The organism is Acidimicrobiales bacterium, assembly GCA_030747595.1.
Classification (GTDB): Bacteria; Actinomycetota; Acidimicrobiia; order Acidimicrobiales; family MedAcidi-G1; genus UBA9410.
The window spans coordinates 1-56852 of the sequence record JASLKK010000005.1 but is presented as its reverse complement, the minus strand read 5'-3'; the positions used below and the strand labels follow the sequence as shown (position 1 = coordinate 56852).

Genomic DNA, 56852 nt, shown 5'->3' with positions numbered 1-56852 from the left:
GGGAGACGGGCCTGCCGGACGACGTGGCCATCCTGGCCGATGAACTAAGCGACGTCCCCCGCCACCTCGGTATCCATTCGGGGGGCATGGTGGTCTGCGACCGCCCCATGGCCGAGGTGTGCCCGGTGGAGTGGGGGCGCATGGTGGACCGCAGCGTGCTCCAGTGGGACAAGGACGACTGTGCGGCGGTTGGTCTTGTCAAGTTCGACCTCCTGGGGCTGGGGATGCTCAGCGCCCTGCACCACACGGTGGACCTGGTGGCCGCCCACCAGGGGATCGAGGTCGACCTGGCCCGCCTGCCTCAGGACGGCGATGTCTACGACATGATCTGTGCCGCGGACACCATTGGCGTGTTCCAGATCGAGAGCCGGGCCCAGATGGCCACCCTGCCCCGGTTGCGTCCCCGTCACTTCTACGACCTGGTGGTGGAGATCGCCCTGATTCGGCCGGGCCCGATCCAGGGAGGGTCGGTGCACCCCTACATCCGGCGACGGAATGGCCGTGAGCCGGTCACCTACCTGCATCCCCTGTGCGAGAACGCCCTCTCCAAGACCCTGGGCATCCCGCTGTTCCAAGAGCAGCTCATGCAGCTGGCCATCGACGTGGCCGGCTTCACGGCTACCGAGGCTGACCGCCTCCGCCAGGCCATGGGATCCAAGCGAAGCCACGATCGGATGGAGGCCCTCCACCATCGGTTCCTGGCCGGGGCGGGTGGCCGGGGGGTGGTGGCCGACGTGGCCGAACAGGTCTGGCAGAAGTTGGCTGCCTTCGCCGACTACGGGTTCCCAGAGAGTCACGCCGTGTCGTTCGCCCACCTGGTCTATGCCAGTTGCTGGTTGAAGTACCACCACCCGGCGGCTTTCTGCGCCGGGCTCCTGAACGCCCAGCCCATGGGCTTCTACTCGCCGCACTCCCTGGTCCAGGACGCCCGCCGCCACGGGGTCCAGGTCCGGACCCCCGACCTAAACCGGTCCGGAGCACGTGCCCTACTGGAAGGGGCATCGTTGGAGGGCTCCGGGTCGGAGGAGGCCGGGGGTCCGGCGCTGCGGATGGGGTTCGGGTCGGTTCGTGCTATCGGAAGGGACCTGGCCGAGGCCATCGCCGCGGGTCAGCCCTATGACTCGATCGAGGATCTCCAGCGGCGGATCGACCCAGGGCGACCGGCTATGGAGGCACTGGCCACCGCCGGTGCTTTCGCCTGTTTCGATGCGGGACGACGAGAGGCTCTGTGGACGGCAGGCGCCCTGGCGGCCACAGGGCCGGACCGCCTGGCCGGGGTGGTCACCGGCACCGTGCCTCCACCTCTCCCCGCTATGGCCGAGCCGGAACAGGCCCGGGCCGACCTGTGGGCGACCGGGGTCTCACCGGACGGGCATCCCACGCGCTTTATGCGCGATGAGTTGTCGGCCGATGGGGTGATCACCGCGGTGGACCTCCGGGCTGTGGCCGACGGGGCCCGGGTCCGGGTGGCTGGGGTGGTGACCCATCGGCAACGCCCCCACACAGCTGGTGGGGTGACCTTCGTGAACCTGGAGGACGAAACCGGTCTGATCAACGTGATCGTCTCGCCAGGCTGCTGGGTGCGGTACCGCGACGTGGTGACCGCCTCGGCACTCGTCGTCCGGGGGAGGGTGGAGGCCGTCGAAGGGGTGGTCAACGTGGTAGCTGAGCGGATCGAGACCCTAGGGGTGCGACTCCCGGCCCGGTCCCGTGACTTCCGCTGACCGCTCTCTGGAGCAGGTCATATAAAGGAAACAGACGGTTGTGCGCATCTACACCTTGGGGTTCTGATGTCGCCCTCATCCCACCCTCGGGGGTTCAATCCTTGAGGGGGTCTAGCGTGCCCCGCTTCAGAGGCGGACCGTCCGACCAGCCAGAACGCCGGTGTGCTGGCCGCTCTGCAGGAAGACCTCGCCGTTGACCAGCGTCTGTCGGTAGCCGTTGGCGCCTTGGATCCAACGGGGAGCACCGCCTGGGAAGTCGTGGGCCATCTCTGGGTAGCCGAGGGCCAGGCCTTCGAGGTCGATCACGTTGATGTCGGCAAAACCTCCGGCGACAAGCCGGCCCCGATCGGAGACGCCGAATAGGTCGGCTGGTTCGGAGGTCAGGCGCCGGACAGCATCCTCCAGGGTGAAGCGTCCCTCGTCGCGCATCCAGTGGGTGAGGAAGAAGGTGGGCTGGCTGGCATCCATGATGAGGGTGGCGTGGGCGCCCGCATCGGCCAAACCGAGGGTCACATGGGGATGGGACAGCATGTCCAGCACCTCGTCGAGGTCCTGATTCAGGATCGGCCATGTGAGGACCCGTCGTCCGTCCATCTCGACGAGAAGATCCAGGATCGCTTCGGCCACCGACATCTGGCGTTGAGAGGCGATGGCTGCGACGCTGTCCTCGGGGGTGAAGACGTGACGGACCGGCCGGTCGCTCAGCGGGTAGATGCGGTTCCAGTCGATTCGGTTGTCGGACACCGACCGCTCAGCATCGGCCAGCAGGGTGGCCCGGGAAACTGGGTCGCGCAGGCGAGCCACCCGCTCCCCTAAGGGGAGGTCGGCCAGGCTCTGCCAGGAACCCCAACGGTCGAACGGGGTTCGGCCATCCAACCCGAACAGGATCCCTATCTGGCGAGACGTGGTCTGGGGTCGGAGGCGGGCTCCAGCGGCGTTCTCGCGGTCTACGGCGGCCAGGACATTCCGGTGGAGGTCTGGGGCGGCATCAACTTGGGTCAGGGCCATTGAGACGTCGCAGTCTCCCGCTCGGCTGATGTCGGCATACAGCCCGACCTCGTCCTGTACCGGGTCCTCCGACCCGTTGCCAATGTCCACGTAGGCGGGAGCTACCTCAAAGATCCCACCCCGGTGACGCAGCACGTCGGCAAAGGCCATCAACTCGTCGGCCGAGGCCTTGGTACCCGGGACGTATCGCCCGTCGGGCACCGTATGTAACAGGGTCCGCGAGGTAGAAAACCCCAGGGCACCGGAAGCCAGCGCCTGGTCGACCATGGTGGCCATGACCTCGATGTCCTCGGCGGCCGCTGGCGTCTCGTCCATGGCTCGCTCTCCCATGGCCGCTAGCCGAACCGCACAGTGGCCGACCATCCCCCCGACGTTCAGGCCCTTGGGGAGACGGTCCAACTCGTCGAGGTAATCGCCGTACGTTTCCCAGTTCCAGGACAACCCCTCCAGGATGCTTGAGGCCGGGATGTCCTCGACTGACTCCATCATCTCGGCCAGCATCTCTTTGCCACCGGGGGCCACGGGGGCGAACGTCACCCCGCAGTTGCCGAGTACGACCGAGGTGACCCCGTGCCACGAGGCCGAGGTGCCCAGCGGATCCCAAGCCATCTGGGCGTCAAGGTGGGTGTGGATGTCCACGAATCCTGGGGTGACCACCAACCCGTCGGCATCGATCTCACGACGGGCTCGACCTTCCACCCGACCTACCTCGGCGATGCGATCACCGTCGACGGCTACGTCCGCGGTGACCGGCGGGGTGCCCGTGCCGTCCACCACGGTCCCACCGCGGATGATGAGGTCGTATGCCATTGCCTGCCTTTCCGGTGAGCGGCGCCCAGACGTCAGGGGCGTCCGCCGACAGTAGCCGTGAGCCTGGTGGCCAAGCCCGTCGGACGAACGCGTCGTGCTGGAGGCAAAGGTCTAGTCGTTCAGGTCGTCGAAGTCGGGTTCGATTTCGTCCGCAGGGTCGTAGTCCGGGGGCCTGTGGGATGCTCTGTCCATGGTCGGTGATAACCCCTATCTGGAGGGCGCCCTGGCACCGGTGCTCGACGAGGTCCTAGCGCTGGACCTACCAGTGACCGGGACTTTGCCCGAGGAGTTGGAGGGCCGGTGGCTCCGTAACGGTCCGAATCCCCTGGGGCCAACTGATCCGGCCACCCACCATTGGTTCTTAGGTGACGGGATGGTTCACGGTGTGAGGTTGTGCGGCGGCCGAGCCGAGTGGTACCGCAACCGTTGGGTCCGTGGCCCGAGGGTGGCTGAGGCGCTAGGGGAGCCCCGCCCCGCCGGGACCTCCTTCGGCGATCGAGACTTCGGGCCTAACACTTCCGTGGGCGGGTTTGCCGGCAAGACGTGGGCCATGGTCGAGGCAGGAACAACACCGATGACCCTTACCTACGAACTGGACACCATCGACTACGACGACTTCGAAGGCTCACTCCCTGCCGGCTTCACCGCCCACCCGAAGTTCGACCCGACGACCGGTGAGTTACACGGCGTCTGCTACGCGTACCCCGACCTTCCAGACCGGGTACAGCATGTGGTCGTCGGTCCAGAAGGAACGGTGTCCTCGGTGACCGACGTTCCCGTCGACGGAATGCCCATGGTCCACGACATGTCGCTGACCGAGACAAACGTCCTCATCTACGACCTTCCGGTATGCCTCGACCTTGATATGGCCGTCGGTGGTTCACCCTTCCCGTTCTCCTGGAACCCAAATCACCCGGCTCGGGTCGGCGTCCTGCCTCGTGCTGGTACGGCCGACGAGGTGGTGTGGTGCGAAGCCCCACAGGCTTATGTATTCCACCCTGTCAACGCTTACGACACCGGAGATGGTGGCGTGGTGGTCGACGTATGCCGGTACGACTCGATGTTTGATCAGGATCGACGAGGCCCGATAGGTGACAGCGCCCCGACACTGGCTCGGTGGACGGTGGATTCGACGACCCGGCGGGTAACCGAGAAGCCTCTCGTTGACGGCCACCACGAGTTTCCAGCCCACGACCCACGGGTCGTCACCAGGCCCTACCGGTATGCGTACACAGCGGACGGCCTGACGCTGGGACCGACCACCCGGATCGACGTGGAGACCGGCACTTCGGTCATTCACGATCACGGCAAGGGACGTTACGGAGCCGAACCAGTGGTCATCCCCAAGGATGGCTCGACCACCGAGGACGACGTCTGGGTGCTGGTATGCGTCAACGACCGGGCCGGTGGCCCCGCAGAACTAGTGGTCCTCGACGGAGGTGATCTAGCAAGTCCGCCGGTGGCCCGGGTACACCTCCCCCGCAGGGTCCCGGACGGATTCCATGGTTCATGGATACCCGACTCCTCAGTGCCACCACCGTGAGTGCCAAGGCTGCGTCAACCATCACTGAGAGAAACCTTGGGGCGCTGGTGACGCCCGCCCCCTCAGGGGAGGGATGACAGAGTCAAGTCCCTATCTCGGCGAACGGGACCACTTCGGCGCCCAGGGGGTCGATGTCGCCCTCTGCCAGAAAGAAGCGGAAGAACAGGGTCCCAGAAGCCCGACCCTCGGTGTCGATCCAGTTGGGGATGCCGGGGTCGGCGTGGGCCACGACCATACGGAACGAGCCGTCGGCTTCGAGGGCAGTAGTGGCCCTGTTCCTACTCACCGGCCGATTCACGTAGTCAAGGGTCTGTTGGAACCGGTTCCAGGCGCAGACGCTGGCATAACGACACACGGGCCACCGGCCGGTGATAACCAGCGCTTCATCTGGCCCAAGGAGCCAGCGACTAAGCGAGTAGTGCGCGTCAGCGGCCGATAGAGCGACATCGCCGGGTTCCTGAGGCACCGGAAATTCATTGGGGATTTGGCCCACCCAGTCGGGTGGCGCGGCTCGTCCGGCCCGCTGGGGACCGTCGATGGTCTTACTTCTTACATGGTTGGCTACCCGTCTGATGGCAGCAGCCACTAGGTCGTCGTCCCAGGGTGGCGGCGGTTCGTCGGGTGGGTTGAGGTTTGCGATAGTCAGCGGTAGGTGGAGATCGGCGCCGGCGGCCGAGGACTCCCACTCGAAGTAGTGGCGGCTGGTGAGGCGGCCGGCATCGGCCGACAGCCTCAACCAATTCCGGTCTTGGGGCTCACCTCCGAGGGTGATTTCGTAGGAGCCGTCGGCGGCAACGTCAAACTGTGTGTCGTTGAGCATCCCGTCGGTGCGGTCCGGGTACGAGCCGTCGTTGGCGCCGGCCTCCACTGTGAACGCCGTGTACACCGCTTGGGTCAAGTTGCCAGTGATCCGGTAGGTGCAGTCGCCCCGGATCGGGGCCTCAAAGTAGATGGCATCGGCATTGTCGCCACTGAACTTGCGGGTCGGCGTCACGATACGGCGCCACACCGGTCGTTCCGGATCGAACTCGGCGTGGCTTACCAGTCCCGACTGGAGAATGTGGGCGATAGTGCGGTGGCCCTCGGCGACATCGCGGTCGTCGACCACCATCCACTCCTTGCCGGCAAACCGTTCACCGGCCTCGGCCAACACCTCGAGCAACTCAGCCCATGCAGCACGTGTCTCGGACATCTGCTTTCCTCCTGGATCTCAACCAATCATTGCGGCAAACGGCCCAAGTGTTGGGGCGCCGATGGTTCAGCTGGGGAGTTACAGGAGGGCCGCGTGGGCAGCCATCAGGATCCGGCCAGCCCGACCGTCGCCGAGCGTATTGGGTGACATTTGGTTCATCGCATAGGCCACTGACATGCGGGCCTCCACGTCGATGACGGCCAACGATCCGCCCCACCCACCCCAGAAGCAGGCCCGGTCGTTCGGACTGATCGGTGTGGTGTCATTTCGTAGTCCGAAGCCGAGGCCGTACCGGATCGGCCCGCCGAGGATCGGGTCATAACCATCAGTTTGAACTTCGAAAATCTTTTCTACTGTCGCCGGCGAGAGCAAGGTCACCCCTTGGGCCGTGCCGTCGCAGGCAATAACACTGTGGATCTCAGCCACTGAGCGGGCGTTCCCGTGACCGTTAGCGGCCGCGAACTCGGCACGACGCCAACGATCTGTGTTTCCGACAGCGGCGCCCATCCGGCCGTGCTTATCGACCCGGTCAAGAATCTCCGACTGGCCCTGCCGGTCTAACCTGGGAGCTCCGACCCCACTGACGTCGAGCTCGGCCACTCGACCGAAGTGCTCGTCTGCGAGGCCGATATGGAAGTCGGTGCCAGTCGGACCGGCCACCTCCTCGGCAAAGAACGTCCCAAGCGTGCGGCCGTCGACCCTGCGGAGAACCTCGCCGAGCAGCCAACCTTGGGTTATTGAGTGATAGCCAGACATTGTCCCGGGCTCCCACCACGGAGCCTGGGAGGCCAACCGCTCACACACGTACTCCCAATCGAAGAGTTGATCTTCGCTGATCGGAGCGTCGAACCCGGGAAGCCCGGCCGAGTGGGATAGCAGGTGACGAACCAAAACTGCTTCCTTGCCGTTGGCCGCGAACTCAGGCCAGTAGTTGGCCACCGGCTGGTCGACGTCGAGGGCATTTCGGTCTTGGAGCATGAGAACACAGAGGGCAGCCATGGTCTTTGTCGTCGACCAGACATTGACGATGGTGTCTCTCTCCCACGGATGTTCGCCTGCCACATCAGAGGTCCCACCCCACAGGTCGACGACCGTCTCACCATCAACCGTTACGGCACAAGATGCCCCGAGATCGCCCACGGTAAAGTTTTTCTCGAACGCCGCACGGACCATCTCGAAAGTCTCATGACAGGTCCCATGGATGTCTGCCATGCCGGCAAGCCTGACCGGGGAAGCTTCGGACCACAAACCCGCTCCCGCTCATCCACACCGAGGGGCTCGGATGTCGCTCCCACCCCCGCTCAAGGTGTGGAAGAACTTGGGCAGCAGCCAGACCGATGGTTCGGATTTATTGGTTTAGTTCTGCACGCCCCCAGGGAAAGAGCCCGGCCGGCCGTTGGGAATCCAGCACACTGGTAGGCATGCGTTACGCGACCCGCGCTCCACTGGCTGTCCGGACGGCCGACACCCGCCAACGGTTGGTCGCGCTCGTCATCGGCGTGGTGGCCGCCTCGGCCGGTGGCCTGGTGCTGGCGTCCGCCGAGGGGATGCTGACCGACCTCCCCGGCCTGCTCCTACTCGTCCCGGGCGCCATCGCTCTGCGGGGCAACGTCTTCGGCGCCGTGGGCAGCCGGCTGGGCACCGCGGTGCACACTGGAACCTTCCGCCTGTCGGCCCGGGCCGACGGAGTGGTGGGCCAGAACATGCTGGGTGCGGCGGCCCTTTCGCTGGTGCTCAGCGCGGCGCTCGGGGTTCTGGCCCGGGGCACAGCTGTGGTATTCGGCATCGCACCCACCATGACGCTGGCCGATTTTGTGGTCGTCTCGACCCTCGGAGGACTGCTGGCCTCGGTAGCGGTCGGAGTGGTCACCGTCGGACTGGCTGCCGGTTCGGTCCGCTTCGGGTGGGACCTCGACAACGTGATGGCGCCGCTGGTGTCCACGTTGGGTGACCTGGCCACCGTGCCCGCCCTCGTGGTGGCCGCCATGTTGGCCGACCGGGCCGGCCTTACCGACACCGTCGGACTGGGTGTGCTTGCCGCAGCGCTGGCGGTGCTGGTCGTGGCGTGGCGAACACCGCTCGACGAGGTTCGTCGGATCGTCCGCCAGTCGGTCCCCGTGTTGGCCGTGGCCGGCATGCTGGACCTGGCGGCCGGAGTGACCGTCGAGAAGCGTCTCGATGACCTGTTGGCCGCCGAGGCGCTTCTCGTGCTGCTTCCAGCATTCCTAGGGACGGCCGGGGCCCTCGGCGGGATCCTGTCCAGCCGTCTGTCCACCCACTTCCACCTGGGCCTCGACGACGCCAAGCCGCTTCCCAGCCGATCCAGCCTCCGTGAGGCTCGCTCGGTCGGCCTAATCGCCGTGCCGGTCTTCGTACTCTGTGCTGCTCTCGCCCAGGGGGCGTCAGTGATCACCGGACAAACCACACCGGGGCTCGGCAACCTGCTGCTGGTCGTGCTTATGGCCGGAGCGGTGGCCACCGTGCTGGTCGTCCTCGTGGCCTACTACACGACAATGGCCGCCTTCCGGTTCGGCCTAGACCCCGACACCTACGGCATCCCGATGGTGCTCTCGGTGCTCGACCTGATCGGTGCGTTCACCCTCGTCCTGGCAATGCTCGCCGTGGGGGTGGCATGAATCGACATGATCTCTCCCGGCCCAGAAGGAAACGAAATTACAATGACCCCGGACATCGAGTGAGGAACTGATGGACGACAGACCACGAACCCTGCGGGCCATGTTGGCCGAGGCCAAGGACATGTCGGAGTTGATGGTCGACCTGGCCTATGCCGCGGTCTACTTCGGCGACCCTGACATGGCCGAAGAGGTCGACGAGCTCGAAGAGCAGATGAGCGAGCTGGTACACGACATGCGCGCGGTGTGCGTACTGGCCGGCCGCAGCCCCCGTGACGCCGAGGGGATGTCATCGGTGCTCCAGGTGGTCTCGGCTATCGAGCGGATGGCCAACGACGCGGTCGACATCGCCCGGATCGTCACCCACCGTCTGGGCATTCCCCACCAACTGGTGGCCGATCTATCCGACGCCGAGGAGGTATCCCACCGGGTACTGGTCAGCGACGGCTCGCACATGGCCTACCGGCCCCTGTCGGCCCTCGAGTTGACCGTGCAGGCCGGAATGAGGGTTATGGCGGTTCGCCGGGGTCGCCAGTGGATCACCGACGTGGACGGCGACACCGTGTTGGTTCCCGGCGACGCGTTGTTCCTCCATGGCTCGAGCGATGGGATCACCCGTCTACGCGAACTAGCCGCCGCGCCGGTCTGGGAACCGTTACGCCCCGAGGACGGCGAGGCCCTGACCGATCTGGATCGTGCCGTTGACGTGCTGGTCGAGATGAAGAACCTTTCCGAAGCAGCCGTCGGACTGGCCTACAGCGCGCTGGTGCTCGGCGACCGTGGGCTGGCCGCCGAGGTGGGCCACCTCGAGGAACGGCTTGACGAGATGAAGGACCACCTCGAATTGTGGGTACTAGGTGCGGCTGCCGAGGGGCTGAACCCGTCGTCGCTACGCGGTCTCCTACACCTAGCCGAGGCCGCCGAGGACCTAGGCGATCAGGCCCGAGCCATGGTCTGGCTAGTCGAGGAGGGTGAGGAACTGCCCCCGATCCTGGGGATCGCCTTGGGCGAGGCCGACGAGGTGGTGGTTCGATTCCCGGTGGCTACCGACAGCGCCGTGGACGGGGCCACCCTCAAGGTCCTGCAACTCAACATCGAACCCGGCTTCACCGTGTTGGCCGTCCGTCGAGGCGGTGGTTACGTCTACCGGCCCCGAGGTCAGGTTCGCCTGTCAGCGGGCGACGAGATCATCGCCAGTGGCCCCGACGAAGGTCAGGCCCTCCTGGCTGCCATGTGCGGCTGGCAGCTTGTCGAGGATGACGAGGGCGAAGACGAGTTGTTGCCCGTCGGCTGATCGGGATCCAGTTCGGCCTGCGGGTCGGCCGGGCCGAAAAGGTCAGTCAGCGGATTCCTCGCCGGTGTCCTCTACAGGCGCTTCGGGAACAGATACAGCTCCTGGCGCCATCCCGTCGCCGTCGCCGTTGAACAACTCGGCGATCGCTCCGATCGACCCGAGCGTCGCTCCGAGATCGGTGGGCAGGAAGATCTTGGTGGCCCGACCGTCGGCGATCACCCCGAGGGCCTCGAGGTACTTGATGGCCAGAAGATCCGGTGTCGGGCCACCGTCGTGGATGGCTTGGTAGACGCTGCGGACCGCCTCAGCCTCACCCTCGGCCACCGTGAGCTCCCGGTAGCGCTCGGCGTCGGCCACCGCCCGGATGGCGTTGGCCTCACCCTCGGCTTGGAGAATGGCCTGCTGACGGTCGCCCTCGGCGGCCAGGATCACCGACTGCTTGTCGCCCTCGGCCCGGGTAATGGCCGCCTCGCGGGTGCCGTCGGCCTCAAGTACCACGGCTCGGCGGTTGCGTTCGGCCTTCATCTGCTCGTGCATCGCGTTCATGACGTCGGTCGGCGGGTCGATCCGTTGGATCTCGACGCGCACGACCTTCACGCCCCATTTGTCGGTGGCGTCGTCGAGCACCTCGCGAAGCGCCACGTTGACGTTGTCGCGTGACGTCAACGCGTTGTCCAACGACATGTCGCCGATCACGTTCCGCAGGTTGGTCTGGGCCAACTTGGTGACGGCCAGCATGAAGTTGGCCACGTTGTAGATGAGGCGCTGGGCATCGGTGGGCTCGTAGTAGATGACGGCGTCCACAGTGACCGTCACGTTGTCCTTGGTGATGACCTCCTGCGGGGGTACGTCGATGACCTGCTCGCGCATGTCAACTCGGACAAGCGACTGGATGACCGGGATGATGAGCTTGAGACCTGGGTCCACGGTGGCCTTGTAGCGACCCAACTGTTCGACAATGCCCTTCTGATACGGGCGGACGACCTTGATGCCAGCCGCGGCGAAGGCAAACAGCACCACGGCGACGACGGCGAGCACGACGACGGATATAGCCATGGGGGATCCTTTCGATTGTCGGGTTTGGTCAGCTGATGGGTCGCACCACGGCTCGGGTGCCTTCGATGCGGACGACTTCGATGGCGGTGCCGGTAGGTAACGGCGTACCGTCGTCGGACTCTACGTGCCAGTCTTCACGGCCGATTCGTACCGTGCCCAGACGGGTCCCAGCCTCGTCGGGTTCGCTGGTCACCATGCCGGTCTCGCCCACCAGTCGGCCGGCACCCACTCCCACCGGGTTGCCGCCCTGGGCCATGCGTCGGGCCATGGGGCGGAGTCCGGCGAAGCTGGCCGCCGAGACGGAGACGAAGGACAGCCACGACCAGGGTTCGCTGGCGCCAGCGAAGGCCACGATGGTGGCCGCTGTGGCCCCCACGCCGAACGGGAGGAGGAAGAATGCACCGGTCATGGCGATCTCGCCCATGACGAATAGCGCGGCGGCGCCAAGCCAGATCCAGCGCCAGACCTCAGGATCCATCGGGTCGCTCCTGTCACTCTTCGTGGGGATCGTGGTTCGTTGACCAACGTACCGGACCTCGATACCGGATCCGGCGAAGTATCGCCGGGGGTTGGGAAGCGGGCGCTACCGTCATGCGCCGTGCCCACCTTCGTTTCAGTCCCCGCCGACGCGCCGTTGCGTCTATTGACCGTCCACGCCCATCCCGACGACGAGGCATCGAAGGGGGCCGCGACGGTTGCCGCCTTGCACGCCGGGGGAGTGCACTGCGTCCTGGTGTGCTGCACCGGTGGAGAGGCGGGCGACGTCTTGAACCCGGCCATGGATGTGCCCGAGGTTCATGCCGACCTCCCTGCGGTACGCGACGCCGAGTTGGCTCGGGCCGCCGAGATCATCGGCTACGACGAGGTGATCATGCTGGGCTACCGGGATTCGGGCATGAAGGACTCGGATCACAACGCCCGCCCCGAGGCCTTCGCCAACGCCGACCACGACGAGGCGGTAGGTCGTCTGGTGGCCATCATCCGTCGGGTCCGACCCCAGGTCATCGTCACCTATCCGGATGCCCGTGGGGAGTACGACCACCCCGACCATGTCCAGGTGCATGACATCTCCGTGCCGGCGTTCCACGCGGCGGGCGACCCCGAGCGCTACCCGGAAGCCGGCCCGGCCTGGCAGCCGTCGAAGCTCTATTACACGATGTGGTCCCGGGCACGGATCGCCGGCCTACACGCGAAGTTTCTGGAACTGGGGATCGAGTCGCCCTACGACGACGGGTGGTTCGAACGTCCGTCTAGCGACCACCTCATCACCACACAGGTGCCCATCTCCGACCACTGGGACGTACGTGGTGAAGCCCTGCGTGCCCACGCCACCCAGATCGACCCGACCTCGAAGTTCTGGTTTGGCCTGCCCGACGAGGCGGCCCGCACCGTCCATCCATTCGACGACTACCGCCTAGAGGCCTGCTGCGTGGACGGCCAGCCCGTGGAGCCCGCCGAGTTTCTGACCGATGGGCCGATCGAAGACGACCTATTTGCCGGGGTCCGGGCCGAGGTGGATGCTTGATGGCTGAGCTCTCGTTCCTGTCCGAGGAGTGGATCGCCGCGCTGGCCGAGGGTGGCGCCGCGCTACCCGAGCAGCCCGGCGTGGACGGTGTGGTGCGGTTCGTGATGACCAGCACCCCCCACGGAAAGGTGCAGTTCCGCCTGGTGGTGGCCGACGGCCGGATCTCGGAGGTACTGGTGGGTCGTGAGGGCGAGGCCGAGGCCATGGTCACCTGGAAGTACGCCGACGCAGTGGCCCAGTTCTCCGGCGATCTGGATGCTGATGTGGCGTTCATGACCGGCCGTTGCAAGGTCGAGAACGCCTACGCCCGGTACGTGTTCGACCTGCGTCCGGTCTTCGGTTCGCTCGAGTGGAACGGTCTGTTGTCCGATCTGGCTAGACGGACCGAGTTCTGAGTCGGGGCCCGCACGGGGATCTGCTTCTACGCCCGCGGAGCGTCGCGTAGGTCCGGCCAGCTGATGAGCGCTGCGTGGCCCCGATCCAGGTCAGCCCGCAACTCGCTGTTGCCGCACGCTAGGGAGCCGAAGAGCAAGCTGGTCCACATGGTGGGTCAGGCTGCCGCCGGCAACTCACTCTCCGCGTTGTCGGCGAGCTCCTCCAGTGGAAGAGCGAGCGGCGGGCGGGTTCGACCCGAGACGCCGGCACCCCCTTCGAGGATCGTCGGCGCACATGAGGCGAGGACGGCCCGCGCGCTAGCCACCCCGGCCCTGCCGATCTGGCGGGTGTGTTCGTCGAGGTGTCGTAGGACGGACCGGGATCGGGCGTCAGTGGAACCAGCGGGGAATCGGAGCTGCTTTGTCATGACTCCATCATGTAGATGGGGTGTGACAGCGATTTCAGAAATGGCTCTGACCTGTGGTTTCACGCCGGGTGTGCGGGTTGTGGCCCAACGACGGCATCATCCGTGCATGTCACCGAGGTCGTATCTCAGCGAGGAACTGGTCCGCGGCGACCGTCCGGGCACCTGGGTCCTGCCGTTGACCGAAGACGAGTGCTCCAGTGCGGGGCGCCTGTTCGGCGGGACCGGCCTCGGTGCGGCCGTCCGAGCCCTCGAACTGGACGCCGGTCGACCGCTGGTGTGGGCCACCGGTCAGTTCATCTCCCACGCCCTACCCGGTGAGCTACTCACCTTCGAGGTCGAGATGCTGGCCGAGGGGCGGGCCACCACACAGGCCAGGGCCCGTGGGCACGTCGACGGCCGTGAGGTAATCGCCGTGGTGGCCACCCTCGGGCGGCGTGACGTCGAACGTTCTGGCGTGTGGGTCGTACCGCCAGATGCGCTACCTCCCATGGACTGTCCGGCGTTTCCCAGTCGGAGTGCCACCCGGTCGGTGTCGGCCAACCTTGAACGTCGCCTCGTCCGCGGTCGGACCGAGGCCAACGAACCGGCAATGGATGACGGCCAGGTAGCCATGTGGGTGCGGGTGCCCGACCACCTGGTGGTCGACCCGGCGTTCCTCGCCGTACTCGGGGACTACGTGCCGTGGGGCGGCCGGGACGCGGTAGGCGGCGGCCTCGGGGGCGGTCAGAGCCTGGACAACACCCTCCGGGTCGTGGACCCGGTCGACACCGACTGGATCCTCGTCGACGTACGGATCAGCAGCCTCGTGCACGGCTATGCCCATGGGACCGTCCACCTTTGGTCCGAGGACGGCCATCTGCTGGCCACTGCCAGCCAGACCTGCCAGTTCCGGAATCCTCGATCCTCGAGGGAGAAGTCATGACCGGTGGATCCCGATACGGAATGACGGTGCCGTTCGCCGGTCCCCTGGCCGGCCAGGCCGACCGGTTCCGGGCACTGGTCGAACAGGGCTACACCGATGCCTGGACGGCCGAAGCCGACGGCCACGACGGACTGGCCCCGCTGGCCCTCGCTTCCATCTGGGCGCCCGAGTTGCGGCTTGGAACGGCGATCCTCCCCGCGTTCACCAGGGGGCCGGCACTGCTAGCCCAGAGCGCGGCGTCGATGGCGTCCGCGGCGCCCGGTCGCTTCGTCCTCGGTCTGGGCACCTCCTCCAACGTGATCGTTGAACGTTGGAACGGCATCGGATTCGAGGCGCCGTACGCCCGGGTACGAGACACGGTTCGGTTCCTACGAGCGGCCTTTACCGGCGAGAAGGTCACGGAGTCCTATGAGAGTTTTGACATTGCCGGATTTCGGCTGGGCAACGTTCCGGACGAGGCGCCACCCATCGTGGTGGCCGCTCTGCGCGAGGGGATGCTCAGACTGGCGGGTCGGGAGGCCGACGGGGCCGTGGTGAACTGGCTGTCAGTCGACGATACGACCACGGTGACCACCATTGTCCGCGACGCCGCGGCAGCGGCCGGCCGCCCCGAGCCCGAGGTAGCAGCCCGGTTGTTCGTTTGCCCGTCGCCCGATCGAGACGCCGTAGTGGTCCAGGCCAAGCGGTTGATCGCCGCCTACGTGAACGTGCCCGTCTACCGGGCGTTCCACGAGTGGATGGGCCGGAGCGACGTGCTAGGCGAGCACTGGGAGCGGTGGGATGCCGGTGATCGTTCCGCGTCGCTGGACGCGATGCCCGACTCAGTGGTCGATGACCTGTTGGTGCACGGAAGCCCTGATCAATGTCGGACACACATCGACCGCTACGTAGCCGCGGGCATCACCACGCCGGTATTGAGCATCGTGCCACTTGCCGGGGTCGACGTGGACGACGCGATCAGAGATCTGGCGCCCGGTCGAAACCGGTGACGGGATACACGCCGACTCGCGTCTAGGGTTGGGATCATCAGCGAACGACGAGAGGATGTGGCCGTGACCGAGACGCTCGACAACACGACGATCGACGAGATCCGCGCCATCATTGATCGGGGCCTGGGAACCACCCAGAGCCGTGAGTTGATGGCCGCTTCTGAGGTTGCTGATCTCCTGTTGGATCTTCGCCTGCTGCTCGCCACGAGCGACGCAGAACTCGAGGCAGCGCCCACCAACTGATCCGTCGGTCCGGCGTTGACGCCGGTCCGCCTCCACGGTTCAACGCAGCGGAAAGACTTTCTGGATCACGCGCCCCAGACCCAGCCCGATGCCGGCGCCGACCACCACGTCGCTCGCATGGTGGATGCGTACGTGGATCCGCGAGGCGGCCACGATGGCGGCCAGTCCGTACCAGGCAGGCTTCACTCGGGACCGTTCCGAGAGGAGGGTGGCGGCCATGAAGGCAGCCGATGCGTGACCCGACGGAAAGCTGCTGGTGATCGGCTGCCGGAGTCCATGGGGGCGTTCGCCGTCGTGGGCCGGGCGTTCCCGCCGAAAGGCTGACTTGATGGCCCCGTTGACCAGCGCCGACTCGGCGCCCAGAGCTAGGGCCAGTCGGGTGGCCTCGCGGCTGCCCCGGCGGCTTGTCACTCCCCGGGCCGTGCCCAGGAGGTGCCAGATGAGGCTGAAGTCGCCCAGTTCGCTAGCCGTGTAGAAGACCCGGTCCAACGTGGGGTTGCCGCGAAGGCGATTCCAGGCCTTGTCGACTGCGTGGTCGAGGGACGCGCCGAGCGGCCCGAGCGGGTGCTGGTCGGCGGGTTCCGACGGGTTGTCGGTCAGGTCGTCGGTCAGGCCATCGAGTTCGTCGACGGACCCGACGTCGGCGGGTTCCACGGAGTCAAGCCTACGGGGGTTGTTTCGGGGAAGGGCTCGCCGACTCAGTGGCCTGCGTAGGCCCCTGACGTGGACAGGACACCACGACCCCATCGCCGGGGCGTGGCCAACAGGGCCCGCGGGTAGTCCTCGAACATCCAGCGGGAGAAGTTCCGTCGGGTCCACGGTGTCAGGTCGGCTAGACGGACGGCGGTCCTCGCGCCGACCCGATGGGCCAGCACCCGTTGCAGGGCCATCGACATCCGATGGTCGGCTACCAGATTGCGGCGTACGGCCCGGCGGTACGTGGCGGCCACTTCCATGGTCGATCCGCCGGCTGAGGAGGCCTCAGCGGCCAGGATGCCGGTGAGCAGGGCTTGACCGATGCCCTCGCCGGTTAGGGCGTCAGTGGCTGCCGCTGCATCGCCTACGAACAGCACTGGTCCGTGGACGAGCACGGCCCGGTCCACCCGGGCCGGAATCGGCCAAGCCGTGCGGCGGCCCTCGGGCTGGGCATGGTCGCCCAGCACAGCCCGGATCGGTGGCCGGTCCATGAGACCGCCCCAGATCTGTCCGGTGTCTCCCACGGCCACCGGACCGCCACGGAGGATGCCGAAGCCCACGTTGGCCCGACCACCTGGCAGGGGGAAGGACCACGCGTACCCGGGCAACAGATCAGACTCGAACCACACGTGCAGATCGGCGGCCGCTGGGCCCACGTCGGACACGTACTGGCGGAAGGCATGCCACTGGCCACGGTCGTCGCCGGTGGACAACCCGAGGAATCGGCGGATGGGCGACCACATGCCGTCGGCGGCCACCACCGTGGTAGCCCGTACCGACCCCAGACCGTCGACGTGCACCGTCGCTCCGGTCCGGTTCCCCAGGCCGTTCCCGGCGTCCAGGCTGAGGCCGGTGACCGCATGTCCTTCGAGCACCTCGGTGCCCGCTGTCCTTGCCAGGTCCAGGAGCGCCGCGTCGTACTCCCGGCGGGGGACGACCGCTGCGTACCGTCCGTCGTCCCGAGGCAGCGGGAAGCGGACCGAACGGCCCGACGGCGAGTGGATCACAGCGTCATCCACCGGCTGCCAGCCACCGATCGGGTTGGGATCCAGGCCGAGCTGCTCGCCGAGACGCAGGGCCAGCGTGGTCAGGCCGTCGCCGCAGCACTTGTCCCTAGGGAAGGACGCCTTGTCGACCAGCAGCACCATCTGGCCGGCCCGGGCCGCCGTGATGGCTGCCGCGCTCCCGGCCGGTCCGCCGCCCACCACCAGCACGTCGACCGTCCGGGTCGGAGCGTCCGTCATCAGTTCCACTGGCGCGTCCTCAGAACAGCTTCATCTCGTCGGATTCAATGCCCCGGAGTTCGTCGTAGTCGACAACCACGCAACCAATGCCCCGGTCGGTTGACAGCACCCGGGCCTGAGGCTTGATCTCCTGGGCTACGAACACGCCTCGGACCGGGCGCAGCATCGGATCGCGATTCAAGAAGTCGAGATAGCGGGTGAGTTGTTCCACCCCGTCGATGTCGCCCCGCCGTTTGACCTCGATGGCCACCGCCCCACCATCGGTGTCCCGGCACAGCAGGTCGACCGGTCCGATATCGGTGGGGAACTCTCGGCGGACGAGGCGTAGTCCTTTGTAAATCGACGTGGGGTCGGCAGCGAGCAGCTCCTGGAGGTGGGCCTCCACGCCGTCCTTCACTAGGCCCGGGTCGATACCCATCTCGTGGTCCATTTCGGCCAGCACCTCGTGGACGGTGATTGTCAGGTGCTCGCCTTTGGGGCTTCGGACATGCCAGATCTGTGCGGTCGCGTGCTGATCGGCCGCCGCGTTACCGGCCTTGCCGCCCGCTTCGTCGATGGTGAGCGTGTTCGGGGCATTCATCCAGTTCAAGGGCTTGTAGGCCCCGCCGTCAGCATGGACGGCTACGCAGCCGTCGGCCTTGACCATGAGGAGCCGGACTGCCTCGGGAAGGTGGGCGGTGAGGCGACCGTCGTAGTCGACGGTGCAGCGGGCGATGACGACGTGCACGGACTGGGACTCAGGCTTCTGGTGCCGGCGGGGTGGCCAGCGCGGCCAGCACGGCGTCGGCTAGTTCGGTCCGGCAGATCACCAGATCCGGTAGGTAAGGGTCGGGATGGTCGTAGGTGAGTGGCGATCCGTCAATTCGTGAGGCATGTAGGCCAGCGGCCAGTGCCACCGCGGTCGGCGCGCAGTTGTCCCATTCGAACTGTCCGCCGGCGTGGACGTAGCAGTCGACCTCGCCCCGCACCACGGCCATGGCCTTGGCGCCCGCCGAGCCCATCTCCACCAGGACGCCACCCAGCGCGTTACACACGGCGAGCGCCTCGTCGGGCGGCCGGGAGCGGCTCACCACCATCCGGGGCCGTGCGGAAATCGGGGGGAGGTCGGTGGCCGCCGGCGGCTGGCCCGTGGCCAGGGTGCATCCCAAGGCGGGGAGAGCCACCGCCCCGACCACGGGCTGTCCGTCGACGGCCAGTGCGACGTGCACGGCCCAGTCGGTGCGTGGCGGTTCGGAGTACTCGCGGGTGCCGTCGACCGGATCGATGATCCAGGTCCGAGACGTCGTCCCCCGTCTGGGGTGGCAGTCGTGCGCCGTGCCCTCCTCGGACAGCACGGCATCGTCGGGACGGACCTCGGCCAGCGCCTCCATCAGGAACTCGTGGGACCGCTGGTCGCCCTCGTGCTTCAGGACGGCTGCCGGCGCGCCGTCGGCAACCATTCGGGCCCGGATGTCGAGCAGCACCTCTCCGGCCCGGGTGGCCAGGTCAGCTGCCAGTTGGTGATCCTCGGGCGTGACCATGGGTCAGTCGCCCGCCGATCGTCGGCCCAACTCCACGGCGGCTCGCACGGTGGCTCGCAGGTCGCCCTCGTCTGCACCGGCGGCCATTAGGCGTTGCACTGAGGCTTCCACCTCGGCGGCCCGCTGTTCGTCCAGCGAGGTCGCCGCTTCCACGACGGGGACCAGCACGCCGACCAGTAGGAGGGTTAGGGCTCCGACTGCGCCCACGAATCCGAAGGTCAGGGCGGCGTCGATCCTGTCGGCAATGGACGTCACGATCATCCCGGCGATACCGATGACGCACAGCACCAGGGCTGCGGCGCGGACCGTGTCCGGGGCGAGCAACCGGGTGCGGGCATCGGCCCTGCTCACTGGCTCGGCCTCATCGAACGAGGGGCTTGTACTTCATGCGGTGGGGCTGGTCGTCGAGCCCCAGCTCCTTCTTCCGGTACGACTCGTATTCGGTGAAGTTGCCTTCGAACCACCGGACCTGCGAGTCGCCTTCGAAAGCCAGGACGTGGGTGGCCACCCGGTCCAGGAACCATCGGTCGTGGCTGATGACCACGGCGCAGCCCGCGTAGGCGTCCAGTCCTGACTCGAGTGCACGCAGGGTGTCCACGTCGAGGTCGTTGGTGGGCTCGTCGAGCAGGAGCACGTTGGCACCGCTCCGAAGCACCTTGGCCAGGTGTACCCGGTTGCGCTCACCGCCCGAAAGGTCGCCGACCTTCTTCTGCTGGTCCGAGCCCTTGAAGTTGAACGACGACACGTAGGCCCGACCGTTGACCTCCCGACGACCCAACTCGATGAATTCTCGGTCGTCGGTGATCTCCTGGTAGACGGTGCGCTCTGCATCGAGGCTGTCGCGTGACTGGTCCACGTAGCCGATCTCGACCGTGGGGCCGATTCGGATCGCGCCTCCGTCGGGCGCCGTGGCCCCTTCGGCGTTCCCGTCAGCTGCCGCGGTGAGCATCCGGAAGAGGGTTGTCTTGCCGGCGCCATTGCCGCCGATCACGCCGACGATGCCAGCAGGCGGAAGCGAGAATGACAGGTCGTCTATGAGGAGGCGGTCGTCGAATCCCTTCGATAGGTGGTCGACCTCGATGACCTGATCACCGAGTCGCTGGTTGGCCGGGATGTCGATCTGGAGCTCGCGTGCCCGGGTCTCTGTCTCGGCGGCCTCGGCCACCAGCCGGTCATAGGCCGAGAGGCGGGCCTTACCCTTGGACTGGCGAGCCTTGGGGGCCATCCGGACCCACTCCAGTTCCCGCTCGATGGTCCTCTTGCGGGCCGAGTCGACCTTCTCCTCAGACGACAGGCGGGCCTGCTTCTGTTCGAGCCAGCCCGAGTAGTTGCCTTCGTACGGTATGCCCCGGCCCCGATCCAGTTCGAGGATCCAGCCGGCAACGTTGTCGAGGAAGTACCGGTCGTGGGTGATGGCCACGACGGTGCCCTGGTAGTCGCGCAGGGTGCGTTCCAGCCAGGCCACCGACTCGGCGTCAAGGTGGTTGGTGGGCTCGTCCAGCAACAGCAGGTCGGGGCGGGACAGCAGGAGGCGACACAGGGCGACACGCCGACGCTCGCCGCCCGACAGGGAGTCGATGGCCGCGTCACCGGGCGGAAGCCGGAGGGCGTCCATGGCGATCTCGATGGTGCGTTGCAGGTCCCAGGCGCCAGCTGCTTCGATCTTCTTCTCGAGTTCGGCCTGGTCGGCGCCCAACTTGTCGTAGTCGGCATCGGCGTCGGCCCAGCCGGCCAGCACCTCCTCATAGCGGGTGAGGAGGTCGGCTACCGCGCCCACGCCGTCCATGACGTTCCCCTGCACGTCCTGGGACGCGTCGAGCATCGGCTCCTGCTCGAGAAGCCCGACGGTAAAGCCATCGGTCAGGCGGGCCTCGCCGGTGAAGCCGTCGTCGATTCCAGCCATGATCCGCAGCAGTGATGACTTGCCAGCACCGTTGGCGCCCAAGACGCCGATCTTGGCCCCCGGGTAGAACGACAACGAGATGTCCTTGAGGACATCCCGGTCCGGCGGGTGGAACCGGCCGACACGATGCATGGTGAAAATGAACTGGGCACTCATGGGCGCCGAGGCTATCTGTGGTCCCGGCATGGCCCCGTGGCCAGTCGGTCCCTACGCTCGCTCGATGCCCCCATCCCTGTCGACCGGCATCGAGGTCGTGCTATTTGACTTCGGTGGTGTCATCCTCACCAGTCCATTCGACGCGTTCGCCGCCTACGAGGCTGAAGTGGATCTCCCACCGGGGACCGTACGACGCATCAACTCGACCAACCCGGACGACAATGCCTGGGCCCGATTCGAGCGCCGCCAGGTCGACGCCGCCGAGTTCGGCCGACTGTTTGAGGCCGAGGCCGCAGCGCAGGGTTACACCGTGGACGCCGCCCGAATCATGGAAGGGCTCCACGGGGCGTTGCGTCCGACCATGGTGGAGGCCCTCCGGCGTTGCTCCAACCAGTTCAGAACCGGGATGCTGACCAACAACATCACCCCGATCAGCTCTCAACCGGTTTCCGGCGACGTCTTGGAGGTTGTAGGCCTGTTCGACGAGCTCATCGAGTCGAGCGTCGAAGGCTGTCGCAAACCCGAGCCGCGGATCTACGAGATCGCCTGCGAACGGCTGGGAGTGGAACCCGCCGCATGCGTCTTCCTTGACGACCTCGGTATAAACCTCAAGCCAGCCCGGGCCATGGGGATGACCACGATCAAGGTGGTGCACCCGGACGAGGCCATCGCCGACCTCGAATCCGTGCTCGGCATCCCGCTCTCCTAGGGTCGGGCCCATGCGGATCGTCACCTGGAACGTCAACTCCCTGAAGGCCCGGATCGAGCGGGTTGAGGCGTGGATCACCGCGGTGGCCCCTGACGTTCTTTGTCTCCAGGAGACGAAGATGACCGACGAGGCGTTTCCCCACGACCGCTTCACAGCGCTCGGCTACCAGTCCGCCCACCACGGAGAGGGTCGGTGGAACGGGGTGGCCGTCATCTCCCGGGTGGGCCTCGACGACGTTCGTCCGGGGTTCGCCGACGGCCGTGACGACCCGGATCCCGACGCCCGGATCCTGTGGGCCACGTGCGCCGGGGTGAGGGTGGCCTCGTGCTATGTGCCCAACGGCCGCGAGGTCGACCACGACCACTACCGCTACAAGCTGGACTGGCTGGGTCGCCTGCACGACGACCTGACGGCCAACACCGACCCGGCGACCGACCCCGTGGTGGTGGTCGGGGACTTCAACGTGGCCCCCGACGACCGCGACGTCTGGAAGCCGGCAGCCTTCGAGGGGATGACCCACGTGACGAAGCCCGAGCGCGAGGCCCTCCAGCGACTCGAGTCGCTCGGCTTCACCGACGTCTTCCGGGAGCAGTTCGACGAAGCGGGCCTGCATTCGTGGTGGGACTACCGGGGCGGCGCGTTCTACAAGCGAATGGGTATGCGGATCGACCTCGTATACGCCTCGCCGGTGGCCGCCTCGGCGCTCGACTTCGTGGTGGTGGACCGCAACGAACGCAAGGGTGAGAAGCCCAGTGATCACGCACCGGTGGTGGCCGACTTCTCTCTCATCTGACCCCGGACGACCGCCGGGCCCGAAGGGGTGGTCCGGTGCCGAGGGAGCGGTTCAGTCGGCGTTGATCATGGCCAGCAGGGCCGGGCCGTAGGCCTCGAGGGTCTTGGGGCCGATACCGGGGACGGCCAACAGGCCGTCGACGTCGATGGGTCGGAGATCGACCAGAGCGTCAATGGCCGCATTGGTCAGCACCCGGTAGAGCGGTACATCACGTTCGGCGGCCGTCTCCCTTCGCCAGTCGCAGAGCTGGTCGCGCAGCAACCCTGAGCTGGGGACCACCGGGCGGCCGGGGGTTTGAGCGGCCGGTGTGGAGGAGGGCACGGCGGCCGAGGCCGGTGAAGTCGGTGGCTCCAGCCCCTCGGGGCGATCGTGTTTGGCCAGCACGGCGAGGATGGCAACGCCGTGCCGTTCGGCCTTGGTCGGACCGATCCCGTGCACCGCCAGGAGCTCGTTGGGGGTGGTGGGCCATGAGGCGATCAGGTCAGCCACCGTGGCGTCGTTGAACACGACGTAGGGCGGTACCGATGCGGCCCGGGCGGCGGTGGACCGGTAGTCCCGCAGGGCGGCCACCACGGGGTGGTCGGGGAGCGAGGGGCGGCGAGTCCGGGCGCCCAGTTCAGCAACTCGGCGCGCTCCCTCGGATCGACCCACCGGATGATCCAGGCCTGCGATGGCGGCCTCGAGGTCGGCCAGCCACGGTGATGGACGTCGCTTGGCGGAGCGTGTGCCAAAGGTCCGTTGCTCGGCCCAGGTCATCGAGAGGTGTTCCTCGGCTCGGCTGAGCGCGACGTAAAGGAGTCGACGCTCCTCGGCAACGGCCGCGGCCTCACGAGCGTGGCTGATCGGAACGAGGCCGTGCTCCAGCCCGGCCAGGTGGACCGACGGCCACTCCAGACCCTTGGCCGAGTGGAAGGTGGCCACCTCGACGGCGTCGGTCGACTCGTCGGCTGCCGCCATGGCCTGGGACTTGACTGAGGCGACGAACCCCCGACCGGTACCGGTCGGTTCCAAGGCCAGGAACTCGTCGGCCATGCGTCCCAACTCCGCAAAGGCCGCAGCCCGTCCGGTCTCGTCGCCACTGCCGACGGTCGTTTCGTCGGTGGCCACGTCGTCACCTGCGTCAAAGGACTCGTCGAACTCCAGCGGTACGGCCATCGCTGCCCGGAGGTCGCCCAGATGGTCTGTGAGTGGTCCGTTAACACGACCGAGGGTGTTCATCTGGGCCTTCACGTCGGCCCGGTCCAGAAGGCCGCTCCCGCTCCGGGTGCGAACGGGAATCCCGGCATCGTGCAGGGCTTTGACCACCGGCTCGGTCTGGGCATTGGTGCGGACCAGCACCGCCTGGTCACGCCACCGACCGTCAGGGCCGCGTCGATCGCGGATGTTTTGGGCGATGGCCGTCGCCTCGGAACGCTCGTCGGCGTAACCGGCAATGGTCGGATCCGGCCCGCTGTCCTTGTTGGCGGCCATCGGTTCCCGACCTACCAGCGCCCGGGCTGCCACCCGCAGAACCTGCGGTGTGCTCCGGTAGTTCTGGCGCAGCTCAAGCACCGTGGCTCCCGGAAAGTGGGCGTCGAATCGATTCAGGTGGTCGGCATCGGCACCGTTCCAACCGTAGATGGCCTGATCGGGGTCTCCCACCGCGCACAGGTCAGTCCGGCCACCCAACCATGCGGCCAGCAAGTCGAACTGGAGAGGGTTCACATCCTGGAACTCGTCGACGTAGAGGTGTCGGAAGCGCCACCGCTGGGCATCGGCAAATCGACGATCAGTGGTCAGGGCGTGACGGCACTGGTCCAGCAGGTCGTCGAAGTCGACCAGATGACGATCGGTCTTTTGCTGTTCGTACTCGCCGTAGATCCGGGACACGGTGGGGGCAGGCAGAGGTGGCGTCCGTCCGGCCGCCTCAGCCGAAGTGGTGTAGGCCTCGGGCCGGATGCGACGGGCCTTGGCCCATTCGATCTCAGCCACCACGTCAAGGGCAGCGGTGGCCCGGTGGTCGCGCGGAAGGAGCGCCCGGATCATTCCCATTTTGCGGTCGAGCAACTCGGGCTCGCGGCGGTCGTTCTCGCGCCACCAGGTTCGAAGCTGGGCGAGGGCCACCGAGTGGAAGGTTCCGGCGGCCACCTGGTCGCGCATCCCCAGCAACCGGAGCCTGCTGCGGAGTTCTGAGGCGGCCTTCCTGGTGAAGGTCAAGGCCAGCACCCGCCTGGGGTCGTCCCGGCCGGTAAGGGCGCGCCAGGCGATCCGGTGGGTCAACACCCGGGTCTTGCCCGAGCCGGCACCCGCGTGAATGGCCAGGGGTAGGGCGTCGGTGGTCACCGCTGCCCGTTGTTCGTCGTTCAACCCGCCGAGCAGTGCCTCGGCGTCGGCGTCGCCGTAGGCGTCGCCCTGCAGGCCGTCGGGGGCTGGGTCAAAGCCCGGGAAGCCGTCCACCGTGTTCATCGACCGAACCCTAGCGAGGGGGTCGTGACAGCCCTAGAGAGCCGTGTCGTACCCTCGTGTCGTGGAGCCCATCGAACCCGAGGCCTTCGACCGTCTCGTCGCTGAGGCCCTCGACGGCCTACCGGATGACTTGGCCCACCTCATGGACAACGTGGTGGTCCTCACCGCTAACCGGGGTGACCCTCCGGATCTCCTCGGCCTGTATGACGGTATTCCCCTCACGGAACGTGACGACTACGGGGGGGTCTGGGGTGGTGGTCCGGACGGGGGAGGGCTGGTGATGCCCGATCGGATCCACCTCTATCGCCTGGCCCTGTGCGACCTAGCCACCGACGTCGACGAGCTTCGCCGCGAAGTCACGGTCACCGTCATCCACGAGGTGGCCCACCACTTCGGGATCGATGACGAGTTTCTGGACGGGACCGACTTCGCTTGAGATTTAGGGTCCGCGCCGGGCCATGGGAACGTGGGCGATGCCGTCCTCCAGGAATTCGTCGCCGGTGGATTCGTAGCCCAACGAGGTGTACCAAGGGACCAGGTGTGTCTGAGCGTCGAGCACGATCCGTCCGGGCGTGGTGTCGTGCACGTGGGTCAGTAGCACGCCGGCCAAGCCGGAGCCCCGGGCATCGGCTCGGGTGGTGACCCGGCCCACCCGGTGGGTTCCGTCGGGTTCAACCAGCACCCGGGCCATGGCGGCCGGCCGACCATCTGGTCCGTCCAGCCAGACGTGGCGGGTATCGGGCTCCGGATCCCGTCCGTCCAACTCGGGGTAGGCGCAGTCCTGCTCGACCACGAACACGTCGACCCGGAGCTGCAGAAGGTCGTGAAGGGTCCCGACGTCCAACTCTGAAAATCGACGATCGTTTATGGATGGGCGGTCGGGTTTGTTCACCGGGGTGACGGTAGTGCCGGCACCCGGGTTGGACCGGCGGCCTCGGGGATCGGACAATGGGCCCGTGCCCGTCGCCGCCCTCCCTACCGGAATCGACATCTGCCACGAGTCGTTCGGTGACCCCGCCGCTCCGACCGTGCTGCTCATGCATGGCCTGGGCAGCCAGCTGCTGGTCTGGGAGGAGGGCCTCTGCCGTCTCCTGGCCGATACCGGGTTGCACGTTGTCCGCTACGACCACCGAGATAGTGGTCTGTCGACCATCTTCGGCGCCGACGGTCCTCCCTGCGGCAAGCCGTATGACCTGGGCGACATGGCGGACGACGCGGTGGGCCTGCTCGATCACCTGGGCCTGGCCGACGCCCACATGGTCGGGTTTTCGCTAGGCGGAATGGTTGCCCAGACCGTGGCCGCCGAGCATCCCGACCGGTGCCGGAGCCTCATCTCCATGGGCTCGTCCACCGGCAATCGGGAGTTCGGACGCCCCGCCGAAGCCACGCTGGCTGCCATGCTCGTGCCGTCGCCGGCCGATCCAGCTGAAGCGATTGAAAAGCAGTTGGCCGACCGTCGACTGTGGGCCAGCGTGTGGCACGACGATGACCACGCCCGGTCGGTGTTCGCCGACTACCAGCAGCGCTCGCCCCAACCGCAGCACGCCCATGACCGACAGCGCGGCGCTGCGATGCTCTCGGGTGACCGGGAGCGGCAGTTGGCTGGAATTACCGTGCCCACCCGGGTGGTCCACGGGTCGGCCGACACCCTCATCCCCGCTGCAGCCGGTGAGCGCACCGCCGAGGTCATCCCCGGTGCGGCGTTCGTGCTGCTCGAAGGTTGGGGACATGACATGGCGCCCGGTGCCTGGCCGATCATCGTCACGGCCATTGCCGACCACTGCCACGTCGTGGACCGGACCTGAGCCACTGCCGCGCACAGGATCTGAACCGCAGCGACGAACCAGCAACTCGAATCAGACAATCGAACCAGAAACGGGAGTACGACATGGGCGCACTGGACGGAGTCCGGGTCATCGAACTGGCCGGCATCGGGCCCGGACCGTTCTGCGGAATGATGTTGGCCGACATGGGAGCCGACGTCGTCCGCATCGACCGGGCCGGTTCGGTCCGTGGCGGCGATCCGGCGAAGCCGCCGGCCAACGTCAACGCCCGCGGTCGCCGGAGTATCGGTGTCGACCTCAAGTCCGATGAGGGCCGCGAGTTGGTGTTGCGGATGGTGGCCGACGCCGACGTGGTGTTCGAGGGCTTTCGCCCCGGGGTGGCCGAACGCCTGGGCCTGGGTCCCGACGACTGTCTGACCCGCAACCCGGCCATCGTCTACGGGCGAATGACCGGCTGGGGCCAGGACGGCCCGTACGCCCAGACCGCCGGGCACGACATCAACTACATCGCCCTGGCTGGAGCGCTGGCCCACATGGGCCGTGACGATTCAGGGCCGGTGCCACCGCTCAACCTGGTCGGCGACTTCGGCGGTGGCGGCATGTACCTGGCCTTCGGCATCGTGTGCGCCCTCCTTTCGGCCCGGTCCACCGGCGAGGGGCAGGTTGTCGACGCCGCCATGGTCGATGGGGTAGCCAGCCTCATGGGTTTCTTCTACGGGATGCTCCACACCGGCTTTGCCACCGAAAACCGGGGCGAGAACATGCTCGACACCGGGGCCCACTTCTACGACGTGTACGAGTGCGCCGACGGGGAGTACATCTCCGTCGGCTCGATCGAACCGCAGTTCTATGCCGAACTGATCGACAAGCTGGGCCTTGACGCCGAGGACTTCGCCAACCAGCACGACCGGTCGCGGTGGCCGGAGCTAAAGGCCAAGGTGGCCGCCGTGGTGGCCACCCGCACCCGTGACGAGTGGGACGCCGTGCTGGAGGGCAGCGACGTCTGCTACGCCCCGGTGCTGACGGTGTCCGAAGCCATTGGTCATCCCCACCACCTGGCCCGGGGAACCTTCGTGGAGTCGGGTGGGCTCATGCAGCCCGGCCCCGCCCCGCGCCTCAGCGGCACCCCCGGTTCGATCCGGCGCCCACCGCCCCACGAGGGCCAGCACACCGAGGAACTCCTGGTCGAGCTTGGCTTAGGTGCCGACGAGGTGGCCGCCCTGCGGGCCGCGGGCGCCATTGCCTGAACGGAAGGGATTCTGAATCATGTCGACCGTCGTCTTCTTCCATGCCCATCCTGACGACGAGGCGTTGGCCTCGGGCGGGACCATGGCCCGTATGGCCGACGAGGGCCACCGAGTGGTCCTCGTGGTGGCCACCCGTGGCGAAGAGGGCGAGCCGGTGCCCGGTGTGCTGGCCGAAGGCGAGGCGCTGGGGGATCGCCGAACATCGGAGGTCCACGAGGCGGCGTCGATTCTGGGCGTGGCCCGGGTCTCCTTCCTCGACTACCGGGACAGCGGTATGGCCGACCATCCAGCCAACGACCACCCCGAGTGCTTCTGGCAGGCCGACACCGAGTCGGCTGTAGATCGGCTCGAAGAGGTGCTTGCCGACGAAGAGGTCGACGTCTTGGTCGTCTACGACTCCCAGGGCGGGTACGGCCACCCCGACCACATCCAGGTCCACAGGGTGGGAACCCGCTGGGTCGAGCGGGAGGGCACCGGCGGTCGAACAGTACGACTCCGCTGGGTGACCATGAACCGGGACGTCATCCGGTCGTCGATCGACGCCGCGGTAGCGGCGGCTGCAACCGCAGAGGCAGCCGGCGAGGAGATCTGGTCCGACGAGGCAATGCTGGAACTCCGTCGCGAGCGGGCCGAGTCCGACACCTTCGGTATGCCCGATGCCGAGATCACCCACGGCGTCGACGTCACCTCGGTTCTGGATCGCAAGCGTGCCGCCATGCGGGCCCACGCCAGTCAGATCGCCGACGACTCGTTCTTCTTGGCCATGCCCGACGAGGCGTTTGCCATGAGCTTCGGAGCCGAGTGGTACGTCGATCCGGGCCGCCCTCGTGATGGCGGTTCGCAGAGCGATGACCTGTTGCTCAAATGACGGCTGCTGGCATGATTAGCCGATGAACACGATCACGGTGCTGGGTTCCCTGCGAGACCTCCACGAGGGATTCGCCTGGGTGATGGTGATCGGCAACGGCCTGGCTGGAGCGTGGGCGCTGTCGGCCCACCGGGTAGAGGCACTACGAGGCCGATCGCTCTGGTGGTTCACCGCGCTGGTGCAGGTGGCCATTGCCGTGCAGGTGACCATCGGGGTGGGATTGGTGGCCGGTCAGGACATCGACCCGCCACAGTTCCACCTCTTCTACGGATTCGTGGCCCTCATCGTCGTGGGCATCGTCTACAGCTACCGCCAGAGCATGCGGCCGCACCGGCACCTGCTCTACGGGTTTGCCGGCCTGTTTCTCATGGGGCTGGGCATCCGCGCCATGCTGGTTGCCGCCTGACGGCAGATCGAACCCGTCACTAGCGGGCGGCGTCGAGGCGGCTACGGAGGTCGTCCAGTTCAGCCTCGAGACGCTTGGGGAGCCGGTCGCCGATCATCGAGTAGTGCTCGTCGATGAGGGCCACCTCGTGGCTCCATGACGACGGATTCACGGTCAGCAGACCGGCCATCGTTTCGTCGTCCAGATCTAGGCCGGTTCGGTCGATGGCGTCAACCGTGGGCACCAGACCGATGGGGGTCTCGACGGCTTCGGCTCGGCCCGACACCCGGTCGACGATCCACTCGAGCACCCGACTGTTCTCACCAAAGCCGGGCCACAGGAAGCGACCGTCGGCGTCTTTGCGGAACCAGTTCACCCAGAACATCTTCGGGAGGAGCGACGGTTCGGCCTGATCACCGACCGACAGCCAGTGGGCGAAGTAGTCGCCGACGTTGTAGCCGATGAACGGGAGCATGGCGAAGGGGTCGAACCGGACCTGACCGATGGTGCCGGCAGCCGCAGCGGTCTTCTCCGAACTCATGATCGAGCCGAGGAAGACGCCGTGGTCCCAGTCGCGAGCCTCGGTCACCAACGGCACGTTGGTGGCCCGCCGTCCACCGAACAGGATGGCCGAGATGGGCACGCCGGCCGGGTCCTCCCACTCGGGGGCGATCGACGGGCACTGCGAGGCGGGGGTGGTGAACCGGGCATTCGGGTGGGCGGCCGGCCCATCTGACTCGGGCGTCCAGGGCTGGCCCTGCCAATCGGTCAACTGGCCCGGCACCTCGTCGGTCATCTTCTCCCACCAGACGTCGCCGTCAGGCGTGAGGGCCACGTTGGTGAACACCGAGTTGCCCCACAGGGTGGCCATGGCGTTGGCGTTGGTGGCATCTGAGGTGCCGGGGGCCACGCCGAAGAAGCCGGCCTCCGGGTTGATGGCGTACAGGCGTCCATCGTCGCCGAACTTCATCCACGCGATGTCGTCGCCGATGGTCTCGACGGTCCAGCCGGGCTGCGTAGGAACCAGCATGGCCATGTTGGTCTTGCCGCACGCTGAAGGGAACGCTGCGGCCACGTAGGTCTTCTCGCCAGCGGGCGACGTCAGGCCCAGGATCAGCATGTGCTCGGCCAGCCAGCCGTCGTTGCGGGCCATGGTCGAGGCAATCCGAAGGGCGAAGCACTTCTTGCCCAGCAGGGCGTTACCGCCGTAGCCGGACCCGTAGGACCAGATCTCCCGGGTCTCGGGGAAGTGTGAGATGTACTTGTTGTCGGCATTGCACGGCCACGGCACGTCGGCTTGTCCGGCCTCGAGCGGGGCGCCCACCGAGTGCACGCAGGGAACGAAGTCGTCGTCGCCCAGCACGTCGAGGACGGCTGATCCCATGCGGGTCATGGTTCGCATGCTGACCACTACGTAGGGCGAGTCGGTGAGCTGCACCCCGATGTGGGCGATGGGCGATCCCAGCGGACCCATCGAGAACGGGATGACGTAGAGGGTCCGCCCCCGCATGCATCCCCGGTAGAGCTCGCTCATCTCGGTCTTGAGCGTCGACGGGTCCCGCCAGTTGTTGGTCGGTCCGGCGTCGACCGGGTTGACTGTCGAGATGTAGGTGCGGTCCTCGACCCGGGCCACATCGCCGGGATCGGAAAGCGCCAGGTAGGAGTTCGGGCGGAGGTCGTCGTTCAGTCGACGGAAGGTGCCTGTCTCGACGAGCTCGCCACAGAGACGGTCGGCTTCGTCGGTCGAACCGTCACACCAGTGGACGGCGTCGGGAGCCAGCAGCTGGACCCAGTCCTCGACCCATGCAATGAGGGCACGGTTTCTGGTGGGGGGCTCGTCTGCTGTCGCCATCTGTTCCCTTACTTGTGGGCGTGCCATGACGATGCCACACGGGAGGGGTGAGATCCGCGCTCTAGAGGGTGTGACTCCGGTCTATGGAACCGGTCACCGGTCACCGGTTCCGCGGACTGGTCGGAAGTCAGCCGATGTCGGGGGTGCCCATGTCGACCTCGGAACCGAGCGAGAGCGAGGTAGCCCGCTTGTCGCCGTCGAGGACGAACAGGACGCGTTGCCCCTGTCGGAGCATGCGAAACACCGAGCCGTCGAGTGCACCGTCAGCCAGATCGAACTCGGCCAGGTCGGTCTCGCGGATCACGACACCGTCGCCCGTTCCCGGGTCGTACGACTTGACCACACCCTGCATGTCAGATCTCGGCGCTCGTCGACCGGCTCAGCTACCGGCCTTGACGACCTTGCCGGCCTTGATGCAACTGGTACAGACGTTCATGCGCTTGGTGGATTTGCCCACCACAGCCCGCACACGCTGGATGTTCGGGTTCCAGCGACGATTGGTCCGCCGGTGGGAGTGGCTCAGGGACTTGCCGAACCAGGGCTTCTTGCCGCAGATTTCACAGACGGACGCCATCACAACACCTCGATAGGGGAACCGGTCGGTTTTGGACCGATCTCGACAACGTCACAAGGCTAGGGCGGCCCATGGGGGGTCTCCAACCGCGGGTGACCGAGATCCACCCGAGGCGCTGCGTTGTCGGTCACGCCGGCGTACCTGGCTTGTCGGCTCGCCGAGTCCCGTTCCGGGGGCAGTGGGTCGGCGATGGCTACGCTCGTCCACCGTGACCGTCTCCTCGTTGGACGCCGCCGGCTTGCGCGCCCTCATGGGCACCTTTCGTGATGCCCTGGTCGGCCACCGGGCGACCCTCAACCTCCTGAACGTCTATCCGGTGCCGGACGGCGACACGGGTTCGAACATGACGATGACCGTCGATTCAGTGTGCGCCGACCTCGACGCCCTCGACGGCGACGCCGACATGGACGCGGTGGCCTCCGCCATTGCCCACGGCTCGTTAATGGGGGCCCGCGGAAACTCCGGTGTGATCCTTTCCCAGGTGCTCCGTGGACTGTCGGCGGTCTTCTCGCCGGCAGGGGCTCAAGATCCCCAGTCCGGGGCCATCGATGGACGCCTGTTGGCCGACGGCCTGGCCGCCGCGTCGGCCGCGGCTTACAGGGCAGTCATGACACCGGTCGAGGGAACGATCCTGACGGTGGTTCGTGAGTCTTCCGAAGCGGCCCTGGTCGCCGCCGATGCCGGAGCGGACCTCCTGGGTACTGCCGAAGCGGCTCGTGTCGCTGGGGGCGAGAGCCTGGCCCGGACGCCTGAACTACTTCCGGTGCTGGCCGAAGCGGGCGTGGTCGACGCCGGGGGAAGCGGGTTCCTGCTCCTGCTGGATGCAGCGCTTACGACCATTGACGGACGACCGCTGCCGGAACCGGCTGAGGTCAAGGCGCCGTTGCTGGCTGGCGACCGTCCCGATGCCCACCAGAGCGGGGCCGGCGCCGATCTCGGAACGCAGTACGAGGTCATGTACTTCCTGGATGCACCGGACGACTCAGTGGACGGTTTCAAGGCGGCGTGGGCCGCGCTCGGCGACTCCATTGTCGTGGTGGGTGGCGACGGCGTCTGGAACTGCCACGTCCACACCGACGACATCGGTGGGGCGATCGAGGCGGGTATCGCCGCCGGCCGCCCTTACCGCATCCGAGTCACCGACCTGTTCGACGAGGTCCGCGAACAGGTTGAAGAGCAGGCCTGGGTGCGGGACTCGATGGCCGCTGACAGCGGAGACGTCGGCGAACCTGTTCCCTGCGCCGTAGTCGCGGTGGCCAACGGCCCGGGCATCCGCGACATCTTCCGGTCTCTCGGGGTGCGTCGGGTGGTCCTCGGCGGACAGTCCATGAACCCGTCTACCGCCGACCTGCTGGCCGCTGTGGAGGCCGTGCCAGCCGACGCGGTGGTACTGCTCCCCAATAACGGAAACATCATCGCGGTGGCCGCCCAGGTCGACGCCCAGACCGACAAGTCGGTCCGCGTGGTGCCGACCCGGGGGATCACCGAGGGCTTCGCCTCGTTGCTGGAGTACGACCCGCAGGGGACGGCGGACGACAATCTGACTTCGATGGCCGCGGCGGCCGACGCCGTGGTGGCCGGCGAGGTGACCGTGGCGGTGCGTGACTCGGGCAGCGACGTGGGCGACATCGCTGAGGGCGACCACCTCGGATTGACCGACGGGAAGGTCCGAGTGGTCGCCGATACGTCGTTCGGCGTCACCACCGGCCTGCTCGAGGCGATGATCTCCGACGAGCACGAGATCGTGACAATCATCGCCGGTGAGGATGCCGACGAAGCCACGACGGCGGCCGTGGTCGCCTGGCTGAGTGACGAGCATCCCGACGTTGACGTCGAGGTACATGACGGCGGCCAGCCGCTGTACCCGTACTACCTGGGCGTCGAGTAGCCCGGGGGACCGTGGCCGACCCAACTCCCATGGACGGGGGCATCACCCTCCGGGAACTGGCCAACCGGTCGGTCACCGACCTGAACGGTGTAGGTGAGGTGAAGGCGAAGGCCCTGGCGGACGTCGGGGTCGGATCGATCCTCGACCTGCTCGGCTTCTATCCACGTCGGTACCTGGACCGCAGCCGCGAGGCGACCGTGGCCCAACTCGAGCCGGGGTCCGAAGGCATGGTGCTGGTTCGTATCGACCGGGTCGTCGCACGGCGGACCCGGAAGGGTCGGTCCCTCGTCGAAGTACGGGCGTCGGACGAGACGGGTCGTCTCCGGCTGACCTTCTTCAACCAGCCCTGGCGGGAACGCCAGCTGCAGGAGGGGATGCAGGCCGTGGTGTTCGGCAAGGCCGACGACTACCAGGGCACCCTGCAGATGGTGGGCCCGGTCGTCGACCTGATCGGTGACCGGACGGGCCGGATCGTCGCCGTCTACCCGCAGTCCGAGACCGCCGGCCTCCACAGTTGGGACGTCGACTCCTTCGTAGGCGAGGCTCTGCGTCGGACCATGGCCGTCCGCGGCTTGTCGGACCCGGTTCCCCGAAGGGTGCGTGACAGCTTCCGATTCATGGACCGGTCCGATGCCTACCGGGCCATTCATCGCCCCGAGTCGATGGCGGAGATGGCCGAGGCCCGCCGCCGTCTGGTGTTCGACGAGCTGCTGCGAATCCAGATGGCCCTGGTCCGCCGCAAGCTGGAGCTGGAGCGGACGTCGGTGGGTATTGCCCACCCCGCCGGCCCAGTGGATGGTGGCACCGACGTGGTGGCCGAGTTTCATGACCGCCTGGGCTTCGAACTGACCGGGGCGCAGCACCGCACGATCGATGAGATCGCCGGCGACCTATCCCGCCCGGTGCCCATGCATCGTCTCCTGCAGGGTGACGTGGGGTCAGGCAAGACAGTGGTGGCGGTGACCGCCCTGTTGACCGCGGTGCGAGGTGGCCGCCAGGGCGCGTTCATGGCACCCACTGAGGTGCTGGCCGAGCAGCACCACCTTGGGGTGGCCGAACTGCTGGACGGCATGACCGTTCCCGATCCGGCGACCTTGTTGGGACACCGACCGTTGAAGGTCGACCTCCTCACCAATCGGACCACCGCCGCCGAACGGCGCCGGATCGCCTCCCAGTTGGTGGCAGGTGGTGTTGACGTCCTGATCGGCACCCACGCCCTGATCCAGGAGGGGGTGGAGTTCGGCTCGCTCGGCGTGGTGGTGATCGACGAGCAGCACCGGTTCGGTGTGGAGCAGCGGGCGGCCCTCCGGGAGAAGAACCGAGACGGCACGGCTCCCGACGTCCTGGTGATGACGGCTACCCCCATTCCGCGCACCGCGGCCATGACCGTCTACGGAGATCTCGACGTCTCGGTACTCGATGAGATGCCGCCGGGACGGACCCCGATCGACACCGCGTGGGTGGTCGAGGAGGAGGAGGTCTGGCAGGCCGTCCGCGACGAGGTGGCCGCCGGCCGTCAGGCCTACGTCGTGTGTCCGCTCATCGACGAGTCCGATGCCCTCCAGGTGCGGTCGGCCGAGGAGGCGTTCGCCGAGCTGTCGACCGAGGTCCTGTCCGACCTGCGGATCGGGTTGCTCCATGGGCGGGTGACCCGAGCCGACAAGGAGGAGACGATGCGTCTCTTCCGGTTTGGGGAACTCGACGTGCTGGTGGCCACCACGGTCATCGAGGTGGGTGTCGACGTTCCCAACGCCACGGTCATGGTGGTGCTCGACGCGGCCCGATTCGGCATTGCCCAACTCCACCAACTCCGAGGTCGGGTAGGTCGAGGCGCACATATCAGCCGTTGCTTCCTGGTTGGCGAAGCACCCACGCCGGACGCCGAGGAGCGGCTGAAGGCCATTGTCCGCACCACCGACGGGTTCGAGCTGGCCGAAGTCGACCTGGATCTCCGGGGCGAGGGCACGATCATGGGGGAGCGTCAGAAGGGCCGCAACGACCTTCGCTTGGCCTCGCTCCGGCGGGACCGCGAGTGGGTGGAAGCGGCCCGCGAGGTGGCGCTTTCCCTGGTGGCCGACGGCTCGGGGCCGGAGGCCCACCCCGAACTGGCCGACGAGGTCGACCTATTCCTCGGGGCCGACGAGTCGGCATTCCTCCTGAAGTCATGACCTGGGGTCGCTGGTGGGGCAGGATCGGACATGCCTGAAGGTCGCCGACCGCCCATCGCTACACGAGTCGGGGGAGACGACGACGTCCCCGTGGTGGTGGCCACCCTGGCCGAGGCCTTTGCTTCTGACCCGGTGCTGTCGTTCCTTCTCGACGAGGGGCCGGACCACGAACCGGGTCGACACATGGCGCTGGTCACCGCGCTGTTCGCCAACCGACTGCTAGGCGGCCGGGGAGTCGACGAGATCGTGGTACCCGGCGATCCGGCCGACGCACGGGAGGCGGCCGCCGTGTGGGTGCCGCCCCGCGGCCCCGACGACCCGGGGCCCGACTATTCGGCGGTCGGCATGGTGAACCAGATGGCTCTGGGCGAGGAGGAGATGGCCCGGCGTCTGGAGGCCATGATGCCGATGCTGGGCGCCTCGCCGGCTACGCCTCACTGGTATCTGGCCTTCGTGGGCACCCGAGCGGCGTCACGTGGGCGTGGCCTGGCCTCAGCGCTGATCTCGGCGGTCACCCGGCGCTGCGATGCCGACGGGGTGGGCGCCTACCTCGAGTCGTCCAATCCGGCCAACGTGCCCCTGTATAGGCACCACGGATTCGTGGTGACCGGTGAGGCGGTCATCGCCGGCGGCCCCACCGTCCCGCTCATGTGGAGGGATCCACTGCACTGAACACCCCGGAACTGTTCGGCGGGTGGCATGACGTGAGGGCCGGCGTGTGGCCCACCGAAGGAATCGGTCAGATGGTTGGCGGTTCGTCGCCTCGGCCCTCGTCGCCGTCATCCGGTGTCACCAGGTCCCAACGGTCCATACAGTCGGCACATCGGTAGGCAACCGGGTCGCCCGGCTCGAACTCGGTCTCCGGGTGGGGGAGGAGATGACAGGTCCCCCCACAGTCGACGCAGATGATGGTCGTGGGTGCCCGCACGGGCCGAACCTAGCGTTTGGGGGATTTGGGTCTGCCGTCATGGGGCTTGCCGCGACGGACTCTGGTACGGCGGGCCTGACAAGATGAACGCGTGCGCGTCGTTGCCGGAACTGCCCGTGGCCGCCGGTTGGTCGCCCCGGATGGCGGAGCCTCGGACGGCCGGCGTGGCGGCTCGACGGTGCGCCCCACGACCGACCGGGTCCGCGAGTCCATGTTCAACGCACTGCACAGCCGCGGCGCCGTGGTCGACGCACGGGTCCTCGACCTGTTCGCTGGAACCGGAGCGCTGGGAATCGAGGCCCTGTCTCGTGGCGCTGCGCACGCCACGTTCGTAGAGCAGGCATGGGATGCGGTGGAACTCGTGGAGGTCAACCTCGACACCTGCGATCTGTCCACCCGGGCCACCGTGGTCCGTGCCGATGGCCTCGGGTGGCTGGCCACGGGCCTCGGCGGCGCAGCCGGACCATGGGACCTCGTGCTGCTCGACCCGCCGTACGACTTCGACGGTTGGACTGACCTCCTGGAGTCCCTGATCGAACTGGTGGCTGCAGACGGAGTGGTCGCCGTGGAATCGGATCGTGAGATCGATGCCGGTCCCCGTTGGAATGTCGATTCGCACCGCCGTACCGCGGGTACCGTGGTGATGCTGCTCCGGCCGGAGTCGGATCCGGCTTGAGTCACGGTCGACGGAACGATTTCCAAGATTGGGGAGAGGTGGCCAACTCGTGACCCGAGTGCTGTATCCCGGTTCGTTTGACCCCGTCCACAACGGGCATGTTGAGATGGTCGAGACAGCTGCCGGGCTGTTCGACGAGGTGGTGGTGGCCACCCTCACCAACCCGTCCAAAGGTGGAGGCCTGTTCGACCTCGAGGAGCGGATGGCGCTGCTCGACGAGTGCTTCGAGCACCTGACCAACGTCCGGACAACGATGTTCGACGGTTTGGTGGTGAACCTTGCCACCGAGGTGGGGGCCCACTTCATCATCAAGGGATTGCGTGCCGTATCGGACTTTGAGAGTGAACTCCAGATGGCCCAGATGAATGCCGAGATCTCCGGGGTGCAGACGCTCTTCCTGCCCACCGCATCCCGTCGTTCGTTTCTGGCTTCACGCCTCATTCGCGAGGTGGCCCGTCTCGGCGGTGACGTGAGTGACATGGTGCCGGACCCGGTCCGGCTCCGGCTCGAGAGCCGGCTCGACAGGTGAGCGACCCGATGGTTGATCCCCTGTCCGGCCCCATGGACAGCGGCCCGGATCCGGTTCCGCTGGCCGCCGAGCCGGCGGCCGCGACTCCTGACCCGTATCGGCCGCCACAGATCGAAGCCATCCTGCGCCAGTTGCGTGAGGTGGTGGCCAACGCCCGGCCCATGCCGTTGTCGGCGTCGTCGATGGTCAACAAAGACGAACTCCTCGCACTCCTCGACGAGGCGGCGGCACGACTTCCGGAGGAGTTGCGTGCGGCCAGGTGGCTACTCAAGGAGCGCGAGGAGTTTCTGGGCAAGGTACGGCGTGAGGGCGACGAGATCCTGGAATTGGCGCGCACCCGGGCTGAGCGTCTCGTCCAGCGCACCGAAGTGGTCCGCACCGCTGAGCAACGGGCTCGCCAACTAGTCGAGACGGCCCGTGAGGAAACCCGTCGGATGCGTCGTGAGACCGAGGACTACTGCGACCAGAAACTGGCCAGCTTCGAGACGCTGCTGGGAAGCACCCGCGACACGATCTCCCAGGGCCGGCGTCGTCTACAGGAGACGGTGCTGGACCGGGACCGGGAGCGACGGGCCACCGAAGCCGCAGAGGCGGTACGGGCGGTTGACGAGGCGCATGCGTCGGGCACTGCCCCCGTACGTCCGGGCGCCGACTTCTTCGATCAGGACGCCGAGGGCACCTGAGGTGGACGACGGCCTGCGGATCCCGCTGGCCGTCCTGCGCCGCCGGGTCGACCCCCGGCTGGTCCGACGGACGGTCGAACTCGATGATCTGGGCGTCGGCGAAGTGCGGGTGGTAGACGGCCGGGTCGACGTCGATCTCGAAGCCGAGGCGCGGGGCCCGGATGTGGTGGTTACCGGTTCTGTGGGTGCCGCGTGGGTCGGCGAATGTCGACGTTGCCTCGACGAGGTGGGTGGCCGTCTCGACCTGCGGGTACACGAGGTCCTGTCGGCCGGTTCCGGCTCCCCGTCGTCCACCGGCAGCGGAGACGAGGGGTCCGTGGGGGACTCGGGTGACGCCTACCCTCTGGGCGGCGACGAGGCCGACGTTGAGCCGATCGTTCGGGATGCCGTTCTATTGGCCATACCGTTGTCACCGTTGTGTTCGGAGGACTGTGCCGGTCCGGATCCCGAACGATTTCCGGCTGCGACCCTCGGGAGTGGTGAGGCTGAGGGCGACGACCTTGACGCGGCGCCAGTCGCCGATCCCCGGTGGGCGGCCCTCGATGCCCTCCGGGCTCCGGGGGATGCCGACTCCTGACGCCCGAACACTGAGTCACGGGTCATCCCCTGACGGTCAGGTCGCCGTTCCGGTTCGGCAACGGTCCCGCTAACCTCATCGGGTCGCCCGGGGCGGGTCACCGCCTCCGGCCGATCGACCGCAGTCGGGTGCACCGCCCCCGACGTTTGACGCCTCTGAGGAACCGACGATGGCCGTCCCCAAGAAGAAGACTTCCAAGGCCAAGGGCCGGAGCCGCAAGGCGGCTGCCTGGACTCTGGGCCGCTCCTCACGGAGTTCCTGCCCGCGTTGCAGCGCCATCAAGCGTCCGCACCGCATCTGCGGGAACTGCGGTTGGTACGCCGGCCGCCAAGCCGTCGACGTCGACTGATCGACGTTCCAGTGACTCGTCCCGACTGAGCCGCCGAGTCGCAACCCCAGTCATGCTTCCCATCGCCGTTGACGCCATGGGGGGCGATCACGCCCCGTCAGAGATTGTGGCCGGCGCGCGCACTGCCGCAGACGACGGCATTCCCATTGTCCTTGTGGGACGACCCGGAGAACTGGGTGACACTGGGGACCTGGAGGTGATCGAGGCCTCCGAGGTCATCGCCATGGACGCCGAGCCCGGGTCCAGCGTTCGACGGATGAAGGACTCGTCGCTGGTCCGTGCCGCCGAGGCGGTACGCGACGGGCGGGCCTCGGCCATGGTGAGTGCCGGGAACACGGGCGCCACGATGGCCAGCGCCCTGCTTCGGATGGGTCGCATCAAGGGCGTGGCCCGGCCGGCCATCGCCACGTTGATCCCCACTCCCGGCTTCACGCCGACCGTCATGCTCGACTCGGGCGCCAACGCCGAATGCCAACCCGAATGGTTGGTCCAGTTCGGCCAGATGGGCGCGGTGTTTGCCCATCACCGGTTGGGTATCGCTGAACCCCGGGTGGCGCTGCTCTCCATCGGAGAGGAGCCCGGAAAGGGCAGCCCGTTCGTCAAGGAGGCGTACGCCGCCCTTGAGGCCGCCACGCTTCGGGGCGCCGAGTTCATCGGCAATGTCGAGGGCCGTGACCTCATGACCGACGCGGTCGACGTGATCGTGACCGACGGGTTCACCGGGAACGTGGCATTGAAGACTGCGGAGGGCGCGTTGAAGGCCCTCTTGACGGCTCTTTTCACGGCCATGGCCGGTCGACCAGAGGCCCTCGAAGCCGCCGACGTGCTGGCCCCCGAGCTAGATGACCTGTACCGGGAGTTCCACCCCGACACCTACGGCGGCGCCATGCTCCTAGGGGTGAAGGGCGTGTGCATCATCAGCCACGGCTCAACCAATGCCGTGGCCATGCGAAATGCCATCGGCGTGGCATCGGAGATGGTGCGAGCCGACGTGGTCGGCCACATCACTACCGCAGTCGCATCTTGAGGCCCTGGGGTTGCGACCCATCCGACAGAACCCGGCCAAACGCCCTGATATTGCGCTTTAGATACCTTTTAGCCACTAACGGGTACTCCCGAACAGGATGTTGATTCCGGTAGGCTTGTTCACCGTCCGGTAGGCCGTTTGACGGCCCGGCGAACAACTCCGGAGACCCGGAACCGGCCAATATCGACAGGAGTCGACGTGCCTGCAGAAACCCATGTGGAGGGCGCCCCGGTCGGGCGCGACGAGGTTCTCGAACTGGTTCGGGATCGTCTGGCTGACATCCTGGAAATCGAGCCGACCGAGATCGCCGAGGGTGCGTCGTTCGCCGACGACCTGGATGCCGATTCGCTCGCCCTCATCGAACTCGTGGAGGCCATCGAAGAGGAGTTCAGCGAGCGCTCAGTCGGCTTTCGGATCGAGGACGACGACCTCGAGGACCTTCGTACGGTCCGCGATGCCGTCGACTATGTCGTTTCCCGCCTCGGCTGACCCCTCCCCGGTCCCACAGCAGCCCGACTCGTCCGCTCTGGTCGTGGCCATCGGACACGAGTTCACCGATCCCGGGCTACTGGTCGACGCCCTGACCCATCGGTCATGGTGCGCGGAGCATGACGGGGTGTCCAACGAACGTCTGGAATTCCTCGGCGACGCGGTCCTCGGTCTGGTGATCGCCGAACGCACCTTCGGTGACCAACCGGAACTTCCCGAGGGTCAACTGGCCAAGATCCGAGCTTCGGTAGTGAGCGCTCCGGCACTGGCCGAGACGGCCCGCGGCATCAGCCTCGGTGGCGCCCTGCGTCTGGGCCGGGGCGAGCTGACCAGCGGCGGCGCCGACAAGGAGTCGATCCTGGCCGACGCCCTCGAGGCCGTGATTGGAGCCGTTCACCTGGACGCTGGTCTGGACGCCGCCCGGACGCTCATCGATCGCCTCTTCGCCGACCTGCTCGATCGATCGGCCGAGGAGCCCGGCGGCCACGACCACAAGACTCGTCTCCAGGAACTCGTCGCCCGTCGATCCGAACCGGCGCCGCGTTACGAGGTGACCGACGACGGCCCTGACCACGAGAAGCGTTTCCACGCAGCGGTTGTGGCGGCCGGGAAGCGTCATGGTCCGGCCATCGGAACCTCCAAGAAGCGTGCCGAACAGGCTGCCGCCCTGCTGGCCTGCATTGCCATCGAGTCCCTCGAGTCATCCAGTCCCGCCCTCGTTCCCGTGGGTGCACCCCCTGCGCCCCCGTCTCGTCCCGTGATCTCCCAGGAGTCCCCGTGAGCATTGAAACCGAACTACCCGAGGTGGAGACCATCCGCTACGCCCTCGATCGAGAGATCTCGGGACGCAAGCTGAAGACCGTGGAGGCAGCGTCCATGGCCACCCTCGGTCGCTACCGCAACCGCAAGCAGTTCACCAGTCGCCTAGAAGGTCGCAAGCTCGGCCCGGTCCGGCGCATGGGCCTCCTGCTGGTCTCCGAGCTCGACGACGGCCAGTTGCTGGTCATCAAGCTCGGTCCCGGGGCGCAGATGCGACGCAATACGGCCCGCGACGCTGTAGAGCCAGGCACCGAGATCACCGGTACTTTCACCGTGGGTGGACACGTGCGCCTGGTCGACCCCGAGGGTGGCTCGCAGGTGTGCGTGATCGGTGGTGATGAGTTGGTGGCTGAGTTCCCTGAAGTGGCAGCCGGAGGCATGGATCCGGCCGGGGAGATGATCCCGTGGACCTCATTCGGCAGCCAGGTGCTGGCTCGACAGATGCATCTCAAGGACCTCCTCTGTGATTCCTCGATCGTGGTCGGCGTGGGTGACGTCTATTCCGATGAGATCCTGTTCCACGCTGGCCTGAGGCACGACCGGATGTCGGACAGCCTCTCCCACCAGGAGGTCCGTCGGCTCCATGGTGCGTTGATTCAGGTGGTCAACGACGCCATCAAGTACCGGGGCACCGACATAGAGGAACGTCCCTTTCGTGACGTGTACGGCGAACCGGGCGTCTACGGCGACCACCTGGCGGTCTACGCCCGGGCCGGCGCTCTCAGCGATCGGAACCGGACTCCGATCCAGCGGATCAAGTACAAGGGCGGCTGGACCTACTACTGCGAAACCCAGGTCTGAGCCGCTTACCGGACACCCTGCGACCCTCCCGGATGGGGAGAGGAGGACTGCGCGACCGCGCGGCCTAACGCGCGCCTAGGGTGGCGCCATGGCGAATGACACAGGTGTGATTCCCGGCGTAAAGGGACGTGTTCGATCGTCCCTAATGATCCCGATCGGCGGCAGCGCGTGTTCCTGAAGCGTCTGACCATCAAGGGATTCAAGTCGTTCGCCGACTCGGCAGCCCTCGAGATGGAACCCGGGGTGACCGTCGTGGTCGGCCCCAACGGGAGCGGCAAGTCCAACGTGGTGGATGCCATCGCGTGGGTGCTCGGTGCCCAGGCGCCGAGCGCCGTGCGTTCCCAGAAGATGGACGACGTGATCTTCGCCGGCACCTCGACGCGGGCCGCCCTCGGGCGGGCCGAGGTCTCGCTGACCATCGACAACTCGTCCGGTCAACTTCCGGTGGAGTTCAATGAGATCACGATCACCCGCACGCTGTTTCGCAGTGGTGACAGCGAGTACTCGATGAACGGAGCGCCGTGCCGGCTGCTCGATATTCAAGAACTGCTGTCCGACGTCGGCGTGGGCCGCCAGCAGCACGTCATCATCTCCCAGGGCCAGATCGACGCCGTGCTCAACGCCCGTCCCGAGGACCGGCGCAGCATCATCGAGGACGCTGCTGGAATCCTGAAGTACCGGCGCCGCAAGGAGAAGGCCCAGCGTCGGCTGCGATCCACCGAAGCCAACCTGGACCGGCTGTCGGACCTGCTCCGCGAGGTCCGGCGCCAATTGCGACCCCTCGAACGACAGGCCGATGCGGCCCGCCGACATGGCGACCTACTCGACGAACTCACGGCCCTACGCCTCCATCGAGCAGGCCGCGAGCTAGCCAGCCTCCGTACCCGGGCACGTGACGAGGCCGAGAACCGTTCGACGTTGGCCGCCACCGAGTCCACACACACCACGTCGTTGGCCCGCTTCGATGCTGAGGTGGTGGCCGCCGAGGCCGAGTTGGCGGTTCGCGGTGGCGACGATCTCGGCGATCGTCTAGTCCGATTCGAGGCATTGCGTGAGCGGGGCCGGGGCATCCGGGGAGTGCTGGTCGAACGGCTCCGGGGACTGGAACGGGATCGCTCGGCGCTGATCTCCCAGCAGGTCGTGGTGGGTCTCGAAGCCGAACTGGACCGCTCAGAGGCCGAAATGGGCCGTCTCGATGCCGAAGCCGAGGAGCTGGCGCCCGAAGCAGAGCGCCTGGCCTTGGCCGAGACCGAGCTGGTGGCCGACCGGGCCGCCTTTGAGATGGACTGGTCTGAGGGGATTCCGGCACTCGGTGGACATGCGGCCGAGGCCCGAGGCGAGCTGGGGGTCCTACGGGCCTCGGTGGATCAGGCGGGCATCGAACGGAATCGGCTGGCCGACCGACTGGCGGCGCTCGACGAAGCGTCGGAACGACTCGACGGTGAGGCCGACCGCCTGCGAGCCGACCTGTCGGTGGGCGAGACCGCCGAGGAGCCGCTGGTCGCCGAGGCGACCGCTGCGGAGGCCCGGTCACATCAGGCATCGGTGCGGCGGAACGCCGCGTGGGAACGGGTGGTGGCCGCCGAGGCCGAGGTACGTACCGCATCAGCGAGCGTGGATGCCCTAGCCCTGGCCCTCGACGAGGCCCGATCACGAGCCGGTACCGAACACCTGGCGGGAATCGACGGGGTGTTGGGCACCCTGCTGGACTTGGTCGAGGTCGACGAGGGATTCGAGGCTGCCTTCGAGGCGGCGGCCGGCTCGGCGCTGGATGCGGTAGTGGTTCGTGGCCCCGATCACGCTCGTGAGGCGTTGACTGCGCTGGAGGAGGGCCGCCTGTCGGCTGCCGTGCTGGCCCTAGGGGCCGGTGCCACCGGGCGGTCAGCTCCGATGGTCGGCTCCCCGGTTCGCCCCCACGTCCGGGCTCGATTGGATGTTGCTGACGCAGCCACCGGTGTCGATGGGCTACTCGATCGACTGCTGGGTCACGCGGCGTTGGTCGACGCACCGTTGACCGAGGTCGTGGACCTGGCGCTGCGTCACCCTGAAGCCGTGCTGGTGACCGCCTCGGGCGACCGGTTCGGCCCGTCGGGCTGGCGGGTCGGAGGCGATGGTCGGGGTGCCACCGGCGCCGCACTCGCCGAGGCCGAGTCCCGGCTGGCCGCGGCCGGATCAGAACAGGTGAACGCGTCAGCGGCTTTCGACGATGCCGAGCAGGGCACCACATTGGCTGAGGACGAGGTCGCCCGTCACAACCGGTCCCTCGATGAGCACGACGGTCGATTCACCGCGGCGGCCGAGTCATTGCAGCGGCTCCAAGTGGAGCGGCGGGACCTCGCCACCGAGTCCGAGGGACTGCGGTCCCGCGTCGGTGAACTGGACCAGCGTCTGGCCGACGATGGCCGCCGGGTGGCTGAGTTGGATGACCGCCTGCCCGCTCTGGAGGCCGACGAGGTGGCCTCGGTGGAAGCCGGCCGGCGGATGAACGCCGCCCGGGCATCGCTTGAGGAGCGATCGGCCACCATTGGCGCATCGCGGACCGGACACGACGTCCGGGTCGCAGAGGTGATGGGTCGACGCACCGTGGTGGGAGCCCGGGTTGTGGAGCTGCGGGCCCGCCTCGAACAGCTCTCCGATGAAAGGGTTGCCGCCGCGGCCCAGAGGGACGACCTGGTCGGCCGTGAATCGGCCACCCGTCAACTGGTCGAGGCCATTGACGTCCGAATGGCCCTGGTCGACGCCCGACTCCAGGTGCTACGGGAGCATCGTCGCCAACAGTCCGAGCGGGTCCGGGCCGTGGCCGCCCGACTGGACGGTCTCCGTCGAGAGCGAACCGAGGCCGAGACCGCTCTCCGAGAGATCAGGGAACGTCAGTCCCGGCTCGAGATCGAGCGGGCCGAGACCCGGATGCGGATCGAGAACGTTACGGCCACCATTCGTGTCGAGTTCGATCGGGAGCCCGAGGCGGCCATCGAGGCACCATGCCCGGTGCTGCCCGACGGAATCCTGGCCGCGGCCCGGATCGCCGAGCTGGAGCGGGAACTCAAGCTCATGGGACCCATCAACCCATTGGCCCTGACCGAGTTTGATTCCCTGAAGGAGCGACACGAGTTCCTCCAGGAGCAGCTGGACGACATCCGGTCCACCCGCAAGGAACTCCGCAAGGTCATCCGCTCGGTGGACGAGGAGATCGTCTCGGTATTCGCCGCGGCCTATGCGGAGGTGTCCGGCCATTTCACCGATCTATTCGAGTCGTTGTTCCCGGGCGGACAGGGTCGCCTTCGCCTCACTGATCCCGATGACCTTCTGGAGACCGGGCTGGAGGTCGAGGCACGTCCGTCGGGCAAGAACGTCAAGAAGCTCTCGCTGCTGTCGGGTGGTGAACGGTCGCTGACCGCGCTGGCCTTCCTGTTCGCCGTGTTCCGTAGTCGTCCGTCGCCCTTCTACGTGATGGACGAGGTCGAGGCGGCGCTCGACGACGTCAACCTCCACCGCTTCCTCGGACTGGTCGACCAGTTCCGTAACGACGCGCAGTTGGTGATCGTGAGCCACCAGAAGCGCACAATGGAGGCCGCGGACTGCCTGTACGGGGTATCCATGGCTCCCGGTGGCTCCTCGAAGGTGGTCAGCGAACGGGTCGAGGCGGCCCGCGTAGCCGAACGCCTCGGCGTCCTCACCAACGGCTGACCGACCCACGGTGGCCTGCTCCCGGGCCCGGCGCCCGAGCGAGACACCCGCGGCCCGGCACCGGTGGGTCTCGGAGTACCGTCGTTGACGTGCGCATCCTCGTGGTCGATGACGAGGCCGATCTGCTCGACGCTCTGTCCCGTGGTCTCCGCCGCGAGGGCTACGCGGTGGACACGGCCGACAACGGTGAGGAGGCGCTGGCCAAGGCCTCGTGGACGCCGTACGACCTGATCTGCCTGGACCTGACCATGCCCGGCATTGATGGGCTCGAGGTCTGCGAACGCCTACGGGCCGATCCGCCTGACGAGGTGGTGCCTCGGATACTGATGTTGACGGCCCGCGACACTCTGGAGGACCGCATTCGTGGTCTCGACGTGGGGGCCGACGACTACCTGGTTAAGCCCTTCGCCTTCGACGAGCTCTCGGCGCGTATCCGGTCACTGCTTCGGCGTGATCCCGGTCGATCGGGTGCCGTGCTGGAGGTGGGGGACGTGGTCGTTGACACGGCCCGCCATCACGCTCGTCGTGGTGGCCGGGACCTGGCGCTCACGGCCAAGGAGTTCGCTGTGCTGCGGTATTTCATGACCCGGCCGGGTGAGGTCATCTCCCAGGAGCAGTTGCTGGACCACGTGTGGGACGAACACGCCGATCCGTTCACCAACACGGTGCGGGTCACCGTCGGCACTTTGCGTCGCAAGTTGACGGTGGGCGATGAGGATCCAGCACTCGAGACGGTGGTCGGATCCGGTTACCGGCTTTTTGATCCGGGAGTCAAAGACGGGACCGACGGGTGAAGGCGTCCGTGGTCGGGATGGCCGACCGGATGCCTGACCGGTTCGGCAGCCTGCGGACCCGTCTGGCCCTGCTGTACTCGATCGTCCTGTTCGCTCTAGCTGCCGTGATGATCGGGGCCATCTACCTGGGCCTGTCTCGGGCGTTGTCGGATGAACCCATGTCGCGTCTGGCTCGTTTCGAGCAGTTGGCCGACGGCGCTGCTGAAGGTGCCACTGCTGGCACGACGGACGGGGCCGCCGAGCAGCCCGCTTCGCTGACCCCCGACGACCGGCCGGCCCGGCCGTGGCTGGTGATCTTCGAGGAAGAGGTCAACCGGCGAGCCCTTGAACGGCTGCGGGCCTACTCGTTCACCGCGTTGGCTGGCTTGTTCCTCGGGAGCCTGGTGGTCGGGTGGTACGTGGCCGGCCTGGTGCTCCGTCCTATTGGCCGGATCTCGGCGGTGGCCCGTGAGATCACCGCCACCGACCTGTCGCGTCGCATTGACCTGGGTGGACCGTCGGACGAACTTCGTGACCTAGCTGACACGTTCGACGAGATGCTGGGCCGACTCGACGAGTCCTTCGAGGGTCAGCGCCGGTTCGTGGCCGAAGCCTCCCACGAGCTCCGAAACCCGCTAGCCGTGCTGCGGACCAACCTCGATGTCGTCATGGCCGATCCGGATGCCTCGCCTGAGGACTTTCGGGCCGCCGGGTCGGTTGCCCTGCGGGCGGCTGAGCGGATGTCGGTTCTGGTCGACGACCTCCTGTTATATGCCCACCACGAGCGACCCGATGCGACCCGAGAACCACTGGACCTGGCAGTGGTGGTGGGCGAGACAGTTGAGGACTTCGGAGCGGCGGCCGGACGGGCGGGCGTAGTGCTGGAGCTCGAGCAACGATCGGGCCTTGACGTATTGGCCGACGCGGCTGCCCTCCGGCGGGCGGTGGCCAACTTGTTGAGCAACGCCATTCGGGTGTCGGACGGTGGCGGGGTGGTTCGGGTGGCCACCGGCCGCGATGACGACATGGTGTGGGTATCGGTGGTCGACGACGGGCCAGGAATCGCCGTCGAGCACCTCGAACATGTTTTCCAGCGATTCTGGCGGGGCGACCGGGCATCAGCTCGGGAGGTAGGACGGTCAGGGCTGGGTCTGGCCATCGTCCGACAGATCGCCGAGGGTCATGGGGGACGAGCCACCGTCCGGTCCGTCCCGGGCGAAGGTGCGACCTTCGCCGTGTGGTTACCCCGGTACGTGGACCGGATCGTGTCCCGTAGGGACCGCATCTGAGGCGAGACCGTCAGCGCGGTCGCCGGGGCGGTCATAGGCGCGCTGCGTCGGTAACGCGCCCTGTTCCGTCTACCTTCTCCTCCATGCCTGAAGAATCGAGCCCCGAGGAACAGCCGATTCCACGATCCGTTGAGCGACGGAGTATCGAGGTCGGCCGCCGGGCCGGTTCGGTTACGCCGCCTCGTCCCGACGAGCCGTCTTTTCCGGGACTGCTCCCGGCTCCCGTGCCGCCGATCGAGGCGCCGCTACGCCTCACCGGCCGGGTATTGGCCGGCGTGTTCGCCATCGCCGTGCTGGTGGCCGCCCTGGTGGCCGGTGCGGTTGCCGGCTGGATGCTCCGGGGCGACGATGACGACCTGGCGTTCTCTGCCGACGTGGTGGCCGACCTGGTCGAGCGGGTGCGTGTGGGCGAATCGTCGGGTCTGACCGCTGACGAGGTCCGGGAGATCCTCGCCCGTGAGTCCGCTGGGGTCGAGTCCTCCGACACCCTCTCCACAGCCGACGTGGAAGCCATCGTGGCTGACCGCTTGGCCGATCGCGGGGCCGAGACCGAGGGGCTCAGTTCCGCCGAGGTGTCCTCCATCGTGTCGACGGTGGTCGAAGAGGCAGCAGGCCTCGACCAGAGCGAGGTGGAGGCTGTGGTCAGTCGCCTCGTGGAAGAGTCGGCGGGCCTGACGGCAATAGAAGTCGAGGCATTGGTGGCCCGACTCTTCGCGGAGGCACCCGTTGACGATTCGGGCGAGGAACCGGTGGTGGCGGTGGCCGAGGCCCTGCGGGACACTGTTGTGCTCGTTACAGCGATCGACAAGGGTCACGGCTCGGGCATCGTGTTCGACGAGTCGCGGATCGTCACCAACGCCCATGTGGTGGACGGCGCCGACGAGATTCTCGTGACGCTTCCCAGCGGCCGGGAGATCGCCGCCACGGTGGTCGGCGTCGACGTGCGACGCGACGTCGCCGTGCTCGAGTTGGTCGAGCCGGCAGATGGCCTGGTGCCCGCCGTGTTCGCCTTTAGCGAGGACCTGGAGGTTGGACAGTTGGCGGTGGCCGTCGGCAGTCCGTTCGACCTGGATCGGACGGTGACCGCGGGCATTGTGAGTGCCCTTGGTCGGGTCATCGATTCCTACGGCTGCGAGTCGGGGGCGGGCGCCGACTGTGCCGGCGTGGCCATGATCCAGACTGATGCCCCGATCAATCCGGGCAACTCGGGTGGCCCGCTAGCTGACCGTGACGGCCGGATCATCGGGATGAACACCTCGATTCAAATTGGTGGAGCCTTTACCGGAGGAAATATCGGGTTGGGGTTTGCCCTGCCCAGTGACACCGTGGTCCTGGTGGCCCGCCGTCTGATCACCGGCGAGCCGGTTGGGACCGCGTGGTTGGGGATCCGAGGCGAGTCCCCGACCGACGGCAACTTCGGGGCGGTCATCGTGGAGGTCATCGAGGGATCTCCGGCCAGCGGTGCGGGTCTGCTGGAGGGCGACCGGATCTTCCGCTCCGATGGTCGGCTCATCCGGGACATGCCGGCGTTGCGGGCCGACATCCAGATTCGTTTGCCGGGAACGTCGGTCGACCTGGAGGTGGACCGAGATGGAGAGATCCTCCTGATCGAGGTCGATCTGGGTGCTCTCGACGACCAGTTCACCGAACCGTCTACCGGCGGGGACGCGGACGACTGACCCAACGTTCAGCCCGGTTCCGGCCCGGGTTCGGATCGGAACCCCACCGGTAGCCTTTCGGGCCATGGGTCTCCGCTCCCGTCTCGGTCGTGCCCGCGACGCATGGTCTTCGCACCTCGCCACGATCCGTGCATCCGAGGTGGTCGACGATCGCATCTGGCAGGAACTGGGTGACGCCCTGATCTTGGCCGACGTCGGCGTGGCGACAGCTGACGAGTTGTTGGACGAGGTCCGCCAGCGGGTTGGGCGTGAGGGCGTGGACGACGTCGACGGGGTGCTGGGAATCCTCAAGTCGGTTCTCGTGGATCGTCTGGGTGGCGCCGATCGCTCGCTGGCCCTTGGCGGAAGTCCGTCGGTGTGGCTGTTCGTCGGTGTGAACGGGGTGGGCAAGACGACGACCATCGGGAAGTTGGGTGGCCGTGAGGCTGACGCGGGCCGTCATGTGGTGTTTGCTGCTGGCGATACCTTCCGGGCCGCGGCGGCCGACCAGTTGGCTATGTGGGCCGATCGCGCCGGTGCGCCGGTAGTGCGGGGCGCGGAGGGCGCCGATCCCAGCTCTGTGGTCTTCGACGCCGTTGAACACGCGGCGGCCCGAGGTGCCGACCTCGTCCTGGCCGACACGGCCGGTCGTGTCCACACGAAGTCCAACCTGATGGACGAGCTGGCCAAGGTGCGGCGGGTGGCGGAGAAGGGCTCAGGCACGGTGACCGAGACGCTGTTGGTTATAGATGCCACCACTGGGCAGAACGGATTGATCCAGGCCCGGCAGTTCGCTGAGGTGGCTGCCGTGACCGGCATCGTGCTGACCAAGTTGGACGGTTCGGCCCGGGGCGGCATCGTGGTCGCCGTGCAGGAGGACCTGGGTATTCCGGTGAAGCTGGTCGGGGTGGGTGAGGGCGCCGACGACCTCGTCGAGTTCGACCCGGTGGACTTCGTGGACGCACTCTTCGCCGTTGATGTGACGGCCTGAGGAGAAGCCGACCGTGTTCGAGAGTCTGAGTAGTCGATTCGAGGGGGTCCTAAAACGGATCCGGGGCAAAGGTCGGCTCGGTCCCGAAGACGTCGAAGAGTTCCTCGGCGAGCTTCGGGTAGCCCTGTTGGAGGCCGACGTTCACCTGTCGGTGGTTCGGACCTTCCAGGATCGGATCCGCGAGCGGGCCGTCGGCGTCGAGGTCAGCGGAGCCCTCAATCCCGGACAGCAGGTCGTCAAGATCGTGCTCGAGGAGCTCACCGGGGTGCTCGGAGGCGAGACCCATCGGCTGACCTACGCATCTAAGCCTCCGACGGTGGTGCTGCTCGCCGGCCTCCAGGGATCAGGCAAGACGACCACGGCAGCGAAGTTGGCCCGCTGGTTCAAGGCCCAAGGACGAAACCCGATGCTGATCGGGGCTGATCTCCAACGCCCGGCGGCCGTCGAGCAGTTACGGACGTTGGCTGCCCGCATCGACGTACCGGTGTTCAGCGAGGCCACCGACCCGGTCTCCGTGGCTCGTGCCGGTCTGGCGCAGGCCCGCAGCCTGGGACGTGACGTCGTCATCTGTGACACGGCGGGGCGCCTGGCCGTTGACGATGACCTGATGGCCGAGGTGGCCGAAATGGCGGCGGTACTCGACCCGGACCACACCCTCCTGGTTGTCGACGCCATGATCGGCCAGGACGCCGTCAACACAGCTGAGGCTTTCCATGCCCGGCTCTCACTGGACGCGGTTGTGCTCACCAAGTTGGACGGCGACGCCCGGGGCGGTGCAGCGCTGAGCGTCAAGGAGGTGGTGGGTCGTCCCATCGCCTTCGCGTCGACTGGGGAGGCCCTAGAGGACTTTGACCTGTTCCACCCGGACCGCCTGGCCAGTCGGATCCTGGGTATGGGCGACGTCGAAACGCTCATAGAGAAGGCCGAAGAATCGTTCGAACAGGCCGAGGCTGAGGCTGCCGCCGCCCGCCTCATGGACGGGACCTTCACCCTCGACGACTTTCTCGAGCAGCTCAAGGCCCTTCGGAAGATGGGGCCGCTCAGCAACATCATGGGAATGGTCCCCGGGATGGCCCAACAGCTGAAGGGTGTGGATGCCGAAGTGGATGAACGCCGGATCGACCGGATCGAGGGGATCATCCACTCGATGACTCCCGGTGAGCGGGCCGCCCCGGACGTCATCGACGGTTCCCGTCGGGCACGGATCGCTGCGGGCAGTGGCACCCAGCCCAACGAGATCAACCAGTTGGTCCGCCAGTTCCGTGAAATGCGAAAGATGATGAAGCAAATGGGCGGCAAGGGTCGGCGCTCTGGTGGCAGGCCTTCTGCTGGTAAGGGCCGGGGCAAGGGTCGAAGGGGCGGAGGTGGTCGGACGACGGCACTTGGGCCGGCGCCGATCGACAAGAAGAAGGGCCTTTCGCTGCCCGGGCTGGGCGAGACGCCAGGCGGTGTCCCAGGTGGTCTCGGTCTCCCCGGCGAGGGTTCCCCGGGGAGGCCGTAGGGCCCTCGGGTCGGGCTCCTCTCGAGGGTGCCGCCGGGTTTCTCTGGAAGATGTCGAACGGCATGTCGGGCGTCACGGGGCTGATCCGGTCATGGAGGCTGGAAAACGACGTGGATCCCGGCAGACTGGACGACCGAATGGGCGCAACTCCACCGTGTCCAGGGTCCCCCGCCAGACCGTGCGGGGGCCAGATGAATCATCCTGACTGACAAGAAAGTGGTACCGACGTGGCCGTGAAGCTCCGCCTCATGCGGATGGGAAAGAAGAAGCAGCCGACCTACCGGGTGGTTGCCGCCGACTCGCGCAAGGCGCGAAACGGCCGCATCATCGAGGCAGTCGGCTTCTACGACCCCCGCCGTGATCCGTCCGTGATCGAGATCGACAACGAGAAGGCGGTGGGCTGGTTGCGCAACGGCGCCCAGCCGACCGAGCGTGTCGAGAAGCTCTTGAAGATCACCGGAGCCTGGGACGAGTTCAAGGGTCAGCCTGCCGGCACCAGCGTGACTGCGGCGCCCGAGCCGAAGCCCGAAGTAGTGGCGACCCCTGTCGAGGAGGCCCCTGTCGAGGAGGCTTCCGTTGAGGAGGCGGCCGTTGAAGAGGCCGTTGAGGAGGCGCCTGTCGAGGATGCTTCCGTGGAGGAGGCGGCCGTTGAAGAGGCCGTTGAGGAGGCGCCTGTCGAGGAGGCTTCCGTGGAGGAGGCGGCCGTTGAAGAGGCCGTTGAGGAGGCGCCTGCTGAGGAAGCTTCCGTCGAGGAGGCCCCCGTGGAAGAGGCGGCCGCTGAAGAGACCGTCGAGGAGGAATCATGAGCGCTGAAGCCCCGACTGCTGAGAGCGTCCTCGAGTACCTGATCAAGACCATCGTCGAGCAGCCTGACGAGGTCCGCATCCAGGCTTCGGGCGACGAGCGGTGCACGTTCTCGGTGACCGTCGCCGACGGCGACATGGGTCGCGTCATCGGCCGTCGCGGCCGGGTGGCCAACGCCATCCGGACCATTGTCCGGGCTGCCGCGGTCAACGACGAGACCGAGATCGACGTCGACTTCGTCGACTGACCGTCCGATGGACGGTGGGCCGGATCCCGATGGGCCAGCCCTGCTCGAGGTTGGCCGAATCGACAAGCCCCATGGAGTGCGCGGGGAGGTCGTCGTCAGTCTGATAACCCACCGCACCGAGCGCCTCGCGCCCGGAGCCGAACTCCAGACCGACCGTGGTGCGATCACGGTGGAGTCGAGTCGACCCCACCAGCATCGGTACCTGGTCCGGTTTGACCGGATTCCCGACCGTGAGGCTGCCGACGCGTGGCGCGGGGTGGTGCTGAGTGCGCCGCCGATCGACGACCCGGACGACGACACGCTTTGGATCCACCAGTTGATGGGATCCGTGGTGGTGGACCAGCACGGGGTCGAGCACGGTGTCGTGACGGGGGTCCTCGAAAACCCGGCCAGCGACCTTCTCGAGTTGGATGATGGCCGACTGGTCCCGCTGGTCTTCCTGACGGCCTTCGAGCCGGGTGTTCGTATCGACGTGGACGTGCCCGTCGGCCTCCTCGACGGCGACGACGTTGATCCCGAGGTTGCCTCGGACGCTGATCCGGACCAGACGCCATGACGCTCCGTGTCGACGTCTTCACTCTCTTCCCGGGCCTCATCGGGGCCTACACAGGTGAGAGCATCCTGGGCCGGGCCTCCGACGCAGGCCACCTCGATGTCCGGGCACACGACTTGCGGATGGCCGCCACCGATGCCCATCGCACGGTCGACGACAGTCCGTTCGGCGGGGGAGCGGGCATGGTGATGATGCCCGAACCGGTCTTCGCCGCCGTTGAACTCGTCGAACCCCCGCGACCGCTGATCCTGCTCAGCCCGGCCGGCCGACGCTTCGACCAGTCGGTAGCCGTGGAACTCGCCGCGCTCGATGGCTTCTCGCTGCTCTGCGGCCGTTACGAGGGGGTAGACGAGAGGATCCGAACCGAGCTGTGTGACGACGAGCTCTCGCTCGGCGACTACGTGTTGGCCGGCGGCGAACTAGCTGCCCTGGCGGTCATCGAGGCTGTGGCGCGGCTTCGACCCGGGGTGCTGGGAAACAGCGCTTCGCCGGAGGACGAGTCGTTCACCGACGGTCTTCTTGAGTACCCGCACTGGACCCGCCCGGCCGAGTTCCGTGCCTTGTCCGTTCCCGATGTGCTCCTGTCGGGCGATCACGCGAGGGTCGCCCGGTGGCGCCGGGCCGCAGCACTAGCTCGCACGATCGAGCGACGACCGGACCTGATCGAACAGCGTGGCGGCCTCACCGAGGCCGACCAGGACCTTCTCGACGAGTTCGGGACACCTGACCCGAACGATTGAGCCAGACGGCACAACGGGCGGTCGGTCGTCCCGGTGTCGTCCACGGTCGATGGCCGTATGCTTGCCGATCGGTCTCCTCCCGTCCGGGGACGGAACCACGAACGGCCCGATCTGTCTGACGGGCCACGAGCCTCTCGAGGACGAGCCATGCAGCCCACCGATCTCGTCGATCACCAGAACCTCCGGGACGACGTTCCCGACTTCAACGCCGGCGATGCCCTGAAGGTGCACGTCCGCGTTGTTGAGGGCAACCGGAAGCGGGTGCAGCTCTTCGAAGGCGTGGTCATCCGCCGTCAGGGCAGCGGGGTCCGTGAGACGTTCACCGTACGCAAGCTGAGCTTCGGCGTCGGCGTGGAACGGACCTTCCCGGTCCATTCACCGATTATCGACCGCATCGAGGTCGGGGCCCGCGGTGACGTCCGTCGGGCCAAGCTCTACTACCTCCGCGACCGTATCGGTAAGCGTGCCAAGGTCAAGGAGAAGCGGGAGTTCTGATCCCGCTGCGGCGTTCCTGCTGAGGGTCGCCGCCACATCCTGTTCCCTATGGTCGCTGCCATGGTGGCGATTCGGCGGGTCGGCGTCTGGTCCAGCAGCCTCGGTGCCAATGGCGACGCATGTCAGGCACGTCGACAGGGACGATGACTAAGTGTCCGAGTCCCGGCGGGATCTCCCGGTTGCAGCCCGGGCATAGGTAGGTCTTGGTGGCCTGGTAGGGATGGATGAAACGCTCTTCCAGTTCGCCCAGGATCTCGGGGTTGTCCATCTCAGGAGGTCGTCCCGCGTGGGTGGCCGGTTGGTGGTTGGCAGGTCACAGGAAGAGCGTCCAGGCGATAAGGAGTACAGCCACGACGACGGCAGCACCCACGTAGAGGACATCGCTGGGGCGCCGGTGGTGGGGGCGTCGCGGGTCAAATCCCATGCCGTCAGTATCGTCGACGTTCGATGCGACTCCACTGCGCTCTGTTCCTGGTATTGGCCGTTCTCGGGGCGTCCTGTGCCAGCCCCCCACAGGTTCCCGGGGCCGACGACGGGTCGGCAGATCCCGCTCTGGTAAGGGGTCGGGAGATCTGGGGGAAGGCGTGTGCGTCCTGCCACGGTTCCGACGGTTCCGGGGGAAGGGGGCCGTCGCTGGTCTCGGTGGAGATTCGGTTCCCAGTGTTGGCCGACCAGCTCACAGTGGTGACCGATGGACAGGGTTCCATGCCAGGTTTCAGCGGCCGGTACGACCCCGAGGAACTCGAGGCGGTGGTCCGCTACACGCGCGAGGTGCTCTGACCACACCTGGAAGAACGCGTTTGGTTGGACGCGGTCAGGCCAGTATGTCAACGTTGCCTAGCCGGGCCAGAAGAAGCTAAAGGGTCCTCGAGCGGGCATCCCGTACGAGGATGATGAGGAGGGGCAGTTATGCGATCAGTAGGACGACGGACAATCCGAGTGGTCCTCCTTGCAATTCTGGTGACGGTCATGATCCCGACCACTGTTGCAGCTCAAGATTTCCAACCTCCTCCTGGCCCTGCTCCTGGCCCTGCTCCTGGTCCTGCTCCTGGCCCTGCTCCTGACGCTGGCCCTCCTCCTGACGCTGGCCCTCCTCCTGACGCTGCTCCTGCTCCTCCTTCTGAGGTTGCTCCTCCTTCTGACGCTGCTCCTGGTGGCGGTGCCGGTGGTGATGCTCCTGGTGGTGATGCTCCTGGTGGTGATGCTCCTGGTGGCGGTGCCGGTGGTGATGCTCCTGGTGGTGATGCTCCTGGTGGTGATGCT

Annotated in this window: 60 protein-coding genes (1 of these 60 running past the window's edge); 41 read left to right on the top strand and 19 right to left on the bottom strand. The window is 67.1% G+C overall.

The window, feature by feature from the left end:
- Positions 1–1724, top strand: partial view of an error-prone DNA polymerase gene (locus QF777_05255; protein MDP6910954.1) — the 3' portion only. The gene continues 1627 nt to the left of window position 1, outside the view; the window shows 1724 of its 3351 coding nt (coding positions 1628–3351); the start codon falls outside the window, past its left edge; its stop codon occupies positions 1722–1724.
- A gap of 126 nt (positions 1725–1850) precedes the next feature.
- Here QF777_05255 and QF777_05250 read toward each other — a convergent pair whose 3' ends face one another.
- The gene (locus QF777_05250; protein ID MDP6910953.1) at positions 1851–3542 is read right to left on the bottom strand and encodes an amidohydrolase family protein; all 1692 of its coding nucleotides are present in this window, start codon (positions 3540–3542) and stop codon (positions 1851–1853) included.
- Positions 3543–3732: 190 nt separating this feature from the next.
- Between QF777_05250 and QF777_05245 the strand changes: the two genes are divergently transcribed.
- Positions 3733–5085 carry a carotenoid oxygenase family protein gene (locus tag QF777_05245; protein ID MDP6910952.1) on the top strand — a complete coding sequence of 451 codons (1353 nt, stop codon included), beginning with the start codon at positions 3733–3735 and terminating at the stop codon, positions 5083–5085.
- 82 nt (positions 5086–5167) lie between these two features.
- Here QF777_05245 and QF777_05240 read toward each other — a convergent pair whose 3' ends face one another.
- Both QF777_05240 and QF777_05235 read right to left on the bottom strand, forming a co-directional pair.
- Entirely contained in the window at positions 5168–6277 is a 1110-nt protein-coding gene (locus QF777_05240) for a DUF1214 domain-containing protein (GenBank protein MDP6910951.1), read from the bottom strand.
- Positions 6278–6355: 78 nt separating this feature from the next.
- Complete coding sequence (locus QF777_05235) at positions 6356–7489, bottom strand: serine hydrolase domain-containing protein (protein ID MDP6910950.1); 1134 nt, start codon at positions 7487–7489, stop codon at positions 6356–6358.
- Positions 7490–7698: 209 nt separating this feature from the next.
- Between QF777_05235 and QF777_05230 the strand changes: the two genes are divergently transcribed.
- Together QF777_05230 and QF777_05225 are read left to right on the top strand one after the other, a co-directional pair.
- Positions 7699–8913 carry a magnesium transporter gene (locus tag QF777_05230; GenBank protein ID MDP6910949.1) on the top strand — a complete coding sequence of 405 codons (1215 nt, stop codon included), beginning with the start codon at positions 7699–7701 and terminating at the stop codon, positions 8911–8913.
- Between the two features lie 70 nt (positions 8914–8983).
- Positions 8984–10204, top strand: coding sequence for a TrkA C-terminal domain-containing protein (locus tag QF777_05225; GenBank protein MDP6910948.1), 1221 nt, complete (start codon positions 8984–8986; stop codon positions 10202–10204).
- A 42-nt stretch (positions 10205–10246) separates the two neighbouring features.
- Here the strand turns inward: QF777_05225 and QF777_05220 are convergent, their stop codons facing one another.
- Together QF777_05220 and QF777_05215 are read right to left on the bottom strand one after the other, a co-directional pair.
- Positions 10247–11260 carry an SPFH domain-containing protein gene (locus QF777_05220; protein ID MDP6910947.1) on the bottom strand — a complete coding sequence of 338 codons (1014 nt, stop codon included), beginning with the start codon at positions 11258–11260 and terminating at the stop codon, positions 10247–10249.
- Between the two features lie 28 nt (positions 11261–11288).
- Positions 11289–11738 carry an NfeD family protein gene (locus QF777_05215; protein MDP6910946.1) on the bottom strand — a complete coding sequence of 150 codons (450 nt, stop codon included), beginning with the start codon at positions 11736–11738 and terminating at the stop codon, positions 11289–11291.
- A gap of 120 nt (positions 11739–11858) precedes the next feature.
- On the opposite strand from QF777_05215, the gene mca reads away from it, so the two are divergent.
- Complete coding sequence (gene mca, locus QF777_05210) at positions 11859–12785, top strand: mycothiol conjugate amidase Mca (protein ID MDP6910945.1); 927 nt, start codon at positions 11859–11861, stop codon at positions 12783–12785.
- Positions 12785–13180 carry a hypothetical protein gene (locus QF777_05205; GenBank protein MDP6910944.1) on the top strand — a complete coding sequence of 132 codons (396 nt, stop codon included), beginning with the start codon at positions 12785–12787 and terminating at the stop codon, positions 13178–13180. The genes mca and QF777_05205 overlap by 1 nt, the downstream gene beginning before the upstream one ends.
- A 26-nt stretch (positions 13181–13206) precedes the next feature.
- Here the strand turns inward: QF777_05205 and QF777_05200 are convergent, their stop codons facing one another.
- A complete protein-coding gene (locus QF777_05200; protein ID MDP6910943.1) occupies positions 13207–13329 on the bottom strand; it encodes a hypothetical protein in 123 nt (40 codons plus the stop codon).
- Positions 13330–13335: 6 nt separating this feature from the next.
- A complete protein-coding gene (locus QF777_05195; GenBank protein ID MDP6910942.1) occupies positions 13336–13587 on the bottom strand; it encodes a hypothetical protein in 252 nt (83 codons plus the stop codon).
- 106 nt (positions 13588–13693) lie between these two features.
- Between QF777_05195 and QF777_05190 the strand changes: the two genes are divergently transcribed.
- The 3 genes from QF777_05190 to QF777_05180 all read left to right on the top strand — a co-directional run bounded on the left by QF777_05190 (position 13694) and on the right by QF777_05180 (position 15741).
- Entirely contained in the window at positions 13694–14509 is an 816-nt protein-coding gene (locus tag QF777_05190; GenBank protein ID MDP6910941.1) for a thioesterase family protein, read from the top strand.
- A complete protein-coding gene (locus QF777_05185; GenBank protein MDP6910940.1) occupies positions 14506–15498 on the top strand; it encodes an LLM class F420-dependent oxidoreductase in 993 nt (330 codons plus the stop codon). The genes QF777_05190 and QF777_05185 overlap by 4 nt, the downstream gene beginning before the upstream one ends.
- A 63-nt stretch (positions 15499–15561) precedes the next feature.
- On the top strand, positions 15562–15741 hold the full coding sequence (locus tag QF777_05180; protein ID MDP6910939.1) for a hypothetical protein: 180 nt from the start codon (positions 15562–15564) through the stop codon (positions 15739–15741).
- Positions 15742–15780: 39 nt separating this feature from the next.
- Here the strand turns inward: QF777_05180 and QF777_05175 are convergent, their stop codons facing one another.
- The 6 genes from QF777_05175 to ettA are packed head-to-tail and all read right to left on the bottom strand — an operon-like array spanning position 15781 to position 21260.
- The gene (locus QF777_05175; GenBank protein ID MDP6910938.1) at positions 15781–16395 is read right to left on the bottom strand and encodes a phosphatase PAP2 family protein; all 615 of its coding nucleotides are present in this window, start codon (positions 16393–16395) and stop codon (positions 15781–15783) included.
- 44 nt (positions 16396–16439) lie between these two features.
- Complete coding sequence (locus QF777_05170; protein MDP6910937.1) at positions 16440–17681, bottom strand: geranylgeranyl reductase family protein; 1242 nt, start codon at positions 17679–17681, stop codon at positions 16440–16442.
- Positions 17682–17700: 19 nt separating this feature from the next.
- On the bottom strand, positions 17701–18408 hold the full coding sequence (gene nucS / locus QF777_05165; GenBank protein MDP6910936.1) for an endonuclease NucS: 708 nt from the start codon (positions 18406–18408) through the stop codon (positions 17701–17703).
- A gap of 10 nt (positions 18409–18418) precedes the next feature.
- On the bottom strand, positions 18419–19201 hold the full coding sequence (locus tag QF777_05160; GenBank protein ID MDP6910935.1) for a 3'(2'),5'-bisphosphate nucleotidase CysQ: 783 nt from the start codon (positions 19199–19201) through the stop codon (positions 18419–18421).
- A 3-nt stretch (positions 19202–19204) separates the two neighbouring features.
- Positions 19205–19552 (bottom strand): hypothetical protein, encoded by a 348-nt coding sequence (locus QF777_05155; protein ID MDP6910934.1) that lies wholly within the window; start codon positions 19550–19552, stop codon positions 19205–19207.
- 10 nt (positions 19553–19562) lie between these two features.
- Positions 19563–21260, bottom strand: coding sequence for an energy-dependent translational throttle protein EttA (gene ettA, locus QF777_05150; protein MDP6910933.1), 1698 nt, complete (start codon positions 21258–21260; stop codon positions 19563–19565).
- A gap of 64 nt (positions 21261–21324) precedes the next feature.
- On the opposite strand from ettA, the gene QF777_05145 reads away from it, so the two are divergent.
- Together QF777_05145 and QF777_05140 are read left to right on the top strand one after the other, a co-directional pair.
- Positions 21325–21969, top strand: a complete 645-nt coding sequence (locus tag QF777_05145; GenBank protein ID MDP6910932.1) for an HAD-IA family hydrolase — start codon at positions 21325–21327, stop codon at positions 21967–21969.
- 10 nt (positions 21970–21979) lie between these two features.
- Positions 21980–22762: an exodeoxyribonuclease III gene (locus tag QF777_05140; GenBank protein ID MDP6910931.1), complete on the top strand. Its 783-nt coding sequence runs from the start codon at positions 21980–21982 to the stop codon at positions 22760–22762.
- 51 nt (positions 22763–22813) lie between these two features.
- Here the strand turns inward: QF777_05140 and QF777_05135 are convergent, their stop codons facing one another.
- Positions 22814–25207 carry an ATP-dependent DNA helicase UvrD2 gene (locus tag QF777_05135; protein ID MDP6910930.1) on the bottom strand — a complete coding sequence of 798 codons (2394 nt, stop codon included), beginning with the start codon at positions 25205–25207 and terminating at the stop codon, positions 22814–22816.
- Between the two features lie 61 nt (positions 25208–25268).
- On the opposite strand from QF777_05135, the gene QF777_05130 reads away from it, so the two are divergent.
- Complete coding sequence (locus QF777_05130) at positions 25269–25643, top strand: metallopeptidase family protein (GenBank protein MDP6910929.1); 375 nt, start codon at positions 25269–25271, stop codon at positions 25641–25643.
- A 3-nt stretch (positions 25644–25646) separates the two neighbouring features.
- Here the strand turns inward: QF777_05130 and QF777_05125 are convergent, their stop codons facing one another.
- The gene (locus QF777_05125; protein ID MDP6910928.1) at positions 25647–26099 is read right to left on the bottom strand and encodes a GNAT family N-acetyltransferase; all 453 of its coding nucleotides are present in this window, start codon (positions 26097–26099) and stop codon (positions 25647–25649) included.
- A gap of 64 nt (positions 26100–26163) precedes the next feature.
- Here QF777_05125 and QF777_05120 point away from each other — a divergent pair, with 64 nt between their 5' ends.
- The 4 genes from QF777_05120 to QF777_05105 all read left to right on the top strand — a co-directional run bounded on the left by QF777_05120 (position 26164) and on the right by QF777_05105 (position 29512).
- Positions 26164–27012, top strand: coding sequence for an alpha/beta fold hydrolase (locus tag QF777_05120; GenBank protein MDP6910927.1), 849 nt, complete (start codon positions 26164–26166; stop codon positions 27010–27012).
- Positions 27013–27095: 83 nt separating this feature from the next.
- Complete coding sequence (locus tag QF777_05115; GenBank protein ID MDP6910926.1) at positions 27096–28238, top strand: CaiB/BaiF CoA-transferase family protein; 1143 nt, start codon at positions 27096–27098, stop codon at positions 28236–28238.
- Between the two features lie 19 nt (positions 28239–28257).
- Positions 28258–29106 (top strand): PIG-L family deacetylase, encoded by an 849-nt coding sequence (locus QF777_05110; GenBank protein ID MDP6910925.1) that lies wholly within the window; start codon positions 28258–28260, stop codon positions 29104–29106.
- A 22-nt stretch (positions 29107–29128) separates the two neighbouring features.
- The gene (locus tag QF777_05105) at positions 29129–29512 is read left to right on the top strand and encodes a hypothetical protein (protein ID MDP6910924.1); all 384 of its coding nucleotides are present in this window, start codon (positions 29129–29131) and stop codon (positions 29510–29512) included.
- A 19-nt stretch (positions 29513–29531) separates the two neighbouring features.
- On the opposite strand, the gene QF777_05100 is transcribed toward QF777_05105, so the two are convergent.
- The 3 genes from QF777_05100 to rpmB form a co-directional block, all read right to left on the bottom strand.
- Positions 29532–31343, bottom strand: coding sequence for a phosphoenolpyruvate carboxykinase (GTP) (locus QF777_05100; protein MDP6910923.1), 1812 nt, complete (start codon positions 31341–31343; stop codon positions 29532–29534).
- 127 nt (positions 31344–31470) lie between these two features.
- A complete protein-coding gene (locus QF777_05095; protein MDP6910922.1) occupies positions 31471–31695 on the bottom strand; it encodes a hypothetical protein in 225 nt (74 codons plus the stop codon).
- A gap of 27 nt (positions 31696–31722) precedes the next feature.
- On the bottom strand, positions 31723–31917 hold the full coding sequence (rpmB, locus tag QF777_05090; GenBank protein ID MDP6910921.1) for a 50S ribosomal protein L28: 195 nt from the start codon (positions 31915–31917) through the stop codon (positions 31723–31725).
- 208 nt (positions 31918–32125) lie between these two features.
- On the opposite strand from rpmB, the gene QF777_05085 reads away from it, so the two are divergent.
- From QF777_05085 to QF777_05075, 3 genes are read left to right on the top strand one after another with little or no spacing between them, the layout of a single operon-like run.
- Entirely contained in the window at positions 32126–33805 is a 1680-nt protein-coding gene (locus tag QF777_05085) for a DAK2 domain-containing protein (GenBank protein MDP6910920.1), read from the top strand.
- Between the two features lie 11 nt (positions 33806–33816).
- Complete coding sequence (gene recG, locus QF777_05080; protein ID MDP6910919.1) at positions 33817–35973, top strand: ATP-dependent DNA helicase RecG; 2157 nt, start codon at positions 33817–33819, stop codon at positions 35971–35973.
- 30 nt (positions 35974–36003) lie between these two features.
- Positions 36004–36645, top strand: a complete 642-nt coding sequence (locus tag QF777_05075; GenBank protein ID MDP6910918.1) for a GNAT family N-acetyltransferase — start codon at positions 36004–36006, stop codon at positions 36643–36645.
- 67 nt (positions 36646–36712) lie between these two features.
- Here QF777_05075 and QF777_05070 read toward each other — a convergent pair whose 3' ends face one another.
- Entirely contained in the window at positions 36713–36901 is a 189-nt protein-coding gene (locus tag QF777_05070) for a hypothetical protein (GenBank protein ID MDP6910917.1), read from the bottom strand.
- A gap of 91 nt (positions 36902–36992) precedes the next feature.
- Between QF777_05070 and rsmD the strand changes: the two genes are divergently transcribed.
- From rsmD to QF777_04960, 22 genes are all read left to right on the top strand, one after another.
- Positions 36993–37577, top strand: coding sequence for a 16S rRNA (guanine(966)-N(2))-methyltransferase RsmD (rsmD, locus tag QF777_05065; GenBank protein ID MDP6910916.1), 585 nt, complete (start codon positions 36993–36995; stop codon positions 37575–37577).
- Positions 37578–37626: 49 nt separating this feature from the next.
- Positions 37627–38106 carry a pantetheine-phosphate adenylyltransferase gene (gene coaD / locus QF777_05060; protein MDP6910915.1) on the top strand — a complete coding sequence of 160 codons (480 nt, stop codon included), beginning with the start codon at positions 37627–37629 and terminating at the stop codon, positions 38104–38106.
- On the top strand, positions 38103–38789 hold the full coding sequence (locus QF777_05055; protein MDP6910914.1) for a hypothetical protein: 687 nt from the start codon (positions 38103–38105) through the stop codon (positions 38787–38789). The genes coaD and QF777_05055 overlap by 4 nt, the downstream gene beginning before the upstream one ends.
- Position 38790: 1 nt before the next feature.
- Complete coding sequence (locus tag QF777_05050) at positions 38791–39366, top strand: DUF177 domain-containing protein (GenBank protein ID MDP6910913.1); 576 nt, start codon at positions 38791–38793, stop codon at positions 39364–39366.
- A 169-nt stretch (positions 39367–39535) separates the two neighbouring features.
- The gene (rpmF, locus tag QF777_05045) at positions 39536–39715 is read left to right on the top strand and encodes a 50S ribosomal protein L32 (protein ID MDP6910912.1); all 180 of its coding nucleotides are present in this window, start codon (positions 39536–39538) and stop codon (positions 39713–39715) included.
- Between the two features lie 52 nt (positions 39716–39767).
- Complete coding sequence (gene plsX / locus QF777_05040; GenBank protein MDP6910911.1) at positions 39768–40742, top strand: phosphate acyltransferase PlsX; 975 nt, start codon at positions 39768–39770, stop codon at positions 40740–40742.
- Between the two features lie 198 nt (positions 40743–40940).
- The gene (locus QF777_05035; GenBank protein MDP6910910.1) at positions 40941–41231 is read left to right on the top strand and encodes an acyl carrier protein; all 291 of its coding nucleotides are present in this window, start codon (positions 40941–40943) and stop codon (positions 41229–41231) included.
- A gap of 43 nt (positions 41232–41274) precedes the next feature.
- Positions 41275–42012 carry a ribonuclease III gene (rnc, locus tag QF777_05030; GenBank protein MDP6910909.1) on the top strand — a complete coding sequence of 246 codons (738 nt, stop codon included), beginning with the start codon at positions 41275–41277 and terminating at the stop codon, positions 42010–42012.
- Positions 42009–42851, top strand: coding sequence for a DNA-formamidopyrimidine glycosylase family protein (locus QF777_05025; protein MDP6910908.1), 843 nt, complete (start codon positions 42009–42011; stop codon positions 42849–42851). The genes rnc and QF777_05025 overlap by 4 nt, the downstream gene beginning before the upstream one ends.
- Before the next feature lie 168 nt (positions 42852–43019).
- Positions 43020–46538, top strand: coding sequence for a chromosome segregation protein SMC (gene smc, locus QF777_05020; GenBank protein MDP6910907.1), 3519 nt, complete (start codon positions 43020–43022; stop codon positions 46536–46538).
- A gap of 89 nt (positions 46539–46627) precedes the next feature.
- Positions 46628–47332: a response regulator transcription factor gene (locus QF777_05015; protein ID MDP6910906.1), complete on the top strand. Its 705-nt coding sequence runs from the start codon at positions 46628–46630 to the stop codon at positions 47330–47332.
- Positions 47329–48600, top strand: coding sequence for a HAMP domain-containing sensor histidine kinase (locus QF777_05010; protein ID MDP6910905.1), 1272 nt, complete (start codon positions 47329–47331; stop codon positions 48598–48600). The genes QF777_05015 and QF777_05010 overlap by 4 nt, the downstream gene beginning before the upstream one ends.
- Positions 48601–48683: 83 nt before the next feature.
- Positions 48684–50279 (top strand): trypsin-like peptidase domain-containing protein, encoded by a 1596-nt coding sequence (locus QF777_05005; protein ID MDP6910904.1) that lies wholly within the window; start codon positions 48684–48686, stop codon positions 50277–50279.
- Positions 50280–50343: 64 nt separating this feature from the next.
- Positions 50344–51249 carry a signal recognition particle-docking protein FtsY gene (gene ftsY / locus QF777_05000; GenBank protein ID MDP6910903.1) on the top strand — a complete coding sequence of 302 codons (906 nt, stop codon included), beginning with the start codon at positions 50344–50346 and terminating at the stop codon, positions 51247–51249.
- A gap of 13 nt (positions 51250–51262) precedes the next feature.
- Positions 51263–52750: a signal recognition particle protein gene (gene ffh / locus QF777_04995; GenBank protein MDP6910902.1), complete on the top strand. Its 1488-nt coding sequence runs from the start codon at positions 51263–51265 to the stop codon at positions 52748–52750.
- Between the two features lie 233 nt (positions 52751–52983).
- Complete coding sequence (gene rpsP / locus QF777_04990; GenBank protein MDP6910901.1) at positions 52984–53556, top strand: 30S ribosomal protein S16; 573 nt, start codon at positions 52984–52986, stop codon at positions 53554–53556.
- Positions 53553–53801 carry a KH domain-containing protein gene (locus QF777_04985; GenBank protein MDP6910900.1) on the top strand — a complete coding sequence of 83 codons (249 nt, stop codon included), beginning with the start codon at positions 53553–53555 and terminating at the stop codon, positions 53799–53801. The genes rpsP and QF777_04985 overlap by 4 nt, the downstream gene beginning before the upstream one ends.
- A gap of 7 nt (positions 53802–53808) precedes the next feature.
- Complete coding sequence (gene rimM, locus QF777_04980) at positions 53809–54357, top strand: ribosome maturation factor RimM (protein MDP6910899.1); 549 nt, start codon at positions 53809–53811, stop codon at positions 54355–54357.
- Positions 54354–55094 carry a tRNA (guanosine(37)-N1)-methyltransferase TrmD gene (gene trmD / locus QF777_04975; GenBank protein MDP6910898.1) on the top strand — a complete coding sequence of 247 codons (741 nt, stop codon included), beginning with the start codon at positions 54354–54356 and terminating at the stop codon, positions 55092–55094. Before rimM ends, trmD begins: the two co-directional genes overlap by 4 nt.
- A 147-nt stretch (positions 55095–55241) precedes the next feature.
- Positions 55242–55589 carry a 50S ribosomal protein L19 gene (gene rplS / locus QF777_04970; protein ID MDP6910897.1) on the top strand — a complete coding sequence of 116 codons (348 nt, stop codon included), beginning with the start codon at positions 55242–55244 and terminating at the stop codon, positions 55587–55589.
- 447 nt (positions 55590–56036) lie between these two features.
- On the top strand, positions 56037–56369 hold the full coding sequence (locus tag QF777_04965) for a cytochrome c (protein MDP6910896.1): 333 nt from the start codon (positions 56037–56039) through the stop codon (positions 56367–56369).
- Positions 56370–56574: 205 nt separating this feature from the next.
- Positions 56575–56852 (top strand): hypothetical protein (locus QF777_04960; GenBank protein MDP6910895.1); only part of this gene is annotated, 278 nt, incomplete at its 3' end.

Excerpts from the sequence above, each read along its gene's own strand:
- QF777_05250 (MDP6910953.1), bottom strand. The coding sequence starts at position 3,542 with ATGGCATACGACCTCATCATCCGCGGTGGGACCGTGGTGGACGGCACG.
- QF777_05245 (MDP6910952.1), top strand. The coding sequence starts at position 3,733 with ATGGTCGGTGATAACCCCTATCTGGAGGGCGCCCTGGCACCGGTGCTC.
- QF777_05240 (MDP6910951.1), bottom strand. The coding sequence starts at position 6,277 with ATGTCCGAGACACGTGCTGCATGGGCTGAGTTGCTCGAGGTGTTGGCC.
- QF777_05235 (MDP6910950.1), bottom strand. The coding sequence starts at position 7,489 with ATGGCAGACATCCATGGGACCTGTCATGAGACTTTCGAGATGGTCCGT.
- QF777_05230 (MDP6910949.1), top strand. The coding sequence starts at position 7,699 with ATGCGTTACGCGACCCGCGCTCCACTGGCTGTCCGGACGGCCGACACC.
- QF777_05225 (MDP6910948.1), top strand. The coding sequence starts at position 8,984 with ATGGACGACAGACCACGAACCCTGCGGGCCATGTTGGCCGAGGCCAAG.
- QF777_05220 (MDP6910947.1), bottom strand. The coding sequence starts at position 11,260 with ATGGCTATATCCGTCGTCGTGCTCGCCGTCGTCGCCGTGGTGCTGTTT.
- QF777_05215 (MDP6910946.1), bottom strand. The coding sequence starts at position 11,738 with ATGGATCCTGAGGTCTGGCGCTGGATCTGGCTTGGCGCCGCCGCGCTA.
- QF777_05205 (MDP6910944.1), top strand. The coding sequence starts at position 12,785 with ATGGCTGAGCTCTCGTTCCTGTCCGAGGAGTGGATCGCCGCGCTGGCC.
- QF777_05200 (MDP6910943.1), bottom strand. The coding sequence starts at position 13,329 with ATGTGGACCAGCTTGCTCTTCGGCTCCCTAGCGTGCGGCAACAGCGAG.
- QF777_05195 (MDP6910942.1), bottom strand. The coding sequence starts at position 13,587 with ATGACAAAGCAGCTCCGATTCCCCGCTGGTTCCACTGACGCCCGATCC.
- QF777_05190 (MDP6910941.1), top strand. The coding sequence starts at position 13,694 with ATGTCACCGAGGTCGTATCTCAGCGAGGAACTGGTCCGCGGCGACCGT.
- QF777_05185 (MDP6910940.1), top strand. The coding sequence starts at position 14,506 with ATGACCGGTGGATCCCGATACGGAATGACGGTGCCGTTCGCCGGTCCC.
- QF777_05170 (MDP6910937.1), bottom strand. The coding sequence starts at position 17,681 with ATGACGGACGCTCCGACCCGGACGGTCGACGTGCTGGTGGTGGGCGGC.
- QF777_05160 (MDP6910935.1), bottom strand. The coding sequence starts at position 19,201 with ATGGTCACGCCCGAGGATCACCAACTGGCAGCTGACCTGGCCACCCGG.
- ettA (MDP6910933.1), bottom strand. The coding sequence starts at position 21,260 with ATGAGTGCCCAGTTCATTTTCACCATGCATCGTGTCGGCCGGTTCCAC.
- QF777_05145 (MDP6910932.1), top strand. The coding sequence starts at position 21,325 with ATGCCCCCATCCCTGTCGACCGGCATCGAGGTCGTGCTATTTGACTTC.
- QF777_05140 (MDP6910931.1), top strand. The coding sequence starts at position 21,980 with ATGCGGATCGTCACCTGGAACGTCAACTCCCTGAAGGCCCGGATCGAG.
- QF777_05135 (MDP6910930.1), bottom strand. The coding sequence starts at position 25,207 with ATGAACACGGTGGACGGCTTCCCGGGCTTTGACCCAGCCCCCGACGGC.
- QF777_05115 (MDP6910926.1), top strand. The coding sequence starts at position 27,096 with ATGGGCGCACTGGACGGAGTCCGGGTCATCGAACTGGCCGGCATCGGG.
- QF777_05110 (MDP6910925.1), top strand. The coding sequence starts at position 28,258 with ATGTCGACCGTCGTCTTCTTCCATGCCCATCCTGACGACGAGGCGTTG.
- QF777_05105 (MDP6910924.1), top strand. The coding sequence starts at position 29,129 with ATGAACACGATCACGGTGCTGGGTTCCCTGCGAGACCTCCACGAGGGA.
- QF777_05100 (MDP6910923.1), bottom strand. The coding sequence starts at position 31,343 with ATGGCGACAGCAGACGAGCCCCCCACCAGAAACCGTGCCCTCATTGCA.
- QF777_05095 (MDP6910922.1), bottom strand. The coding sequence starts at position 31,695 with ATGCAGGGTGTGGTCAAGTCGTACGACCCGGGAACGGGCGACGGTGTC.
- rpmB (MDP6910921.1), bottom strand. The coding sequence starts at position 31,917 with ATGGCGTCCGTCTGTGAAATCTGCGGCAAGAAGCCCTGGTTCGGCAAG.
- QF777_05075 (MDP6910918.1), top strand. The coding sequence starts at position 36,004 with ATGCCTGAAGGTCGCCGACCGCCCATCGCTACACGAGTCGGGGGAGAC.
- rpmF (MDP6910912.1), top strand. The coding sequence starts at position 39,536 with ATGGCCGTCCCCAAGAAGAAGACTTCCAAGGCCAAGGGCCGGAGCCGC.
- plsX (MDP6910911.1), top strand. The coding sequence starts at position 39,768 with ATGCTTCCCATCGCCGTTGACGCCATGGGGGGCGATCACGCCCCGTCA.
- QF777_05005 (MDP6910904.1), top strand. The coding sequence starts at position 48,684 with ATGCCTGAAGAATCGAGCCCCGAGGAACAGCCGATTCCACGATCCGTT.
- ftsY (MDP6910903.1), top strand. The coding sequence starts at position 50,344 with ATGGGTCTCCGCTCCCGTCTCGGTCGTGCCCGCGACGCATGGTCTTCG.
- QF777_04985 (MDP6910900.1), top strand. The coding sequence starts at position 53,553 with ATGAGCGCTGAAGCCCCGACTGCTGAGAGCGTCCTCGAGTACCTGATC.
- rimM (MDP6910899.1), top strand. The coding sequence starts at position 53,809 with ATGGACGGTGGGCCGGATCCCGATGGGCCAGCCCTGCTCGAGGTTGGC.
- trmD (MDP6910898.1), top strand. The coding sequence starts at position 54,354 with ATGACGCTCCGTGTCGACGTCTTCACTCTCTTCCCGGGCCTCATCGGG.
- rplS (MDP6910897.1), top strand. The coding sequence starts at position 55,242 with ATGCAGCCCACCGATCTCGTCGATCACCAGAACCTCCGGGACGACGTT.
- QF777_04965 (MDP6910896.1), top strand. The coding sequence starts at position 56,037 with ATGCGACTCCACTGCGCTCTGTTCCTGGTATTGGCCGTTCTCGGGGCG.